A 54,938-nucleotide genomic window follows, 5' to 3' on the forward strand; every position below is an offset into this window, starting at 1 on the left:
TTCCTTGCAGAAGATGTCTTCTGCAGTTTGCCGCAAAGCGCGACGGTTGGCTGCAGACGCCATCCACCCCATCCGCATCTTACCAGTTCGCTCCTGTTGAAGCGAACGGCAGGTGTACGGATATGGTGGGACTTCTGAGAATTTCATCGTACCAGCCATCTGGCACACCAATGTCGCCCATTTCACTCGGCTCAAAGGTGACGGGAGATTGTAACGAAGAACCACCCCCTTATGGACAGCCTTAGTGTAGGTGACCTGCCCCCCTCCGGCATTCGACCCCACTTACCGATCAGGCGCCGCTTCAAGGGACGTCTCGAACCGCTTGTCCGCCGCCGCAGCTTCTTTCAAGAGCGCGTCGAAATTGTCAGGTGGGTTGCCATCTTCCAGCATCCCTTTGAACGTCGCATAGGCATCCGTCTTGCTGCCGTAGGCGCGCAGGGTCTTGTCATCGTTCACCCAGGCCAGCACGATGACCTTGGCATCGCTGTTGAAGCGGTAGAACAACCGATACTGCTGGTAGAATTTCGCCCGGAACCAGTGCTTGCGGTGATCGCCGAGTGTACTGCCTTGCCGGAACGCCGCGGCACCCGGATCCGCCGGTATGACCTCGGTCACCAGCTTGAAGATGGCGGCCAGCCGTTTCGTGGAATTTTTCTTGTGCCAGGTCTTGGGATCGCGAGCCTTGCGCGCCTCGACCTCCAGGGTCAGCCCTTCGAGCTGGTCCAGAAAGAGCGGATGCGCATAAATCGACCATCCATTTACGACGAGGGGCGCGTGGGCGGGCACGCTATCGCCGTTCATTCATCCTCGAGCGATAGCGGCGCATCCAGATCGACGTCAACGTCTCCGACCAGTGCTACAAGACGGTCGTGCAAAGCCCCATCGAACGCCCGAATGCGGTCCGGATGCGCCTTGATATCGGCCTCGACAAAATCGAGAAAGGCGCCGAGCGCGGGATCATCCTCTTCGGCGCGCACGGGCTCGATATAGACCCTGCCACTCGGCTCGGTGCAGTAGCGAATCTGGTCGCCCTTGCCCAGCTTGAGCTGCTTGCGCACACCCGCCGGAACGGTCGTCTGATACCGGTCCGTGAGTTTCGAGACATCTTGTGCGAGCACTGTCATGGCAGTCTCCTGAAAGAATGGGGTCCTTGCTTTCTGCGATAGGTAATGCATTTGCATTGCCTTGTCAAGATAAGCCGCAGGATCTGCTGTCGCCGGGCAGGTCGATCAACGGTTCGGCGCAGGACCTAGTTTCGCCCCGCGAGATACTCCGCCAGCACCGGACTGGCTTCACTCTTCGCGGAGCGGAGCAGCTCCGAGCCGGCAAGCGTCGCTTTCGACAGGCGCACGAGCCCGCCGGTTTCCTCGATGCGGTAGCAGCGGCGTTTTTGCCGCCCGGGCCTGTAGTGGGTCGCGGTGACAATCTGGCAGGTGCTGCCATCGGTGAGCGTCACCGGTTTTGCAAGCTTGATCTTGTCGCCTTCCTCGTAGTCCGGGATCGACGCCCAGTCCTGGCAGCGCTGACGCCATGCATGGGCGTAGCTGCCTTCGTCTTTCAGCTCGGACAGTAGGGCCAACAGGCTCAGTGGCGCGCGCGACTCCTTCGGGCCAGCGCTCTCCTCCATATCCTTGTAGCCCCATGGGTCTGTCCTTTGAGAAGTTTGAAACACCCTTCTCAAAGCCTGCTTTCCCTTTGCCGACACACATCCCCTCAAGCGGCCTGGTCGACCTCCCCTGCCCTGCCCGCCTCCGACCGTGCGATCAGGTAGTCGCAGGCGCGCTGCGCGTCAGCGGCGTGCTTGAAGATGGCGCCCTTGTCCGAGCGCAGAACGCGCAGCCAATTGTAGAGATACGCTGCGTTCATCTCGAGCGTATGTGCCGTAAAGCCGAGCGTCTGGCCAAGGAACACCGAGGTCAGCTCGGCGACGATCTCTTCGCGTGCATAGGCCGTGTTGCCGAAGCGTGAGAGGCCGTAGTCGCGGTTCAGCCGATGGCGCGCCTTGGTGGCATGGGCCAGCTCATGGGCCCAGACCCCGTAGAAATTGCGCGGGTCCTGGAACCGCGTGATAGACGGCATGTAGACCTTGTCCACGGGGGGCAAATAGTACGCTTCCGTCCCCGTGAAGACGGTCGTGATGTCGATGGCGTCGAAAAACGTCTGCATGTGTGGGATGGGCTCGGCCGGTGGATGTTCGGGTGCCGGCTCCGGATCTGGGAAGAAACTGTCGGGCAGGCCCTCGATCTGGCAGGCATTGAACACGCGGTAGGATTTCTGGAAGCGGAAGATGCGGGCTTCCTCTGAGCTATCATCCCCATCGCTGCGACTATCCTCATCGGCGGCGTTCGTCCGGCTTTGTCCGTAGTAGACGACGACAGACGACTTCTCGCCCTTGCGAACCTTTGCGTCCAAGGCATTGGCCTGCGGCAACGTCATCCAGAATGGCGAGCTGTGGCCCGCCATCACCGTTCGCATCGTCAGCAGGAAGTTGTTCACGCCCTGGTAGGGTTCACCGCCCACGCGCGGGGGACGAGAGCTGCCGCCAGCGGTCCAAGGCTTGCGCCAGGGCAGGACGCCGCGCTCGATGATGCGGATGATTTCGTTTGTGATTACCTCGGAGGCATCGAATTTGGGCGTGCGGGATCGGGCCATGGCTGGCCTCCTTTCGAGTGTTGGTGAGAGAATTGGTGATCAGATTGACTGACGGGACCGCGGATCGTTGAGGATCCTCGCGCCGAGCTCTTCGACCATGTCGATGTAGGTGGTCAGCGAGACGGGCCTGCCGGCACCTGAAAGGTCAGGGTCTACAGATCCGTCCCGCGCCACCCGCGGAAGACACCTGTTTGCATGGGAATGCCCTTCATCCGGAATGGCAGACCGGAATCCGGCCCGGACCCATCTGAGGGACCCCAAAGCCCTCATCCGTCAGTCACAAAACCCGAAGTCCGCTTTTACTTTCCACCAGCCAACTAGTCTGAGGTAACTGTCAATGGCCCGACACCACTGCGGACCCCAGTGACTGCATGCAATAAGTGCCGGTTCTGGTCCAAGATCGGCAAGCCATATCGGCAAACCCGGTCCGACTGCCGCAGTCTTTGGCATATTTTCAATAACTTATCTGACGTTCTCGATCGGCAAAAAACGCGCCTACGGCGACTTCTCAAGCCCAAAAATTAGGATTTCCGACGCTCAGAGCTATAAAGCGTTACGGATTAGCATGGGAAACGAGGGCACAGTACCTCCTGACAGCTTGATTTTCAGCAATATTGCCGCTATATAACGTCAGTATCACTGTAGGAGCCTATATCATGCACATCACGAACTTTGCTGAAGCTGGGCAATTCGAACCGCGCAAGATCGCCGCGGTGCTACGCACATCAGCAGAAGAGATCGCATTGACCGTCGGCTTGGGCAAAGACGCGTTGCAGAGGCGAGCCCGCATCGGTTCGGACAAGACGCAGCGCCGTCTGCGCGAATTGGTAGAGGTGCTGAACAAAGTCGAACCGCGCTTCGGCTCGGAACTGATGGCCTATGCATGGTACCGGTCAGAGCCCCTGCCCGGCTTTGATGGCCGGACAGCCATGCAGCTGGTGCAGGAAGGCAAAGCTCAGCAAGTTCTGGAATACATCGATGCGGTCGATGCGGGCGTCTTTGCCTGATGCCGCTGAAAGATGGGCGCTACACAGGGCCACTCTATCGCGCCCTGAACCCGGTCTATGCGCGTGAACCTCTGTCCGGACGAGGCGCTGAACTGTATGGAGGGCGCTTTAACGCCAAGGGCACCCCTGCGCTCTACACCTCGCTGGATCCCGCGACCGCTCTTAGAGAAGCCAACCAGGTCGGCAGCCTGCAACCCACTATCCTCGTGTCCTACAAGGCCGACCTTGGGCCTATTTTCGATACCCGCGATCAGGACGGACTTGACCGGTATGGCGCTGTCGAGGCGATGCTTGGCGACCCTGCATGGCGCATGAAGATGCTCGATGGCCAATTGGTGCCGACACAGGAGTTAGCACGCGCTCTCATAGCAGATCGGTTTGCGGGGCTCCTGATCAAGAGTTTTGCGAAGGGTGCGTCGTCATCGGACTTCAACATCGTCCTGTGGGCCTGGGCTGACAATAAAGGTTGTTTGGAAGTGGTGGATGACGAAGAGCGGCTGTCGCGCATGTGAGTTGTGAGACTTGGTGCCTGATCTGTCCACCGCGGTGGACATTGGCCGGTTGGAGGAACACGGAATGACCGCGCAGTATCGCGTTAGTGGATTTTGGCTTCGTGGCGTTGATGCGCGTGGAGAGACCGCGCGTCATTGGACCATTTGCCGATCAGACGTCCACCGCGGTGGACACTAGGCGGATTGCATAGCAGTTTTAGACAGACGCTTGATCAAAGCCACTGGATCAAATTGGTCTTGACGTTGGCCCAAGGTGATACTGTGAAAATACGCTCCAAAGTCCCTGATGCGTTTTCCAAGTTCTAGCATGATGAAAATCGCGCATGACGCTTTCTGAGCTCCTACTGCATCCTTGGCTTTCTCGAATGTTTCTGGGTGAATGAGAGCGGAACTTGTTCTTCATATCTCAGGGCATCATAGATTGTGCCGCCTTCGGCGAACTCGAGCTCGGGCCGAAAGCCGAAAAAGGTGGTCAGACTTGCCTGCGGATCGAGATCCAAGACCAACACTCGGTAGCCTCGCAAGGCGTACCCTCCTTCACAACGCGACGGGACTCGTCCACTACGCAAATCGACGTCTCCTTCAACGAGACATCCAGACCAACATAATAGTGCATTGTCATTCCTCCTTCCGGTTTCAAACTGGTAGATCAAAAGATCCGCCAAAGCCTGAAGGACTTTATCCCAACGGTCATCAGCCGGGCGACTCGCAACCCGATTACCCCATCTCTACTAAAATGGCGGCAGACGGGAACACCCGGGGAACTCCGGGAGGTTTCCTAACTTTCTGAATTTTCTCGGTTTTGATCGAGTGAAGCGAGTTCGAATTGAACGTCGCTCTACTCAGGAGAGCCGCGCACTTGGCGCGAAACGCCGCCTACTCGTTTTCACCAACCCCTGCCTCGGAAGTTCCGAGAAGGCCGTCTAAGACCTGGAGCAACTGAAGAAGGGTCTGGCGGGTTTCGTGAAGTCCCGCCCCCATCCTCAACTCACCTCGCCCGGCCAGCGAGAGCACGGCTGCCAAAACCTCGTTCGAATTCCGCATGAGCTCGACCAGGTGTTCTCCAGCCGGACCGTGGGAGCCCGCAAGCCAGTTCTTGGCCGTTCGCTCCGAGACCCCCGTCCAGCGCATCACGATCTTGATCGCCCGATGAGATCCGCCCAGCTCCCGCTTTAACGCGGCCGCAATTGCCACTTGGTATTTTAATCGATCGACCTTCCATTCGTCGTCATCTGGAAAAGTCTTGCCCATCTTAGGAAACATTTTTCCGAACCTCCGCGTCTATGCTTCGGCCCTATGGAATCACAGGCATTCCTACCGATTTGGCAAAGGCGAAAAATGAAGGGCTCGGCACTTGAGCTGGAGGGACGGACATGACCAGAGCGCAATGGCTCCAAAGGGAGCGCCGCCTCGGCGCGCCGCGCAATACGTCCGCATGTCGACAGAGCACCAACGCTATTCGACCGAAAACCAGTCGGACGCGATCGCACATTATGCGGAGCAACGCGGTATCGAGATTGTCCGTACCTATTCGGATGAGGGCAAGAGCGGTTTAAGGATCCAGGGTCGTGACGGGCTCAAGCAGCTCATCGACGATATTCAATCCGGTCGCGCAGACTACGAGGCCGTGCTGGTGTACGACATCAGCCGTTGGGGCCGGTTCCAGGATGCGGACGAGAGCGCCTATTATGAATACATTTGTAAACGCGCCGGCATTTCCGTCATCTACTGCGCCGAGCAATTCGAGAATGATGGCAGCCCGGTCTCCACGATTGTCAAAGGCGTCAAGCGCGCCATGGCGGGAGAATACAGCCGGGAACTCTCGCAAAAGGTGTTCACCGGTCAATGTCGCCTGATCGAACTCGGCTATCGCCAAGGCGGTCCGCCCGGCTTCGGCCTGCGGCGCATGCTGATCGACGAGCATGGGGGCGCGAAAGGCATCCTGGAGCGTGGCGAGCACAAGAGCATTCAGACGGATCGCGTCACCCTTGTACCGGGACCCGCGGAAGAGATCGCTGTCGTCCAAGAGATCTTCCACACCTTCGTCGAAGATCGCAAATCCGAAACCGAAATTGCCGAGGCTCTGAATGCCCTCGGCATTCTAACAGACCTCGACCGCGCCTGGACACGCGGGACCGTGCATCAAATCCTGATCAACGAGAAATACATCGGCAACAATGTCTGGAACCGGAGTTCCTTCAAACTGAAGAAGCGGCGTGTCCAAAACGATCCCGAGATCTGGGTTCGAGCCGAAGGCGCTTTCGAGGGGATCGTCGATCCTGATCTCTTTGCCGCCGCAAACGCCATCATCAACGCGCGATCGAGCAAACTCACTGACGATGAAATGCTCGAGGGTCTGAAGGAGGTGTTCGAGGCCGAGGGTTTTCTGTCTGGTCTCGTTATCGATGAAGCCGAAGCGTTGCCATCGAGCAGCGCGTACCGATCACGGTTTGGCAGCCTGCTACGCGCCTACCAACTCGTCGGGTTTAAGCCGGATCGGGACTACAGATACATCGAGATCAATCGACGCTTGCGCGAGCTCCATCCGGACATTGTCGCCGAGACGATTGCCGGCATCGAGGCTTCGGGCGGCAAAGTGGAGCGGCATCCCCGAACAGACCTGCTCACCATCAACGGCGAATTCACCGCGTCTCTCGTCATCGTCCGCTGCAGCGAAACCAATGCGGGGTCTCTCCGGTGGAACATCCGCTTCGACATGAGCCTCAAGCCTGACATCACCATCGCTGTGCGCATGGATCAGCCGAACCAGCGTCCACTCGATTACTACCTGCTCCCAAGCCTCGACATGACCCTTCCCCGCATCCGCCTGGCCGAGCACAACGGTTTGTCGCTCGATGCGTATCGCTTTGAGACGCTCGAACCCTTGTTCGACATGGCGGTCCATGTCCCAGTACCGGAGGTGGCCTGATGCCAGACCTGCAACCCCAAGCAGCCGAATTGATCCCGATGGATCGCATCACCGTGGTGAACCCGCGCGTGAGGAATCGAAAGGCATTTCGCGAGATCGTCGACAACATTTCTGAGCTCGGTCTGAAGCGGCCAATCACCGTCGCAGCACGAAACGGCGAAGATGGTCTGCGATATGATCTCGTTTGTGGCCAAGGACGCCTCGAGGCCTTCGAGGAGCTCGGCCAAACGGAAATCCCTGCGATCGTAATAGACGCGAGCAGCGAAGACTGCCTGGTGATGAGCCTGGTGGAGAACCTGGCGCGCCGTCAGCATCGGGCCCTCGACCTTCTGCGCGATATCAAAGGGTTGAAGGAACGCGGCTACTCTGGCCCAGAAATCGCACGAAAAACCCAGCTTTCTCTCAAGTATGTCCGCGGCGTCCTTCGGCTCCTCGAGAGCGGCGAGCATAGGCTGCTCAGAGCCGTTGAGAGCGGAAAGCTTCCGGTCAGCGTTGCCGTCGATATCGCTGAAGCAAAAGATACCGAAGTGCAGGTCGTTCTGCGGCAGGCTTATGAGAACAACCAGCTGCGCGGCGGCCGGCTGATGGCTGCAAAACGCCTGGTCGAGGCACGTCAACAATACGGGAAAGGACAACCAACCGCGGATCGGACGAAGAGACGAACGCTGTCCGTAGATAGCTTGATCCGGACCTACCAAAACGACGTCGAGAAGAAACAAGTTCTTCTGCGTAAGGCGACCGCGACCCGCAACGAGCTGATGTTCATCACAGAAGCCATGCGCAAACTCCTGAATGACGAAAACTTTGTCACGCTTCTCAGGGCCGAAGGGTTGGCGACGATCCCCAAGAACCTCTCCGACCGCCTGGCCGCTCGAACAGGAGACATCTGATGACACGATCCGGACGCTCCAAATCGATCAACATGGCGTTTGAAAAAGAGCTCATTCAACTGCCGCTTAAGCAAATCTGCCCGCTCTATGCGGTACGGAAAGAAACCAAGGAGACGGTGAAATACCGCCAGGTCGTCGCTTCCATCAAGGAAGTCGGACTTGTCGAACCCCTCGTCGTGGTCCGCGACCAATCCGATCCCGAGAAATACATGCTGCTCGATGGGCACGTGCGCCTCGCAATACTGAGCGACCTCGGCGAAAAGGATGCGCCGTGTCAGATTTCGACGGACGACGAGGCCTTCACCTACAACAAACGCATCAGCCGCCTTGCCACCATTCAGGAACACAAGATGATCCTGAAGGCGCTCGAACGCGGAGTGCCCGAAGAGAGGCTGGCCCGGGCGCTCAATGTGAACGTCAAATCCTTGCAGGACAAAAAGCGACTTCTGGATGGGATCTGCCCGGAGGCAGCTGAGCTCCTTAAGGACAAACAAGTCGCGCTGACTGGGTTCCAAATCCTGAAGAAGATGAAGCCGATGCGCCAGATCGAAGCCGCGGAGCTGATGGTGACGATGAACAAGTACACCGTGAACTATGCCCGCTCACTTTTGGCGGCGACGCCGGCGAGCCAACTAAAAGACCCCGAGAAGCCCAAGGCGGTAAAGGGGATCTCACGTCAGCAGCTTGAAATGATGGAGCGCGAGTCCGCGAACCTGGAGCGAGAGTTACGCCTGGTCGAGGACACCTATGGCAGTGATCACCTCGATCTGGTTCTCGCGCGTGGCTACGTCTCCAAGCTTATCACCAATGCACGCGTCACGCGGTATCTCGAGATGTACCATTCCGAGTTTCTGCCTGAGTTCGAAAAGATCACAGAGACGGAGGCCTTGGCCTCCTGATCCAGGCAGTTCTGTCAATTTCGGCTGAACTGCATAAGGGGACCCGGACCCATTGAAGCGCGGGGAGCGCAGGAGACGCCGCACGGTGGGGCGGATCAAGTGCGGCGGTGGGGATGGCGGCGATCCCGCGCGGGACCCACCAAGCCAAGATTATCCACTTGGCCAGACTTGCGAGAATTACCTCGCATCTGAGCCGGAGCGACTGACCCGAAGGAAAGACGTTCCGGCTCAACAGTTTTTCCAGCCTGATATGAATTGTTCCGAATTCAATGGGTTGGAGGAATCATTTGAACCGCTAAACTGCTCTTGAGGTGACCGGAATGGCGCGCGAGCGAGCAGACAGTTTCATATCACGGTTTTTGTTTCGTGGTTCCAAGGAACGCGAGCAAGAGGCTGTGGCTGTTGATGTTGAGCCAACACCCCCGTCCGAAACCGTTACCCAGAATGAGCTGGTTTGGGCGACAAACGGTGAGCAATCGGTCCAAAAACTTGTTGAGCGCACTCTGAATGGATCGAACGCTCTCGTCGTGACCGGATACCAGGACTTTCTGTCCGCGATGTCGATCATACTTCGGGTTCGGCCAAGCGTTGTATCCGACCCCCCTGGAACGATTCGGATCATATTCGGCACGAATACCGACAACCAAGGCCGCCTCGACGGAAGCGGACGCGGGCTCTCGGAAGAGGCCCGTGACTATTTCCTCGAAACGCGCGGGCTTTCGCTTCGTTCCCTCGACGAGCTGCGGGCGGTCCTGGCTTACGATGCGATTGCATCCGGAGCTATCTCGCTTCGTATCTTCGATAGTGACTTAGCTCGAGAACGGTTCGGTCGCACCTATGCTATGCTTCACGCGAAGCTCTTTATCAGTGACACAGGAGCGCTCGCAGGCAGCGCCAACTTTTCGGTTGGCGGGCTAAGACGCAACCTCGAGTACGTCGACGATCTTCAAGCTTTCCCTAATCTTGCCACAACGCGTCGCGCAGCTGCCGAAGACTTCTGGACGCTTGGTACCGACTGGACTGAACAAGCACTCGAGATCCTTAGGGCACTTCTGAGGCCTGTAAGCGCCGAAGAAGCCCTCGCCCGAACAGTTCACGAAATGACATCCTTTTCGCCCTGGCGTGTCGGCGGTGACGGCGCCGCTGGGCGTTCGCCGCTGCCGTTCCAGACAGATCTCGTCTACGAGGCCGCAGGTACAGCCTACGAGCACGGGTTTGCATTTGTGGAAGCTCCGACAGGTGCAGGTAAGACAGACATCGGCAAGCACTTGGCGACAGTTTTGCCAACGATGCATTCCAGTGTTGTGCATCGACACGGTAACGAACGACCCGATCAAACGCGCAATGGTGCGCTCGGCATCATTCCGGCAAGCGTTCTCAGCAATTGGACCAAGATCAAGCCCTCCAATCTTGATCTCATTAAGCATAGCCAATTATCCCAAAAGAAAGGCGATCAAGCCGAAGAGCTGGCTGAGATCAATCGAGGCGCCCGGTCATCAGCGTCTATGATTGTGGACGAGAGCCATCGATTGAACTCCCGCTATCTCGCCCCGTCGAGACGTTCCCTCGTCTTCGAGCAAAGCCCTGCGATCTGGACGTCTTGCCTGTCAGCGACACTGATGGGAAACCAGGGCTTGGACGGATTGCTCGCCTTTCATGAACGGCGTGCGTCGATCTATGTGCCCCCCGAAATCACAGCGAGGATCAACGACAACCTCAAGCGAGGACGCGAGAGAGCATCCGAGTTGAACACACTCCGCGCTCTCAAGCAGAACTTCGAGGATCGTCAGCGGTCTGGCATGGAAGACATGTTCCTGTCTGAGGCAGACCTCGCGCAACCAATTAAGGAAGCCGAAGAACGTCTTGCGGGCAAGCAGCTCGATCCGCGCGAAATCCAGGCCGACATGGCAGACGCACTGGCGCCATATGTCATTAGACGTCAGCGCCACTGCGTCGGAGAATCTAAGAAACGTGGACCAGGTATCTATGCGTACCCTGAGATCGAAAGCATCAGGATCGACGCCGAACTCACGCCCAAGCAATCTGCCATCTTAGACGAAATCAGAAAACTGGCTGAGAGCATCTCGACGGGCACAACTCTTGTATCTGCCGACCCGAAACGAGCGGGCCACACAGAAGTCCGCTTCCATGACAAGGCGCGAATCCACATTCGGAATTTTCTGGCGATCTTGAGGTCGTCAATCACCTTCGCAAGGGAAGATTGGGAACGTAGGCGGGCCTTAGATACAGATGCGCGCGGCCGCACGTCGATTGGCGAGAGCCTTAGACGCTCAGAACGGGAAAGCCGTGGTGGGAAGACCGAAACAATCACTATCACACCGAAGAGCGGCGAGCTTCCTCTCGACAAACGAACGACGACGCCGATTTGTGACCGCATTGGTGAGTTGCTGCAAAGCCCGGAACTTGATGCAATCGATGAGCAGCGCGCCGAATATATGGCAGAGATGCTCAACCAGCATCGGCAAGTGATTTTCCTGTCTGAGCGAATTGGCGTTCTGGAGGTCTATGCACGCCTTCTGTCTTCCCGGAAGGGCCCAAAACCCGATGTGATCCTTGTGGCTGCCAATCACAAACTGGGACCTGGTACCAGCATTACCGTTGCTCGAAATGGTGCAGAAGCCCAAGAATACCTGGCTCTCGACGGCAAGAAGGCGTCCGACGACCACCGCCGAGCCATGTTCATGACCTTTCAAATGGCGGAAGGCATCAACCTCCAACGCGCACGTGCCCTAGGCATCGTCGGCGTGACCTCGGACATCAAGAGCATGCTTCAGGGACTGGGGCGGATCGACCGTATCGACAGCCCACATTCCAAGATCACCTACACCACCTTCGATCTTCCCGGGCTCGTCCTGTCGTCTGACAAAAAAGGCGGTGATCGCATCGAGTCTATCGCTCTGCTTTCGGGGGTCGGTGCGTCAGATCTTGCTGACGAGTATTTGGAATTCTCTGCCGGCGATCTGACAGACCTGATCCTGGAGCAGCACAAGAAACAGCGGCCGCTTCGCCGCAACAACCTCTACGATCTGGTTGAAGGTATGCGGCGCAAGTTGCCAGAAGATCTGCTGAGGTCCATGGAGCGCATCAAGCCTCAGAGTCTTTGGGGCGCTGAGCTGTGTCTTCTCGCTGGCAAGACACCGATGACCATCATTGCCCTTGGTGGGCGGTCACCATCGCTGGTCGAGGCATCCTATTTGCCACCACGGCTGTTGGCCGTCCGCGAGACAGGCGATCGACAAGAAATCATCCGGGATCAGCCGGAAGTGACGCGGCTGCTGCGCGAGGCCTATGGCGAAACCGTTAAGGCCGGAAAACACCAGAACCGACCGACAGAAGCCGAGCTCAGTTCTGTGATCGAAGGCCTCCAGCCGACTTTGGAAGGTCTGGCACACTGGGATATTCGTCCCGAGCGCACGGTTTCACTCTTGGAGTCTTTGGATAGGTTTCTCTCATCAGGCCCCTCGAAAAACCAAGGCTACAACAGGTTCGGGCATCTGACGCTGCCGTCTTTAGAAAAGCTGGCGGAGACCTGGGCCCAGGAGCTCGATCCCTATTGGATTGAAGCCAAGAAGGATGTCAGCCAACGCAGCGAAAAGGAAAGAGAGATCCCGGATTATCTGGGGATTGATGCGATTTATGGTTTCTTTGCGCAGCAACCCTCGAAGACGCTCTCAGAGGTTCGCACCCGAATGGAAGAGTTGCTCGACGCAGCGGAGCACGCGTCACGAAACGCAAACACGCAGATCTTGGATCGGATCGCTGTGATATTTCACGCGGCGGAGCAAACCTAGCCTGATCGTGTCTAGTGGTGAGCAAACCTTAGTCAAGGGTTGTGGAAGGGTACAAATATTTCGCCAAGAATAGGTGAGGAACTTCGGTGGAGACAATCAAGGTGTTAAGGGGCTAGAGTTCTCCCGGGTCATGGTAATCATGGACGACTCAGAAGCTCGCGGTTTCATGTTCGGCTACGGCAAGTTGCTTGGAGACAAGGATTTATCGGCGAACGACTTAAAGAATATCCGTGAGGGCAAAGACACTTCCATCGATAGGACCAGAAGGCTGCTTTATGTGACGTGCAGCCGAGCGGAAGAAAGCCTCGCTTTGGTCGCGTATTCGAGCAACCCCGGTGCAGTCAAATCTCACGTCTTGGCAAATGGGTGGTTCACTGAAGACGAAGTGGACATTGCATAGGGGATCGCTCGTCAAGTGTAAAACTCCACACTTGATCTGACGGACGATTACTGAGCGGCGCTGAGCGCGGGTTCGGGGTTGTCCGGCAGATCCGGTGTCCGGATGGTCTTCTCCACGGCGATATGCAGCGTTTCCCGGAAGGTTTGCATGGGTGTCTTGCCGTAGCAATACAGTCCTTCGTCTGGCGTGATCGTCCGTCTCTCCGCCCGTCTGTCCGTTTCCGCGTCTTTAGGAAACCGCAAACGAAAGGAGACGCACCACGAAACTCTTGACCCAATCTCAAACCGATCAGCTTCTTCGCAACGGCTAGTTACGGGCCGCCGATGAAGACGGCAGCGCAGACTTCCTGCCTGTCGTGGATTTGAGCCTACCGATTGTATTGCGTTCGTGGCCATAAGCTCGTATTCGTTTCTCCGTCAAAGATGCATGACGTCGCCTTGCCGTGGGCCGGTTGACGCCGCATCGCCGTTGGTCGCTTGCCCATGGGGTTGGGCGGCAGCGATAGGACCGAAACGCTTTGCAGGGCACGGCGTGGTTTTCCGTTCACACGGAGCCGCGCCTTTTTTGTTTGGGCGGCTCCACAGACAGGAGGCCGCCATGCGGAACCTTACAATCACCAATTTGGCCATCGACGAGATTCGGCCAAACCCGCGTAACCCACGCACTCACTCTGCAAAACAAGTCCGGCAGATCGCGGCCAGCATTAGGGAGTACGGGTTCACAAACCCAATACTGATCGACGAGGCGAACGAAATCATCGCCGGACACGGACGACTAGAAGCGGCCAAGTCAATCGAGGTCAGCGAAGTGCCCTGCATTTACCTGGCAGGTCTGACCGAGGCACAGAAAAAGGCGCTTCTCATTGCCGACAACAAACTGGCCCTCAACGCGGGCTGGGACATCGAGATCCTGCAGGAGCAGATGCTCGAATTGATCGACGACGGCTTTGAGCTCGAGATGACGGGCTTCGAGATCCCCGAGGTGAACCTGATCTTGCAGAACAGCTGGGACAAAGTTGAGTCCGATCCTCAGGACGAGAATATCCCTTCAGTTTCGGAAGATGCGCCGGCTGTGACCCGCGAAGGTGACCTATGGCTGCTTGGCCGGCATCGATTGTTCTGCGGTGATGCCCTCGAACCAGCTAGCTATCGACAACTTCTCGGGGACGAGCGGGCCGCGATGGTCTTCACCGATCCGCCCTACAACGTCCCGATCGATGGTCACGTCTGCGGTTCCGGCAAAGTCCGCCATCGGGAATTCGTGATGGCCTCTGGCGAGATGTCGGACGAGGCGTTCACCGCGTTCCTGAAGACCGTTGCTGAGAGGTTGATCGAACATTCTGCCGATGGATCCATGCATTTTCTCTGCATGGATTGGCGGCACCTTCACGAACTCCTGACCGCATGTCGTGGTCCCTATGACGAGTTCAAGAACCTTTGCGTCTGGGTGAAAGACAACGGAGGCATGGGGTCGCTCTACCGATCGCAGCACGAACTGGTGGCCGTGTTCAAAGCCGGCAAAGGCGCGCACGTCAACAATGTCGAGCTCGGCCGACACGGGCGCTATCGCACCAATGTCTGGTCCTATCCTGGCGTCAACAGCTTCGGCAAAGGGCGCATGGCGGATCTGGAGGCGCATCCGACAGTGAAGCCGGTCGCCATGGTAGCTGATGCCATCATGGATTGCTCAAGGACCGGAGATCTCATCCTCGATCCCTTCGCCGGATCGGGCACAGTTTTCCTGGCCGCCGAGCGCGCTGGTCGATGCGGCGCCGGGATCGAGATCGACCCACATTACGTCGACGTCGCGATCCAGCGCTTTGAACAGGAAACAGGTGAGACGGCCACTCTGACGGCGTCCGGCGAGGCATTCAAAGCTGTCAGGGATAAGCGGCTTGCGGAGGAAAAGGTATGAGCAAGAACACCAAAAAGCCGGATGCTGACTACGAAGTCGGTTTCTGCAAGCCGCCGAAGTCGAAGCAGTTCAAAAAGGGGGAGTCGGGCAATCCGAAGGGTCGTCCGAAAGGATCAGTCAGCCTCGCCTCTCAACTTGAGAACGCGCTCAACGAAAAAGTCGAAGTCCGGGAGGGTGATCGTGTGCGGAAAATGACCAAAGGAGAGGTCATGATCCAGAGCCTGCTGGCCCGTGCCATGAAGGGCGATCAGCGGGCTATGTCTACTCTTTTCCGGCTTATGAAAGAAACGGGTCAGACGCGACCTCCCGAGGAAGCGCCGAGGCAAGGCAAGATGGTGGCATATCCAATCCCGATGCCAACCCCTTTGCTCGAAGCACTAGCGGAAGAGTACGAGTATCCGACAGACCACACCGCACCTGACTACTTCGACATGAACAGGTGACTGGACATTGCACTGGAAGTGAGCGTCAGTGTCCTCAAGCCCGGATTGCCCTCCGGGTTCTGCTCGGTACCGGGGGCCGGCACATTGCCGGCCCTGTCTACCGAGGAGAAAGAGAATGGCAAAAGCCAAACAAACCAAGACCGACAAAGTACGTTCGATGCTCACCCGCCCGCAGGGCGCCTGTCTTGAGGCTATCTGCAAGATGACAGGGTGGCAGCCACATTCTACCCGTGCGGCTCTTAGTGGCCTGCGCAAGGAAGGCTACAAGATCGAGCGTCGGCCAGCCGGCGACGACAAAGGCGGAAGCTCGACCTACCGCATAACTGCGACGCCCGAGGCCGTTGAATGATACCGGCGCGCGATATCGAGACCATGGACCGGGCCGCGCTTCTGGCGGCTTGGTCAGAGACATTCGGATCACCCGCGCCAAAGGGGATAAGCCGTACGTTCCTGCGGCGCTTCCTCGCCTACGAGGTCCAGGTGCAGCAGTCCGGCGGCCTTCCCAAGCGCGTGGTCACGGCGCTCATGCGACCAGCCAGACAGATCCAGCTGAAAACACCTTCTCCAGCCCTCAAGCCAGGCGGACGCCTGCTGCGTGAATGGAACGGTGTGACTCATGTCGTCGATGTCACCGATGGCGGTTTTGTCTGGAAGGGCGAGACTTGGCGTTCGCTGTCTGCAATCGCACGGGAGATTACGGGGGCGCATTGGTCCGGGCCGCGGTTCTTCGGTCTGAACGGCAAGGCCAAGTCATGACCAAGCCGATGATCCGCTGCGCAATCTATACGCGGAAATCATCCGACGAGGGTCTCGATCAGGGCTTCAACTCGCTCGATGCCAAGCATGAGGCCTGCGCGGCCTACATTGCGAGTCAGCGCCATGAGGGCTGGAAGATGTTGTCCACCCGCTATGACGATGGCGGCCTCTCGGGCGGCACCCTGGAACGTCCGGCATTGCAGCGCCTGCTTGCCGATATCGATAGCGGCCGGATCGACATGGTTGTTGTCTACAAAATCGATCGGCTGACGCGCTCGCTTGCAGACTTTGCCAAACTGGTGGACCGGCTCGAGGCCGCCAGCTGCTCCTTTGTCTCGGTCACGCAAGCTTTCAACACGTCCTCATCCATGGGCCGCCTGACGCTCAATGTGTTGCTGTCTTTCGCCCAGTTCGAGCGCGAGGTTACCGCCGAACGGATCCGGGACAAGATCGCAGCCTCCAAGAAGAAAGGGCTCTGGATGGGCGGGCTGGCCCCGCTTGGCTATGACCCGCATCCCGACTCCAACCGGCGCGAACTCGTCGTCAACGCGACCGAGGCCGAGACGGTGCGCCGGCTGTTCGCGTTCTACCTCGGGCATGGCTGCCTGAATGCGACGGTTGAGGCCGCGCGAAAGGCCGGCCTCCGGTCGAAGCAACGGGTCTTCGCCAGCGGCCGCCAACAGGGCGGTGCTGTGTTCAGCCGCGGGCAGATCTATAGGATCCTGACCAATCCGGTTTATCGCGGCCTCATCCGGCACAAGGACAAGGTCTGGCCAGGCTCTCATACTGCTATCATCAGCGATGACCTTTGGGATCGGGTAGAGGACAAGCTGCAATCCGCCAGCGCGCGCCGGCGTGGAGTGGGCAAGCTCACCGGATCAAAGACCAGCGCCAGCGTCTCCGCGCCGTTGCTCGGCAAGTTCAGGGACGAGACAGGTGATCCGCTCACGCCGACGCACACCAAACGTCATGGACGGCGGCTTCGATATTACGTCTCCAACCGTCTCGTGACTGGCACGATTGATTCCTCAGGATGGCGCCTGCCAGCGCCAACATTCGAGCAGGCCGTCGCCACGGCTATCGCCGACCATCTTGAGGAACTGGCCGGCAGGCACGCCATTCTGCGGGACATAGGCGCGGACAAATCCCTCGGTGCGGTCCGCAAAGCTCAGAACCTTGCGGCATCCATTCGCGAGAGCGGAGTAGCCATCATATCGGTGAGTATCGCATCGGGCGAGGTGCGCGCTGGAAGCTTGCGCATCCGGTTCGACGAAAGCGCACTGGCCCATTTGCTCGACCTGGCGCCCACGAACATCGCTCCCGCACTGCTTGATCTGGAGACGCCGTTTACGTGCCGTCGGCGCGGCGTCGAAATTAAGATCGTCGCCGGCGAGAGACAGCCGACGCCAGATCCGGTTCTCATCCGCGCCCTTCATAACGCCCATCGCTGGGCCGCGATGTTGAAAGACGGTGTAGCGCTCAGAACCATTGCCAGTCGAGAAGGCTTTTCCGAGAGCTACGTTGCGCGGATAACACCGCTGGCCACGCTTTCGCCGCGGATCAAGGAAGCGATTGTCGCCGGCACCCAACCGCTGGAGTTGACCCTCGAAACGCTGGTTCGGACCAGACTGCCCCTCGACTGGTCCAGCCAGGAGAAACGCTTCGGCTTTGCCGCCTGAAAGCCTTCCCTGTTCGTTGTGCAGAGTTCCCTGTTCCTTTGGAAAAATTCACTGTTCGGCCTAAAGATTTCCCTGTTAATTCGAGCAGGGAAATGCGCCCTAAGGCCCTGAAGTACTGACCTTATTTGGCGCCGAAGTTCCCGAAAATGGCCTCGAACCTGGAAATTTCCCTGTAAATTGCCTGCTATCAGGGAAATCGCCAAAAACCCCACCGCCAAAACTGGGCAACAGAGACTGCGCTTGGAAATCGGCCAGGATCAGCCCTCACGGTGCGTCTCATGGGGGACCGCACAGTCGCAAACCCGCGCAATGTCGGGCAAATACCACCCAACCTTGCTGTGGGCTGTAGAGATAGGGGTCGGTGGCGGGGAGACAGGGATTCGAACCCTGGGGACGCTCTCACGCCCAACGGTTTTCAAGACCGCCGCATTCGACCACTCTGCCACCTCCCCGTCGAAAGCAGGGTCTAAGGCCAAGTTGAAACGGTGGCAAGTCAAAAGAGGGAAATCTTGCCGAAGCCCAAGCAGTGGTCTTTCCATGGCATCACGCGCGGGTTATGATCTGCTGGAAAGACCAAATAATGCCAGCAAAACAGAACTGGCAGATCGGCGTCGGGGCACGGCGAACCAAGCCCCTTCAGGCAAGGGAATACGCGATGAATCGAGCGATTGGGACACGCGCAAAACCGCTGGGATTTGCGGTTCTGGCTGTGACTCTGGGGTTACTGTCCGGCTGTGACGAGGCGTTGTTGAGTTCCGGCGCTTCGCCGGATGGGGACACAAGCGCATCGGATAACGATGGGAAAATCGAATTGCTACCGCAGGTTGCAAGCGGCTCGCAACGCGATGTCGAAGCCCCGGATGTCTTTGAAGTGACCGAAGCGGGTCTTTGGGATGGTCGTCCGTCACTGGGTGGAATATGGGTCGCACACCCAGACGCTGCACAACCTGAACGCGTTGTGATCAAGAACAAATCCAACAATAAGTCAGTGACAGGCGCCCTGTTTCGCCGCGAACGCGATTTGCCGGGCCCGGCATTGCAGGTTTCATCGGCGGCCGCTGAAAAACTCGGCCTTCTGGCTGGCGCGCCTACCAGCATCTACGTAGTGGCGCTGCGGCGCGAAACAGTTGAAGAAGCGCCCGCGGAAACGGACGAGGCACCGGCAGAGGCTGCCTCGGAAGATCAGGCTGTCGCTGACGCGACCGAGGCTTCGGAAGAAGCCAAGGAAGTTTCGGAAACCGCGAAAACGCAATCCGAAAAACCGGCCAAACGGAAGTGGTGGCAAAAGAAGGCCCCTGCCGCAGCCGCCACTGCCGGAGCAGCCGCGGCTGTCGCAACAGCCGAAACCGAGTCTGACGTTGCCGCCGAAGCCACCGAAAGCACTGCGGATGCAGCGGTTCAGGCGGCTTCGACCCCCGGACTGTCCGACGCTCCGGTGCAGGCACCCACTGAAAAGCCCGCCAAACGAAAATGGTGGCAAAAGAAAGATCCTGACGAAATAACACAGACGCCTCTGGATCCGATTGCCGGTGCAGAAGCAGCGATTGATGCGGCGAAACCTACTCCGGTGGCCGCGACAACCGGCACTGCAAAGGTTTCGTCCTTGACCAAACCCTACATCCAGATCGGCACGTACAGCGTTGAAAAGAACGCCAACAGTGCGGCAGAAAAAATCCGGCGGAACGGAATGGCAGCCGAAGTCCGGGAACTGAAAACCGCTGAAAACACGGTTTGGCGCGTCCTGGTTGGCCCTGCCATGACCCGGTCGGAACGCAAAGCCCTGCTTGGCGATGTCCGGGACCTGGGGTTCACCGACGCGTTCACCACAAGCAACTAGAATCAAGGAGGGCCCCTACGTGCTATCCTCTCTGCGAACATCTGTCTTAACGCTTGGGCTTGCCGTACTGGCCCTGCCTGCAAGCGCCTATGATACGACCGCGCGTGCCGCTTATGTCATCGACCAGACGACAGGCACGGTTTTGCTTTCCAAGGAAGCCGACCTGCCGCTGCCACCGGCATCGATGTCCAAGCTGATGACGCTCTATGTTGCGTTTGAGGCGCTGCGGGACGGGCGCCTGACACTGGATGAAAAACTGCCGGTGTCGGAACACGCGATGAGCTATGGCGGCTCGACCATGTTCCTGAATACGCAGGACCGCGTGCGGGTCGAAGATCTGCTGCGCGGTATCATCGTTCTTTCTGGCAACGATGCTTGCGTCGTCATCGCCGAAGCGCTCAGCCCGGATGGAACCGAAGCCGGATTTGCCCGCTACATGACCCAACGCGCCAAGCAGATGGGCATGAACAAGTCGAACTTCGCCAATTCCAACGGCTGGCCCGCTGCCGGGCATATGATGTCCGTACATGACCTTGCCGTTCTTGCGGACCGCCTCATTGCCGATTTTCCGGAATACTATCCTTTGTTCGCCGAAGAGGAATTTGAATTCGACGGCCGCGCACCTTCGAATGCACGCAACCGCAACCCGCTTCTGAAACTGGATATTGGCGCGGACGGGTTGAAAACCGGGCACACTCAGGAGGCGGGCTATGGTCTGGTCGGTTCGGCCAAGCAGGGTGATCGGCGTGTGATCTTTGTTCTGTCCGGCCTCGACAGCACGGCCCGCCGCGCAGAGGAGGCTGAGGCCGTGGTTAACTGGTCGTTTCGAAATTTTGTCGAGAGGACGGTTGCCAACCCGGAAACGCCGATAGCCGAAGCCAAATTGTGGATGGGTGCACAGAAGACGGTGGGATTGGTCCCCGAGGGCGATCTGACCCTGCTGTTCCCGGTTCTGGGCGATCAGGACGTGCAGGCCGAAGTGGTTTATGACGGCCCGATCAATGCGCCCGTCGCAAAGGGGCAGCAACTGGCGGAACTGGTGATCAAACCTGAAGGTCTGCCGGAAATCCGCCGCCCGCTGGTTGCATCCGAAAACGTGCCGCTCGGTGGCTTTGTGGTTCGCATGATGACAGTGGGCGGAATTGTTCTGAAGGACGTGATCAACGGCCCGCTGGGTGCAATGTGACGCGGCGCGGATTGTTTGTCACTTTTGAAGGGATTGACGGATCAGGCAAATCGACTCAGGCGCGCAGGCTTGCGGAACGCCTGCGCGAAGCTGGTCATGAGGTTGTCCTGACCCGCGAACCCGGCGGCTCAGCCGGGGCGGAAGAAATCCGGAAGCTGGTGCTTGAAGGGGACCCCGACCGATGGTCGGCCGAAACTGAAATCCTGCTGTTCACAGCGGCTCGGCGCGATCATCTTGAGCGCACCATCGAACCCGCCTTGGCTGCGGGAAAGGTGGTGATCTGCGACCGTTTTGCCGACAGCACGCGCATGTATCAGGGCCTGTCCCGTGGCGATCTGCGGGGCCTGGTAGACCAACTGCACAGCTTGATGATCGGGCGCGAGCCGGATCTGACACTGCTGATCGACATGGACCCCAATACCGGCCTGTCTCGCGCCAAAGGGCGGCAGGGCACCGAAGAGCGGTTCGAAGATTTTGGCCCGGCCCTGCAACAACAGATGCGCGCAGGTTTTCTTGCGCTGGCGGATGAATATGCCACCCGGTTTCGCGTCGTGGATGGTAACCGAAACATGGACAGTGTCGCGCAGGATGTGACAGAAATCGTCATGCAAGCCTTGCCATAGACGAACGATGAGCGACGACATCACTTTACCGGATCAGGCGCCCGGTGCACCGCACCCGCGCGAAACAGCCCGCCTTTTTGGTCAGGATGAGGCTGAACAGGCCTTTCTGTCTGCCTATACTTCTGATCGTTTGCACCATGGCTGGTTGCTGACCGGTCCGCGTGGGGTTGGTAAGGCAACACTGGCGTGGCGTATCGCCCGGTTTTTGCTTGCAACTCCGCCAGCAGATGATGGCGGGTTGTTTGGCGCCCCCCCTGCCCCGCAAACGCTGGATATCGACCCCGAACATCCTGTCGCGCATCGCATGCTGGCCGGAGCGGAACCCGGCCTTGCGACAATCACCCGGTCGCTGAACGATCAGGGTCGGCTGCGCAATGAGATCGTGGTCGACGACATCCGCAAACTCGGTCGGTTCTTTGGCCTGTCCTCTGCGGATGGCGGTCGGCGCGTGGTGATTGTGGATTCGGCGGATGAAATGAATGTCAGCGCGGCAAACGCGTTGCTGAAAATGCTGGAAGAGCCTCCGGCGCGGACAACGTTGCTGCTGGTTTCCCATCAGCCCTCGCGGCTGCTGCCGACGATCCGGTCCCGATGCCGAACATTGCGCCTGTCTCCGTTGGGACCCGACGACATGCAGACAGCGCTGACGCAGACCGGGGCTGAACTGCCGGCACAACCCGACCATCTGGCGGCGCTGTCCGCAGGGTCGGTCGGGGATGCGGTCCGCCTGATCAATCTGGGCGGGCTGGAGATCTATGCCGAACTGATCGGCATTCTGGGCACACTGCCCAGGCTTGACCGGCAGCGCGCCCTTGCTTTGGCCGAAGCCGCCGCACAACGGGGTGCGGCAGACCGGTTCGATCTGTTGCTGACCCTGATTGATTTGGCCCTGTCCCGACTGGCGCTGACCGGCGCAAAAGGCGAACCGCCAAGTCCCGAAGCTGCCCCGAATGAGGCGCAAACACTGTCGCGATTGTCAGGATCACCGCATCAGGCGCGGCAATGGTCCGAAGCCGCGGCACTGATCACGGCACGCGCACGTCATGGACAGGCGGTGAACCTTGACCCCGCCGCTCTGGTCCTAGATACGGTGTTCAAGATACAGGAAACCGCCGGTCAGAGCAGATGAGCACTACCCCTACGATCACCGACAGCCATTGCCATCTGGATTTCCCCGATTTCGACGGGCAGCTTGACGACATCATCTCACGCGCCGCCGAAGCGGGCGTGACCCGCATGGTTACGATCTGCACCCGGCTGCGAAACGAGGCCACCGTGCGCGCGATTGCCGAAGCACACGCTCCGGTGTTTTACGCTGCGGGAACGCACCCCATGAGTGCGGCGGACGAACCCCTGGCAAGTGTCGACCAACTTGTCGCCCTCTCGCGCCATCCGAAATTCGTTGGCATCGGCGAAACCGGGCTCGATTATCATTACACCGCCGAAAGCGCCGAGATTCAGAAGAAGTCACTGCGTATTCATATCGAAGCCGCGCAGCGCACCAATCTGCCCCTGATCATCCACGCGCGCGCCGCAGATGACGACATGGCCCGGATCTTGTCCGAGGAATACCGCAATGCGCCCTATTCCTGCGTGATGCATTGCTTTTCTTCATCCGCCGAACTGGCCAAGGCGGCGCTGGATCTGGGGTTCTATCTGTCGATGTCCGGCATCGCGGCATTTCCCAAAAGCCAGGAGTTGCGTGACATTTTCGCCGGCGCCCCGGTCGACCGTATTCTGGTCGAAACCGATGCGCCCTATCTCGCTCCGCCGCCGTACAGGGGCAGGCGCAATGAACCGGCCTATACCGCCCACACCGCCCGCAAGGGTGCCGAGGTGTTCGGCATGGATTACACCGAGTTCGCGGCGCGCACGCAGGCCAATTTTGACCGTCTGTTCACCAAGGCGGCGACATCACAGGCGGCTGCATGACCGAGCTGCGCTGCACCATCCTGGGCTGCGGATCGTCGGGTGGTGTGCCCCGGCTGGGCGGGCATTGGGGTGATTGCGACCCTGAAAACCCAAAAAATGTTCGCCGCCGCTGTTCCATGCTGGTCGAACGGGACGGCCCCGAGGGTACGACTTCGGTCCTGATCGATACTTCGCCGGATATGCGCAGCCAGTTGCTGGATTCGGGAACCGGGCGGCTGGATGGCGTGGTCTATACCCATTCACACGCCGATCATGTGCACGGCATCGATGATTTGCGGATGATCGTGTTCAACATGCGCACCCGGGTTCCGGTCTGGGCGGATGGCGACACGCAGAACGCTCTGCTGGGCCGGTTCGGGTATGCGTTCATTCAGCCCGAAGGCTCTCCTTACCCGCCTATTCTGGACCTCAAATCAATAGATGGCCCTTTCGAGGTGGACGGCCCCGGCGGTCCAATCCCGTTTCATCCGTTCAAGGTCAATCACGGCTCGATCGACTCGCTGGGGTTCCGATTGGGAAAACTGGCCTATCTGCCTGATGTCGCAGAGATTTACGACGATGCATGGACCGACATGCTGGGTCTGGATTGCCTTGTTATCGACGCCTTGCGCCGGTCGCCGCATCCGACACATGCCCACCTGGAAAAGACCCTGGGCTGGATCAAAAAGCTGCAACCACAGCGCGCCATTCTGACCAACATGCATATCGATCTGGATTATGAAACGGTTGATACGGAAACCCCCGATCACATTACGCCTGCTTTTGACGGCATGGTGATCCGGCAGGCGCTCTGACCCTGTTACCGGCGCCTGCGATATCGCCCTTCGGGCCATCCCCGATCTCGCAGGCGGGACGCTAGAATGCTGCAAAGCCTGATCAACGTCATTCTGCCGGTCTTTCTGGTGATTGGTGCAGGCTATGCGTCGACCCGATTGGGTTACTTCAAGGAAATCCACATCGACGGGTTGATGAAGTTCACCCAAGGGTTTGCCATCCCCTGCCTGCTGTTTCTGGCAATTGCCCACCTTGACCTGAGCGCCAGCTTTGATCCCCGGTTGTTGGTCAGTTTCTATACCGCCGCCGCTTTGTGCTTTACGGCCGGACTTTTTGGCGCACGTCTGATCTTTGGCCGCGAGTGGGAGGATTGTGTCGCCATCGGGTTTTGCTGTCTGTTTTCGAACTCGGTGCTGTTGGGCCTGCCAATCACAGAACGCGCATATGGCCCCGAGAACCTGACTGGCAATTACGCCATCATCGCGTTTCATTCGCCCTTCTGTTACGGGGTTGGCATCACGGTCATGGAGATCATCCGCAACCGTGGGAACGGTGGTGCGCATATGGCTCGGTCCGTTCTCACGGCCATGTTCCGCAACGCGCTGATTCTTGGGATTGCACTCGGCTTTGTGGTTAATCTGTCCGGGTTTGCAGTTCCGGCGGTCGTGGACGAGGCTTTGGGGCTGATCACCCGCGCCGCGCTGCCCGGCGCGCTTTTCGCTCTGGGCGGGGTGCTGGTAAAATACAAACCAGAAGGTGACTTTCGTACAATCGGTTTTGTCTGCTGCATTTCTCTGGCCCTGCATCCGGGGCTTGTCTGGCTGTTCGGCTCAGCGGTTGGCCTGCCGCAGGATCTGTTCCGCTCGGGCGTTCTGAATGCTGCGATGGCACCGGGCTTCAACGCGTATATCTTTGCAAACATGTATGGTCGCGCCAAACGTGTTGCCGCGTCGTCGGTTCTGATTGGCACCGCGGTTTCGATCCTGACAGTCTGGATGTGGCTGACCCTTTTAGGGTGATCCGGCATTGACAATCCGCACCCGGAAAACACCTATCGCGATATCACACAGGAGACCCGGCAATGCCTCATGCTCTTATCGTCGCTCATGGCCAACCATCGGACCCGGCCCCGGCCGAGGCCGCGCTCGCGGCGTTTGCTGATCAGGTCGACAGGCTGGCGCAAGGCGTCACGGTCCGATCGGCGACATTGGCCGCCCCGGGGGCATTGGAGTCGCGGTTGGCCGAGCTGCCTGAAGATGTTGCGATTTACCCCCTGTTCATGGCCAAAGGCTGGTTTGTAACGAGTGCCCTGCCGAGGCGGATCGGCGAGCGCAGTGCCCGTATTCTGGACCCTCTGGGCATTGATCCGGACTTGCCCGAACTGACCGCCAGGTCGCTGCTTGCGACGATGTCGGGGAAGAACTGGGAAACCAGCACGACGGATTTGGTGATTGCGGCCCATGGTTCCGGACGCAGCCGCAACCCTTCTGCCGTGACAAACAGTTTTGCTGATCAGTTGAGGGCGCATTTGCCCTTCCGCTCTGTCCGTGTTGGATTTGTCGAGGAACCGCCCTCTATTGCCGAATCCGCAACCGGACTGGGCGAACGTGCGCTGTGTCTTCCGTTTTTTGCCTGCACCGGTGGTCATGTTCTGCAGGACGTTCCAGAACAATTGCAGCAAGCCGGTTTCCAAGGTGTTACATTGCCCGTGATCGGAGAGCTGCCTGAAATTCAGTCTCATATCGCGGATGTTCTGACCCGCGAATGCGCCGCATGACAGGCCTTTTCAAAAAATCTGCACCGTTTCGGTTTCAACGCACATCTGCCGAACAACTGTTGTCCGATACAAAGCTAAAAAAGCCGAGTGACGCCTCAGCTATTGCGGTTTGGCCATGTGTTCGCATTGGGCCGCGTTGGCAAGGTCGGAATAAAGGTGATGACGGGACTTGCCGTTTCGCTTGGCCTCGTACAAGGCCTGATCAGCGGCATGCAGTATTTCGGCAGACTTGAGGATATCAAACTGTGTGGAAATCGCCGTTCCAATGCTGGCTGAAATCCGACAGGGGTTCTGATCGAAACTCATCGGCTCGCGAAGCCTGCCGATCAAACGGCCTGCAATCGCCGACAGCTTCTTTTCATCCGTCAGGTCCCTAAAAACAATAACAAACTCATCCCCACCCATTCTGACAACCGCATCATCGCTGCGTGTCTCTTCAACCATGATCCGCGCGGCCTCTTGCAGAACAAAGTCACCGGCCGCGTGTCCCAACTTGTCGTTCACGGACTTGAAGAAGTCCAGATCAAGGTGCATCAGGGCAAAATCGGTTTGCGTCGATGCCATCTGGCCCAGTATGTGATCCATCGCGCGACGGTTTTTCAGGCCGGTCAACGTATCGGTAAAAGCCTGTTCTTCCGCCGCCACCCTGGCGTCCTGAAGGCGCCGGTTCAACGATCGCGACGCCTCCATCGCTGCGGACTTGGCCTCGACCAAATAAAGAAGCTCAATCGCAAGTTCAGCACCGGAAAAATCTGCGCTGGTCAGCGCGTAGTCGCGAACAGCATCTAGGATCGAAATACCAAACGAAAGGTTGATCACCGCGCCACCTTGATCCGGCAGCGGGGTTATCAGCCTTTCAAAGCCGTGCGTGGTTCATCGTGAAACCGCAGGTGCAGCTTTGCACCCGCCATGGACATCAGAACGGGAACGGTCGACACGGTCCGGGGGCGGACCAATTCAAACAAGTCTAGAAAATTCTGCCCGGCCATTGCGCGTTCCGGCCGGAGCTTTTGCAGCGTCGGTCCGACCTGAACAATCCGCCCGTCATTGTCCAACAACAAGAACATCGGGCAAAGAGTTTCAAGCAAGACGCCCAGACCCCGCACATCCATCATGGTCTTCGCGCCCCAAGTTCAAATTGACGCCCTTCGGCAAAGGAACTCTCCACCAGGGCAATTGTAATGACATCAGCGTCCCCCTGTACGCCGTCATGGGACAGTATCACCAAAGCGCCGTAGTCATCCGCCATGGCTCGCAAAACTCCGACCATGACACTGGAGTATCCCGGCAAGCCCGGAAAACAGTGCAACTGGTATTCAGCGCCGGACAGTTCACGCAATTCAAGCGCGGGCAGAGACAGGTCGGATACCGCCAGCCTGACCCGGTCGGACAAGTCGTCCAGGGAATGCAGAAACTCCACGTACGTCACGCCGCCAAAACGCAGCAGGCGCCGCAACCCTTCGGTATTCGGATGCGAGACAAGATATGTCCCAAGATCTTCAAGCATTTCGGCACGCGTGCGGTTCCGATCGGCGCACAGCGCATCCAAAACCCGCAGCGGCGTGTCCGTATCATAGACAAGCATCGCTTCGAACTCGACAAACCCGAGTTCAGCCGCCGCGGCAACGCGCAGCCAGCATGCCTGCCCATAGGTCGCGCATACGAAGGACTGTACCGCCCGGTTGATCAGACCATGCATCAATTGCCCCGGATTGATTTCGCGTTCAATCTGGCCAGATAATCCTTAACAAATACCCAATACCCGCTGCGAAACCGGAAATAGTGCAGCCATTCGAATTCCTAGAAATCCGTGGGCGCGCCACCTTCAGATTTACGCCGCGCGACAAAGTCGGCCAATTCTTCGCGAATGCCCTCATCCAATGCAGGTGGTTCAAAGCTTGTGATGATTTCCTTGAACATGTGATGCGCGCGCTCGGCTGTCCAGATGCCACCGGCCGCCGCCCAGCCTTCATAGTTCTTCCAATCACTCAGAAACGGCTGGTAGAACGCGGTCGAGTACCGGTCCTGTGTGTGCTGGATACCAAAGAAATGCCCGTCGTTACCAACCGCCCTGATCGCATCCAGCGCGATCTCGTCCGGCCCTGTGGCGCTGATTTCTGGCTGCATATATCTTTGGATCTGCTGCAGAATCTCGCAATCCATGATGAATTTTTCAGGGCTCGCGATAAGGCCGCCCTCAAGCCAGCCTGCAGCATGGTAGACCATGTTCGTTCCCGACTGCACCGCCGCCCACAGCGAGTTCGATGTCTCCCATATCGCCTGCCCATCCGGGACGTTTGCAGCACAAACACCTGATGAGCGCATCGGCAGTCCGTAGAAACGTGCCATCTGCCCGGTCATTTGCGTCGACCGCATGTACTCCGGCGTCCCGAAGGCCGGAGCGCCGGACTTCATGTCTACATTTGAGGTGAAGGTTCCGATCACACAGGGAATACCAGGACGTACATACTGAAACAACGCAATGGCACACAGTGCTTCGGCCAGCGACTGCGCGACTGCCCCGGCCATGGTCACGGGCGCCATGGCCCCCGCCAGGGTAAATGGCGTTACCACAATCGCCTGCCCCCGACGGGCCAGTCGCAGACAGCCATCAATCATCGGGAAATCGTGCTTGAGAGGTGATGTCGAGTTGATGTTGGTGTACATCCGCGGCTTCGACTCGAACTCCTCATGGCTGAGGCCGCTGGCGATGCGCACCATTTCCATGACATCTTCCACGCGCTCCTTACCCAGCGAATAGGCGTGCATGGCCTTGTCGGTCAGGGTCAGCTTGTCATACAGCACGTCCAGATGTCGCACACTGGCGTGAATATCCACCGGCTCGACCGGATAGCCGCCAGCAAAATGGATACAGTTGAAGTACTGCGTCAGCTTCAGCAGGTTCCGGCACATCTCGCGATTCCCCGAAACCTTGGTGCCGATCTCCATATCCCAGTAGTTCGGCGGCGAAGAGACGTTCCCGAACAGCATGGTCTTGCCGCCGACTTCGATCGTTTTGTCCGGGTTTCTAGGCGTGATGGTAAAGCTTGACGGCGCTTTGGCGATCATTTCCATGACAAAGTCGCGCCCCATGCGCACATTGTCACCGTTGATGGTACATCCTGCTTCGCGCAGAATGCCCAGCGCCTCCTTGTTGTAGAACTCGATACCGATCTCTTCGAGTATTCGCATCGCGCCCTCGTGGATCGCCTCGATCCCGGCCTGATCCAGCGGCTCGGTGGGTCTGTCGATATTGACGGGTGGGTTCCACGGCATCTGATCGATGACTGCGCTGCCCCGGCGAGCTGCGGCTCCCGAACGTCCACCACTTCTGCGTCTGCGCGTATTGCTGTCGGCCATTTGTTCCTCCGAGGCTTTTTATCAAAAAGCCCCGAAGTCTGGAACATGGCCGCTCTGTCTGCGACAGGTTGTGTCGGTTTCTTATTCCAAACCGCCGAAATCCGCTCAGATCGACCGATTTTCCGCCAGCCAAGCAGGAATATGTCCGATATCCGGCAATACAACATCGGCCATCGGCGCGAGCGTTTCAGGGCCTGCAAGACCGGTCAAAACCCCGATGGTGGTCATGCCGGCGGCGCGGCCTGCCTGCAGGTCATGCAGGCTGTCGCCAACCATGACCACATTCGCCGGGTCCACACACACTTGTGCGGCAAAAGCCAGCAACTGGCCCGGTCCCGGTTTGCAGCCGTGGCCGCTGTCATATCCCGCGACAAAGTCGAAATGATCCCGGATTCCAACGGATGACAAATGCTCCAGCGCGGGTCTTTCACTGTCATTGGTGGCAACGCCCAGCTTGAAGCCGGCTTCCCGTAGCTGTTCCAGAAAAGGCACAAGCGGAACGGCCGGTGCCTGTGGGGCCGCGGCGGATTCCTCGTCGATCAACTCGATCAGGGCCTCGCAGGTCATCTCGGGCAAATAGGGAAGAAGCGCTTCTGCAATTTCCACAACGCTTGCGGCAATTACGATGCTGTCATCCGAATAGGCCCCCTTCTCGGGATCAAACCCGATCACCAGCGCAAGTTCCTCCGCTTTTGATTTGTCACCCGATGACAGACGCAGCAGCAGACTGCGCCCAAATGTGCCCCAGGTGTTTGCAAAGTCAAACAAGGTACCGTCCTTGTCGAACACGATGGCGTTTATTGGCATTGGGGCTCCTGCAAAAAAGTCGTCTCAGGTCCAGTGAACATCGGCTTCGCCGGACAACGCGGCGCGCGCCTGACCCGGCAAGTCATAAGGGACCGAATTGGCATCACAAAAAGCGATCACCCACGAATCGTCAAGCATCAGAAACTCAAGAACCGACGCCATGAAATCCGGCTCGCCAGCGCGGGCGCGCAGATCGCCGACCGATGCACCGGTCGAACCCAGAAACACCGGTAGAAGTTCCTCGTTACCGACAAGCCAGGTCAGCACATTCAGCGCCAGAGTTTCCGCCGAATTGCCGGAGATTGCCATATTCAAGCCTCGGATCAGAACTTGGAAAGGGTTTGTTAACCAGACTCATAAACACTTTGGCAGCACATGCAATCAACGGTGAACGAATATGTCCGTGCAAGGAACGATCCTTGTCCTAGACGGGGCCTCGACCAATCGCATCATGCTGAAGGTTCAGCTTACGGCGGCATGGTATCACGTCGTTCAGGGTGAGAAGCTTGAGGGGCTGACACCCCTATTGCGCCGTGTGCGGCCGGATCTGGTGCTGACGGCGCTCGCGCTGGCAGATGGAACCGCCGCAGATGTAAAGCGGTTGATTCAGAACATTCCGGATCTTGGAGACATCCCCGTTGTCGCCATCGCCCCGCAGAATGACAAAGCGGCCCGGCTTGAGGCGCTGTCTGCCGGGTTGGACGACGTTCTGGCCCATCCGTTCAAGGACAATTTGCTGATGGCGCGGGTTCGCAGCCTGCTGCGCATGCGCGCGGACGTGCAGGACCTTCAGTTCAAGGAAGATACGCTTCCCATCGGCTTCGCCGAACCTCCCGCCACATTGATCGCACCAACCGCGCCATCGCGGGTCGCAATTCTGGCCCCGTCCCACCGCACAGGTGCGTCGTGGTGCCGGGCTCTGCAGCAGCAGACGCATCATTACCTTTCCAAGCACACCCAATCGAACCTGAAAGACATCCTGTCAGGCCCTGTTCCGGATGCAATTGTCGTGGACCTGAACACCGCGCCTTCTTCCCTCAACGTTCTGGCAGACCTGAGATCGCGCAGCGCCACACGACACACCGTCCTGATCGGCGTTCTGGACAAAGAACACGCGCCCAATGCAGCCGAAGCGCTGGATCGTGGGGCCGACGCAGTTTGCCTGGGCGACTTCTGCGCACGTGAGATTGCGCTGCGACTGGACAGTCTGATTGCCCGCAAGTCCCGCACCGATCAGATGCGCGCCTCATTGCGTCGCGGACTTGCTGACTCATGGGTCGACCCGCTGACAGGTCTAAACAACCGCCGGTTTGCGATGCAGGCCGTTGGCCATATCGTCCGGCGATCCCGGCACACCGGCCGTGGGTGCGCTCTGATGCTGGCCGACCTTGATCACTTCAAGGCAATCAATGACCGGTATGGTCATGCCGCCGGAGATCATGTTCTGACCGAAGCGGCCAGACGCATGCGAAACGCGCTTGGCCCCCGCGGCTTTGTCGCCCGTTTCGGAGGTGAAGAGTTTATGATCGGGGTGCCTGACGCAACCAATGCGCAGGCATTGAACCTGGCAGATGCGATGTGCAGATCGATTCGCGAAAGGCCCTTTTCGCTGCCGGACCAGAACGGGTTCACCCAAGTCACGACCAGCATTGGCCTGAACGTGTTTCGGCCCCCTTACCCGCAATACCAAACCGAACACGCGCTTCTGGACAGTTTGATCAAATCCGCAGACAAAGCTCTTTATGATGCGAAAAAAGCCGGTCGCAACCAGATCAGCACCCGGCAAAGCGCGGCGTAACACCGGTTTCAGCGCGCTTTAGTCCTTTTTCTTGTGCCAATGCCGACCGCGTTTTGTCACTTCGTCCAGCCGGTCGGCATACACTGCCCGTTCTGCATCGCTCATTGCGATGACACGCGCCAGCCACTGCCCTTGCAGGGCACCCTGCAATTTCGCCGAAGCCCGCGCCTGCTGCGTCAGCAAAACCTCGACGGCGGCCGGATCGAATGGCACGGTTCGCAAGGCCTGGCTGAGAGCTGCGAAATCCTTTGACCTGTGCTGCGATCCCTCTTTGCGCAAACCGGACAGGTCCGACCGCATCGCAGTTCGCTCTGATTTGGGCAATGCCCTGTAAAGGGCCGATCCGAACCCCGGCGGCGCCTTGGCATGATCGCTGCCCTTGACCCTCATGAAGGTCCCCAAAGCGACACCGACAATCAGCAAGTTAAGGGCCAGGGACGCAGCCAGAAGTATCGGCATCCAACGGCGTTTTGGCTTGGGTGTTTCGCTCATTCCGTATCCTCCAGGAACACTGCATCCAGGTCCGCCACTTCATAGGTTGCGTCCTGCGAGAACAGATACGTCGCCGGGTCCGGCAGAAAGGCCGGAGCCGAGAACCCGATCCAGACACCCGCCGCACTGGCCGCGACCAGCCCGCCAAGGCCCTGCCAACCACCGATACCGTCCAGAAGGCGTTGCCACGTGCTGCGCCCCGGCGGGACAGGTTTGGCAAGCCGATCCAGTCGAACTTGTTCTGCGTCCGTCATAATCCGAACCGCCAGATCGTCCGGCAGGTGTCGACGCCCGGCTCTGGCCTGCGCAAACAGTTGATTCAGCTCGGTATCATCATCAGCCATCGTCATACCCCAGTTCGTCCCGACGCCCGGCAAGATATCCCGCCAAGGCGCGTTTTCCGCGTGCCGTCAGGCTTTCGACCGCTTCTACAGATATGCCCATGATCCCGGCAATCTCGGGGTTGGGCAGCTCTTCGATATGCCGCAATACAACTGCCTGTCGCTGCCGTTCGGGCAGATGAGACAGGGCGGATTGCAGCGCGTCTTTTCGGGCCTCGTCCTGCATGCGTTCAAACACGCTTGCGCTGGCATCCTCGGGATCGACACCTTCGGCCAGCCTGTCAGGCTGTTTCTTGCGGCGCAAGTCAACGCACAGGTTCAGGACCACGCGATACAGCCACGTTGAAACCTTCGCCTGCCCCGGCATCCAATCCGGCGCCATCTGCCAAAGGCGCATCATCGCGTCCTGCGTGACATCTTCGGCTTCGGCTCGGTTGCCCAGCATCCGCAGGGCGACGGAAAAACAGCGCGGGCCAAGCCGGTCGGTCAAAACACGCGCCGCCGCTGCGTCGCCGGCGGCAAACCGCTCCAGCAACGCATCGTCACCGATTGCGTCCGCGGCGCAAGTCCCGCCGCGAACGTCTTGCGTTGAGGAGGTCAGATCCTCCATCCCGCATCAGCTGTCGTCAGAGTCTGCCTTGCCACGCTTCTTGTGGTGCCGACCCATTCTGCCTTTTGCATCCGCAAATTCCTGCTCCGAGATCGTTCCGTCATCATTCGCATCGATCCGGTCAAACATCTTGTCAGCCCGGCGCGGTTTCGGCAACTCATCCGTGGTCAGGAAACCATCGTTATTGGCATCGTGTTCTTCAAACATACTTGCAATGCGGTCGCTGGTCTTTTTCTGCGCTGCCGCCTGCATCTCTTCGACGCTCAACTGGCCGTCCCCGTTGGCATCCGCATCGGTAAATCGCTGATTGCGATGGGCCAGCATTTCGTCTTTCGTAACCTGCCCGTCACCATTCGCATCCAGTTCCTGAAACGACACCGGTTCCCGGTTTTTCGACCCTGCGGCCAAAGCCGTTGTGCCTGTAATCGCAACTGCCGCAACTACAATTGCCGAAATGAACTTTGCGCTGTGCATGTCGTGTTTCCTTTTTTCGCGCGACCCCATTGCCGCTGCTTATGGTGCTAAAACGGGACAGCCGCAGATTTCCGTCGCAGGAAACCAAAAAATTTTTCAGACCATTTTTCGCCGGATGCGGTCATTGCGACGCACCCCCCTTTCAAGCAGACCCAAAGATGCGCAATATATGCGACATTCGAATGCGCGAGTTTTCATCATGACGGATCATACGATCGACACCACAACTCCTCAGGATCGTGAGACCTGGCCCGCACTGGTCAGAGGCTTTCGTTGCCGTTGCCCGAAATGCGGACAAGGCAAGCTGCTGTACAGCTACCTCAAGGTCAACGACAGCTGCGGCAATTGCGGGCAGGAACTGCACCACCACCGGGCGGATGATGGCCCTGCATACCTGACCATTCTGATTGTAGGCCACTTGCTCGCGCCCGCGCTGCACGTCTCATATGTGCACTGGCGCCCTGATCCGCTGACGATGGCCCTGGTTTTCGCCATTGGCTGTACGGTTCTGACCCTTGCCTTGCTGCCCAGGATGAAGGGGGCCGTCGTGGCCTATCAGTGGGCGCGGCGGATGCATGGGTTCGAACGGGCCCGGTGACGGACAGGCATGACCACAGACAAAACTGCAATTCGCAACGCGGCAACCGTAATTGTCCTGCGGGACAGAATGACCGAGCCGTCAATTCTGATGGGCCAGCGTGGGGCCAAAGCGGCTTTCATGCCAAACAAGTTCGTTTTTCCTGGCGGTGCAGTCGATGCCGCGGATGGTGATGTTCCGCTTGCCACGCCGCTGACTTCAAAGTGCCACGGCCGTCTGGCCGAGCGGGCAGAGACAAATTTGCAGAATGCGCTGGCTTCGGCCGCGATCCGCGAGTTGTGGGAAGAAACCGGCCTGATCCTGGGGCAACCGGGCACCTGGCCGGGAGACATCCCTGAAGACTGGCAGGGCTTTGCCGAGATGGGTTTTCGGCCCTCTGCGCAAGGCCTGCAGTTCGTGTTTCGCGCACTGACGCCGCCGGGCCGCCCCCGTCGCTTTGATGCGCGGTTCTTTCTGGTTGATGCCGATGAGGTACAAGGCGATCTGGACGATTTCAGCCATGCCTCGGACGAGCTGTCGCACCTGCAATGGGTCAGGCTGGATCAGGCGCGTGATTTTGACCTGCCCTTCATCACCGAAGTTGTTCTGGCCGAGATCGCTGCACGGGTCGCGGACACATCACCCCCGGCCTCTGTGCCGTTTTTCCTGAACAACGAAGAGGCCAGCCTGTTTCTGCGTCTCAAGGGCTATCCCATGCCCGAAGCAGACTGACCCGTCCGCTTATTTCATCCGGCTGATGACAACGGTAACTTCGGGCTTTTTCCCGGTCTCCGTTTTTGTGCTCTGACGCACGATCCGTCGCATCGCTTCTTCCAGCTTGTCATCATCGCGCAGGGTTTTGGCCTCGGCCCGCATCAGGAACTGGTTCAGGTCCTCCTCCAGCACCTCGACCAGCGCCGCGCGCGACGACCCAAGCTCCGGCAGGCCCATGGTGTCACACCAGGGCTCGCCCAGCGGTTCATCTTCTTCATCCAGAATAACCGTCACAGTCACGTGGCCGTTCAGCGCCATGCGAATCCGGTCCCGCACAACCCCATCCAGCGCGCCAATCTTGACGGTTCCGTCCAGATAGGTGCGACCGGTTTCCACGTAGTCCGCAACCTCGGGCGTATCCCCGGTCAAGTCCAGCATGGTCCCGTTCACGGCCAGCATACCGGTTCGGCCGCCCGCCTCGGCCAGCTTCGCATGTTCGCGCAGATGCCGGTGTTCACCGTGCATAGGGATGACCATCTGCGGGTTCATCAACTCGTGCACCCGCTCAAGGTCAGGGCGGTTGGCGTGGCCTGAAACGTGATACAGACCCGAACTGTCGTCCACCACGTCCACGCCCTTTTCGCTCAGCTGGTTCATGATGAATATCACGCCCCGCTCGTTGCCGGGAATGGTTTTGGAGGAAAACAGAAACAGGTCGCCGTCCTTCAACTCAAGTCCGCGATACTTTCCACGCGCCAACTGTGCGCTTGCGGCCCGGCGCTCACCTTGGCTGCCGGTCACGATCAGCATCAGGTTCTGACGCGGCATATCCACCGCCTCTTCGGCGCTGACGACGCGGGGAAAGTCCGAAAGGATGCCGGTTTCCGTCGCGGCCTCGATCATGCGGCGCATGGCGCGCCCCAGCAGAACAACAGACCGGCCGGCCCGTTGACCGGCCTCGGCCAGGGTTTTGACCCGCGCGACGTTTGAGGCGAATGTGGTCGCGACGACCATTCCGTCGGCCTCTTCGAACAGTCGTGTGATTTCGGGCCCGACTTCACTTTCCGAGCGTCCAGGATGGGACGAGAACACGTTTGTACTGTCACAGACCAGCGCCTTGACGCCGGGATTGGCTACTTCGGCCCACAGATCGGGATCGAAGGCTTCGCCCACAACAGGGTTGGCATCCAGTTTGAAATCGCCCGTATGCACGATCCGGCCAGCCGGGGTGTCGATCACAAGCGCCGCACTTTCGGGGATGGAGTGTGAGACCGGCAAAAATCCGACCGTAAACGGACCCACCTGAATCTGTTCGGGCCAGGCAGACGCTGTGCGCACCGCGTCCTCCGGATGGCCGTATTCCTCCATCTTGCGGCGCGCGATATTGGCGGTGAAGACCCGCGCATAGATCGGCGCGTTCAGCGCGTCATAACAATGCGCAACCGCACCAACATGGTCTTCGTGCGCGTGGGTCACGAATACCGCGTCCAGCCGGTCCGCACGTTCCCGCAGCCATGAGATATCGGCATGGATCAGGTCAACGCCCGGGGTGGTATCCATATCCGGAAACGTCACGCCCAGATCCACAAGGATCAGCCGTTCCTGCCCCGGTTTGCCATACCCGTAGACATAGGCGTTCATGCCAATCTCGCCCGCGCCGCCCAGCGGCAAATAGATCAATCTTTCGCTGCTCATGCCGAGCCGTTTTCCTTGTTGTAGCGATGTATCACAGTCAGACCGTGCATCGTCAGATCATCCTCGATTGCGTCGAACCCCACGTCGGCCTGATCGAACAGAGGCGCAAGCCCACCGGTTCCAACGACTTTCATCGGCATTCCGTATTCAGCCTTGATCCGGGAAATCAGCCCTTCGATCAGCCCGGAATAGCCCCAATACACGCCGGACTGGATACAGCCAACCGTATTTGTCCCGATCACTTTTTCCGGGCGGGTTATGTCGATATGCGGCAATGCCGCCGCGCCCTGATGCAATGCCTCAAGACTCAGGTTCACGCCGGGGGCGATGATGCCGCCGACATAGGCACCATCTGCGGCCACCACGTCGAAATTGGTCGCAGTGCCGAAGTCCACCACAACGACATTGCCGCCATGCCGATCAAAGGCACCGACGGCATTGGCCAGCCTGTCTGGCCCCGGAACCGTCCCCTCATCCACGCGCGGGGGCACGGGCAGCAGACAGTCCGGCCGGCCCACGACCAGCGGGCGGCAATCAAAGAAACGGTCCGCAAAAACCCGCAGGTTGAAAACCACGCGCGGCACGGTCGAAGCGATGATGACATCGGTGATTTCCGCTTCGATCCCATAGTGTTTCACCAAGGTCGAGTACCAGGTGAAATACGCATCAGCCGTACGGGCGTGATGGGTTGACGTGCGCAGGGTGCACAGGAACTTCTCGCCATCCCAGATCGAGAAAACGGTATTCGTGTTGCCGCAGTCGATAGCCAGAAGCATGTTCGCCTCCCTCAGAAAAACACATCGGCCGCAGGAATGCTCACCCGGCCTTTCGCGGTGTTTAAGACAAGGTTTCCTGTCGCGTCTACAGTTTCGAAGGTTCCAACCGTTTCTGACGCTGCGGTCCGGGCGGTAATAACCTCGCCCAACCGCGCCGCACGGGACAACCATGCCTTTCGGATCGGATCAAACCCAAATGTGGCGAACTGCGTCTCGTACCGCGCATAGGCCGCGGCCATTTCCGTCAGGAAATCTTCGGGCGACACCTGCGCCCCTGTTTCCGACAACAACGATACGGGCCGAACAGCGCCCGGTTCGACCATATCCGCTCCCGGAGCTTCGGTCAGGTTGACGCCGATGCCGATCGCCAGATGCGACGCCTCGCGCCCGTGGCCGGTGCTTTCCAGCAATATGCCGGCCAGTTTACCGCCGTTCAGCAGAACGTCATTGGGCCATTTCAACGACAAACCGGTCGCCCGGCCTGAAACAGCGACGCATGCATCGAACAGGGCCAGAGCAGCCACAAAGCTTCGCAGGGCGGATTGTTCCGGGTTGCCCTGTGGGCGCATCAGCAAGGTCGCCGCCAGATTACCTTTCGGATTGGCCCAAACCCGTCCCCGTCTGCCCCGCGCCGCCGTCTGGTGATGGGCCATGATCCAGACAGGTCCCTGCGCAGTCGGAGCGATCCGGGCCGCTTCGTTCAGGGTGCTGTCCACCTCCTGCACAACATGCAGGCCGTATCCGGTGGGCCACCCGCTCATGTCAAAAAGGCCCGGTCACAAGACCGAGCCTCCTGAATGTTGCGAAAGGGAAGATCAGTTGACAAGTGTCGCCGCCGCCGCCGCAGCCGCCCCCTCGATCCCGAACTGGTAGAACACGCCGATCAGCATGAGTGCCGCCGACCCCATCAGAGCGACCCACAGAACCGGTGTGGAATGTGCCTCGATCGGTTCTTCATTCTCTTCACCGAAGTACATGTAGAACACGATCCGCAGATAATAGAAGGCACCAATGACCGAAGCGATGGCCGACACAATGACCAACCCGGTCAACCCCGCGCCGACACCGGCCTGCCAGACGCCGAACTTGGCGAAGAAGCCCAGCATCGGCGGCACCCCGGCCAGGCTGAACATCAGGATCAGAACGGCCAGTGCCTTGCCCGGATCACGCTTGGAGTATTGGCGCAGAGCGTCAATGTCAGTGACCGGTTTGCCGTCACGCTCCATCATCAGGATGAAGGCAAACGTGCCGATGTTCATGGTCACATAGATTGCCAGATACATCAGCATCGCCTTGACGCCCATTTCCGTGCCTGCAGCTAGGCCGATCATCGCGTAACCCATATGAGCGATTGATGAAAACGCCATCAGTCGCTTGATGTTGCGTTGTCCAATCGCGGCAACCGCACCCAGCAGCATCGACAGAACCGAAAGCAGCACAATCACCTGCTGCCAGTCTTTTACCACGCCACCAAAGGCGTCATGCATCAGTCGGGCAAACAGCGCCATAGCGGCCACTTTCGGAGCGGTGGCAAAGAAGGCCGTAATCGGCGTGGGCGACCCTTCGTAAACGTCCGGTGTCCACATGTGGAACGGCACAGCCGACACTTTGAACGCAAGCCCCGAGATCAGGAAGATCAGACCAAACAGAAGGCCAATCGAGACGTCGCCGTGGTGAACCGTCTGGATAATGCCCGAGAACAGCGTGGTGCCGGTGAAACCATAGACCAGCGACGCACCGTAGAGCAGCAAGCCCGAACTCAGCGCGCCCAGAACGAAGTATTTCAGACCGGCTTCGGTCGACTTTGCACTGTCACGACGCAGGGCGGCCACCACATAAAGCGACAGCGATTGCAGTTCCAATCCCATGTAAAGGGACATCAGGTCGCCGGCACTGACCATCATCATCATGCCAACAGCGGCCAAGGCCACCAGCAAGGGGTATTCAAACCGCAGCAGACCGCGGCGGGTCATGTAATCCTGGCTCATCACCAGAACGGCGGCGGCCGACAACAGGATTGCAACCTTGGCAAAGCGCGAGAACCCGTCATCCACGAACATGCCGTTGAACGCGACATTGGTGCCGTCGCCATTTGTGGCAATCCAGAAGGACAGCAGCGCCATCAGACCTGCCGTCGCCCAGACCAGAACCGGCGCCAGCCCGTCTTTCGTCGTATAGACAGCCCCGATCAGAGCAGCCATCGCATACACGGCCAGAACGATTTCCGGCAGGATTATTGTCAGATCAGCCTGGATCATGTCTCCAAAGCTCCCTTAATGCGAGGCGGCCGTCTGGGTCGCGGCCTCAGCCGCGGCCAGAGCCGTGTCATAGTTCGAAATCAATGCAGCGGTCGATTGGCCGATCACATCTGTCACCAGCGACGGGTAGACACCCAGCAGGATGGTCATCACGATCAGCGGCGCAAAGATCAGCCGCTCGCGCGAGCTCATGTCTGTCATTGCCTTCAGGCTTTCCTTGATCAGGTCGCCAAAGACAACACGGCGATACAGCCACAGCGCATATCCGGCCGAGAAGATTACACCGCTTGCGGCGACCGCAGTCACCCAGGTGTTGACTTGGAATGCACCCATCAGGGTCAGGAATTCGCCAATGAACCCAGAGGTGCCCGGCAAGCCGACATTGGCCATGGTGAACAGCATGAAGACCAGCGCATAGGCGGGCATCCGGATCACCAGACCTCCGTACGCTTCGATGTCGCGGGTGTGCATCCGGTCATAGATTACTCCAACGCAAAGGAAGAGCGCCGCCGAGATGAACCCGTGGCTGAGCATCTGGAAGATCGCACCGTCAATACCCTGCTGGTTCGCCGCGAAAATCCCCATAGTCACAAAGCCCATGTGCGCAACGGATGAATAGGCAATCAGCTTCTTCATGTCCTCCTGCACCAGCGCAACCAGCGAGGTGTAGACAACCGCGATGGCCGACATCCACAGCACCAGATCGGTCATCACCGCCGAGCCCACGGGGAACATCGGCAGGCTGAACCGCAGGAAACCGTAGCCGCCCATCTTCAGCAGGATCGCCGCCAGCACGACCGAGCCCGCAGTCGGGGCCTGCACGTGCGCGTCCGGCAGCCAGGTGTGGACCGGCCACATCGGCATCTTCACGGCAAATGACGCAAAGAACGCCAGAAACATCAGCGTCTGCATTCCGCCGACAATGTAGATGCCCAGAACGCTGAACCCTTCGGACGAGAACTGATGCGTCATCAGCGCCTCGATATCCGTGGTTCCCGCATCCGAATACATCGCGACCATCGCCACCAGCATCAACACGGAACCAAGGAAGGTGTAGAGGAAGAACTTGAAACTGGCGTAAATGCGGTCCTTGCCGCCCCAGATGCCGATGATCAGGAACATCGGGATCAGACCTGCCTCGAAGAACAGGTAGAACAGCACCAGATCCAGCGCCATGAACACGCCCAGCATCAGGGTTTCCAGCATCAGGAAGGCAACCATGTATTCCTTGACGCGGGTCGTCACATTCCAGCTGGCCAGAATGGTCAGCGGCATGATGAAGGTGGTCAGCAGCACGAACAACACGCTGATGCCATCCACGCCCATCTTGTATTTCAGGCCCATCAGCCATTCACCCTCTTCCACCATCTGGAAGCCGGTGTTGGACGGATCAAAGCCGGTATAGATGCCGATCGACACCAGGAAGGTGACGGTGGTCGCCAGCAGTGCGATCCATTTCGCATTGCGCTGTGCCGCGGCATCATCGCCTTGCAGGAACAGTGCCAGAATACCGGCCGCCGCTGCGGGGATGAAGGTGACGATGGAGAGGATGTTATCCATTAGTGTGCGCCCCCGCCAATCGACATCCAGGTGATCAGGGCTGCGATGCCCAGTACCATCCAGAAGGCGTAAGTAAAGATGTACCCCGTCTGCGCCTTGCCTGCGAGGCGGGTAAAGAAGGGAACTACGCCCATGGCAACCCCATTCAGGAAGCCGTCAATCGTGTTGCCGTCACCGCGTTTCCAAAGGAACCGCCCCAAAGCCACGGTGGGTTTGACGAAGATCGCGTCGTAGATCTCGTCAAAGTACCATTTGTTCAGCAGGAACAGGTACAGCGGACGCTGGTTTGCAGCCAGTCGCGCAGGCAACGATGTGTTCACAATGTAGAACCAATAGGCCACGACAAAGCCCAGCAGCATTGCGATGAAAGGCGAAACCTTGACCCATTTCGGCGCCGCATGTGCATCGTCCAGCACATGGTTGTCCGGTGCGATATACAAGGCGCCCTCACCTGGTTCTCCGGCAAAGACATAGTGGTGATCGCCGCCTTTTGCGTCCTTGTCACCATGAACGGCATCCTCGCCATGCCCTTCATCCGCGTGCGCTGTGTCCGCATGAGCTTCTTCAGCTTCGTCACCGTGATGCTCCTCGGCGGTACCATCAGCCACATGCTCGGAATGCGTTTCGGCGTCGTGACCTTCCGCATGCTCCGAGGCTTCGGCCACGGGGATGCCGTAGAACTTGCCGACCTTGTCGGTATGCCCAAAGAAGGGGCTGTACCAGAGCATCCCGGCAAAAACCGCACCAAGTGACAGAACCCCAAGCGGCACCAGCATTGTCATCGGGCTTTCATGCGCGTGATCATGCGTATGCTTGTCGCCGCGCGGGTCGCCATAGAAGGTCAGGAAGATCAGACGCCAGCTGTAGAACGAGGTGAACATCGCCGCAATAACCAGCATCCAGAAGGCATAACCCGTACCGCCCGCATAGGCGCTTTCAATGATGGCATCCTTGGACAGGAAGCCGGCAAAGCCGAATGTCGTCAGCGGGATGCCCACGCCGGTAATGGCCAGCGTACCAATCATCATCGCCCAGAAGGTATAGGGAATCTTTTTCCGCAGACCGCCGTATTCCGTCATCTCCTGCTCGTGATGCATCGCGTGGATCACCGAACCGGCCCCAAGGAACAGCAGCGCCTTGAAGAACGCGTGCGTCAGCAGGTGGAACATCGCAGCGGAATACATGCCGACACCAGCGGCCACGAACATATAGCCCAGCTGCGAACAGGTCGAATAGGCGATAACGCGTTTGATGTCGGTCTGCACCAGACCCACGGTCGCCGCAAAGAATGCGGTCGAGGCCCCAAGGAAGGTGATGAACCCGGTCGCACCCGGCGCGAACTCCATCAGCGGCGACATGCGGCAGACCAGGAACACACCCGCCGTCACCATGGTCGCGGCATGGATCAGCGCCGACACCGGCGTCGGGCCTTCCATCGCGTCCGGCAACCAGGTGTGCAGGATCAACTGCGCCGACTTGCCCATCGCGCCGATGAACAGCAGGACACAGATCACTTCGATTGCAGTCCATTCACCCCACAGGAAATGCAGCTTTTCTTCGGCCAAAGCCGGAGCTGATGCAAAGATGTCCGAGAAGTTGATGCTGTCGGTCAGGAAAAACAGCGCGAAAATCCCCAGCGCAAAGCCAAAGTCACCCACTCGGTTGACGATAAAGGCTTTCATCGCGGCCGCATTGGCGCTGGATTTGCGATAATAGAACCCGATCAGCAGATAGGAAGCGACGCCCACGCCTTCCCAGCCAAAGAACATCTGAACCAGATTGTCCGCCGTCACCAGCATCAGCATGGCGAAGGTAAAGAACGACAGATAGGCAAAGAAGCGCGGCTTATAGCTTTCACCCTCGCGCCATTGCGGATCGTGATCCATGTAGCCAACAGAATAGAGGTGAACCAGCGCCGAGACCGTCGTCACCACAATCAGCATGATCGCGGTCAGGCGGTCCAGACGTATGGCCCAGCTTGTCGACAGCGAACCGCTCTCGATCCAGCGCATGATCTCGATCTGCTGGGTCACACCGTCAAAGGTGAAGAAAACAATCCACGACAGCAGACAGGCCAGAAACAGCAGGCCCGTCGCGGTCCACATGGCGGCTTTCTCGCCAATGAACTTCCAGCCGAACCCGCAAAGCAACGCGCCCACCAGCGGGGCAAAGAGGATGGTGGTTTCCATGTTCTCTTACCCCTTCATCATATTGACGTCTTCAACCGCGATGGTGCCGCGGTTGCGGAAGAAGCAGACCAGAATGGCCAGCCCGATCGCCGCCTCGGCCGCCGCCACGGTCAGAACGAACAGCGTAAACACCTGCCCGACCAGATCGCCGAGAAAGCTGGAAAACGCCACGAGGTTGATATTTACCGCCAGCAGCATCAGTTCGATGCTCATCAGCAGGATGATGACGTTCTTGCGGTTCAGGAAGAGACCGAAGATGCCGATGACGAACAGCGTCGCCGCGACCGTAAGATAGTGTTCAAGCCCGATCATCGTCTCAAAGTCCCTGCCCCGGTTTCACGTCCTTCAACTCCATCGCCTTGGCTGGGTCGCGCATCATCTGGCCGACGATGTCCTGACGCTTGATGTCCTGACGGTGGCGTAGGGTCAGCACAATCGCACCGATCATCGCCACTAGCAGGATCAAACCCGCCAGCTGGAACAGAAGGAAGTATTGATCATAAAGAATTACGCCCAGTGCCTCGGTGTTGTGGCGGTCCGCCGGGATCGGCTGCGCCAGATTGGCCGCTGCGCCCTGCGCGCTATCCCATGCGCCAAAGGCCATGACGAACTGCATCAGGATGACCAGACCGATCAGCAGGGCCAGCGGCATATAGCGCGCCATCTCGGCCTTCAGTTCGGCAAAGTCCACGTCCAGCATCATCACCACGAACAGGAACAGCACCGCGACCGCGCCCACATAGACGATGATCAGCAGCATCGCCACGAACTCGGCCCCCAGCAGCACGAACAGCCCCGCCGAGGACAGGAAGGACAGGATCAGCCACAGCACCGAGTGCACCGGCTGGCGGCTGATCACCGTGAACAGCCCGCCGGTGATGGCGCTGATAGCAAACAAATAGAAGGCAAAGACGGTCATTGATCCTCATCCTCGTTATCGCCCATGACCTCTTGCGCCAGATCCAGCGCGCGGGTCATAGCCGGGATGCCGGCAAAGACCGACATCTGACCGATCGTTTCCACGATCTCTTGTTTCTTGGCACCAGCCTCAAGCGCGTGGCGCACGGTCTGGCGAACGGCCGACTCCGCCTGTGCGCCCTGACAGGTCAACCCGGCCAGCGTCAGCAGCAGGCGGGTCTTAGCGTCCAGCCCGTCCTTGTTGACGGTGTTGCCGAACATCATCTCCATGACCTCTTTGGGCATGGTCGGCCACAGCGCTTCGAAACCCTTGGGCGAGAAATTCTCCATCGCCGGGTTCATCGCCTTGGCCATGTCCTGAGCCTGCTTCATCATCAGCTCGAACGGATTTGTCGGGCTGTCAGTCATCGGTACGGCGCGTCCATTTCCAGGTTGCGGGCGATCTCGGCTTCCCAGCGTTCACCGTTATCCAGCAGCTTTTCCTTGTCGTAGAACAGCTCTTCCCGGGTTTCCGTGGCGAATTCGAAGTTCGGGCCTTCGACGATTGCATCGACCGGGCAGGCCTCTTGGCAGAAGCCGCAATAGATGCACTTGGTCATGTCGATGTCATAGCGTGTCGTGCGGCGGCTGCCGTCCTCGCGCGGTTCGGCATCGATGGTGATGGCTTGCGCCGGACAGATCGCTTCACACAGTTTGCAGGCGATGCAGCGTTCCTCGCCATTCGGATAACGGCGCAGGGCATGCTCACCGCGGAAACGTGGGGACAGAGGGCCCTTTTCATGCGGGTAATTCAGGGTGGCCTTGGGGGCGAAGAAGTACTTCAGCCCCAGTTTCATACCGACCCAGAAATCCTGCAGCAGGAAATACTTGGCAGCGCGGGTGTAGTCGATGTTTGTCATATCAGCCTCCTACGCTCCAACGGGCGAATGCACCCCAGAACCAGTCGAATTTCGCCGCAAAAGCCACGAAGACCACCCAAGCCAGTGAGAACGGCAGGAACACTTTCCAGCCCAGCCGCATCAGCTGGTCATAGCGGTAGCGGGGCGTGATGGCCTTGACCATCGCGAAGATGAAGAAGAAGAACGCCATCTTGGCGACCATCCACAACACGCCGTCCGGAAGACCCGGGATCGGGGACAGCCAGCCGCCGAAGAACAGCAGCGAAGTCAGCGCGCACATCAGGAAGATGGCGATGTACTCTCCCGCCATGAACAGCAGGAAGGGCGTGGCCGAGTATTCGACCTGATAGCCGGCAACCAGTTCCGATTCCGCCTCGGGCAGGTCGAAGGGCGGGCGGTTGGTTTCGGCCAGCGCCGAGATAAAGAACAGGAACACCATCGGGAAATGCGGCAGCCAGTACCAGCTGAAGAAGCCGAACGAGCCATCCTGCGCCCGAACGATATCACCGAAATTCATCGAACCGGTCGAAATGATGATGCCGATAATTATCAGGCCGATCGAGACCTCATAGGAGATCATCTGCGCGGCGGACCGCAGCGAGCCCAGGAATGGGTACTTTGAGTTCGACGCCCAACCGCCCATGATCACACCGTAAACTTCCAGCGAGGACACGGCGAAGACATAGAGGATGGCGACGTTGATATCCGACAGAACCCAGCCATCGTTGAACGGGATCACGGCCCAGGCGATCATTGCCAGAACGAAGGACGTCAGCGGCGCAAGGATGAAAACCGTGCGGTCAGCGCCTGCCGGGATCACGACCTCTTTCACCACATACTTCAGCGCGTCCGCCACCGATTGCAGAAGGCCATAGACGCCGACCACGTTGGGGCCGCGGCGCATCTGGACAGCAGCCCAGATCTTGCGGTCGCCGTAGACAAGGAACAACAGCGAAATCATCACAAAGGCAACGACTGCAAGCACTTGCGCCAGAATGATGATGGCTATTCCGCCTGGGGTGTTAAAGAAATCAGCCATTGGTCCTCACACCGTGGGTATTCCGTTTTCCGCGAACGATGCAAAGGCCACGTGCCTGCGCAAACTGCGGCTGGGTCGGCGCGTTGGTGTAAACAGCATCCGCCGCCCATGCGCTACCCTTAATCTTGGGTTTCACACACAAATCAGGCGCAGCATACTGCCACCCGGCAGTCGCGTTTGCCCGCGATATGAAACAGCTCTGGTTCATTCCGCCGCGATCTTCTCGGCCTTGCGTGCCTGCGCCTGCGCCGACAGTTCGGCCATCAGCTGCGAGGCCCGCGCAATCGGGTTGGTCAGGTAGAAATCCTTGACCGCGTTGCGGAAGGTCGCCGTGCCCAACGGGCCGGCATCCAGCGGCTGAACTTCATTTTCGACCACCTGATCAATCTGGGCCAGGTGCGGAACCGCTTCGACAAGCGCGGTGCGCAGTTGCGCCAGCGAGTCGTAGGGCAAAGTTGCGCCCAACTCAGCCGACAAGGCCCGCAGGATCGCCCAGTTCTCTTTCGCCTCACCGGGCGCGAACCCGGCGCGCATGGCCAGTTGCGGGCGGCCTTCGGTGTTCACGAACAAGCCGTTTTCCTCGGTATAAGCGGCACCCGGCAGGATCACGTCGGCGCGATGCGCGCCGCGATCACCATGGCTGCCCTGATAGATCACGAAGGCGCCCTCACCGATCTCGACCTCGTCCGCGCCGAGGTTGTAGATCACGTCCGCCGCTGAAACGGCATCCATGCCACTTTCGTTGGTCGCATCCACATCCATCGCACCTACGCGCGAGGCGGCGGTATGCAGAACGATCAGACCGCTTTCCGTGTTTGCAGCAATGGTTTGTGCGGCGGCCAGAACGGCGGCGCCGTCCGCCTCTTGCAACGCACCTTGGCCAACAATGACCAGCGAGCGTTTGCCCTTGATCGTATCGTCGCCACCCATGTCCACAACCTTTTGCAGCGCCGTGCGGTCATCACCCACATGGTGATACTCATAGGTCAGGTCCACAGCGGGACCTACCAGTGCAACCTCGGCCCCGTGCGCCCAGGCCCTGCGGATCCGGGCGTTCAGAACCGGAGCCTCGTCACGCGGGTTTGTGCCGATCAGCAGAATGCGTTCGGCGGCGTCAATATCCTCGATCGCCGCAGTCCCGGCATAGGCCGCACGATTGCCCGCAGGCAGTTTGGCCCCGTCGGTGCGGCATTCAACAACACCACCCTGCCCTTCGATCATCTGTTTCAGAGCAAACGCAGCCTCGACCGGAGCCAGATCACCGACGATCCCAGCCGGTTTCTCGGCCCCTTTCAGCGCCTCGGCGGCCTTGGTCAGCGCCTCAGACCAAGAGGCCCGGCGCAGCTTGCCGTTCTCGCGCACATAAGGCTTGTCCAGACGCTGACGGCGCAGGCCGTCCCAGACGAAGCGGGTCTTATCGCTGATCCATTCCTCGTTCACGCCATCATGGTTGCGCGGCAGGAAACGCATCACTTCGCGCCCCTTGGTATCGACGCGGATGTTCGAACCCAGAGCGTCCATCACGTCGACGCTTTCGGTCTTGGTCAGTTCCCACGGACGCGCGGTAAAGGCGTACGGCTTCGACGTCAGCGCCCCGACCGGGCACAGATCGATAATGTTGCCCTGCAGGTTCGAATTCAGCGTCTGGTTCAGGTACGAAGTGATCTCGGCATCCTCACCACGTCCGGTCTGGCCCATCTGGGTGATCCCGGCGACTTCGGTGGTGAAGCGTACGCAGCGGGTACAACTGATGCAGCGCGTCATCGCGGTGCCGACCAGCGGTCCAAGATCCAGATCATCCACCGCCCGCTTGGCTTCCTTGAAGCGCGTGCCCGACAGACCATAAGCCATCGCCTGATCCTGCAGATCACACTCACCACCCTGATCGCAGATCGGGCAATCCAGCGGGTGGTTGATCAGCAGGAACTCCATCACCCCTTCGCGGGCCTTCTTGACCATGGGCGAGTTCGTCTTGACCACCGGCGGCTGTCCTTCCGGCCCCGGGCGCAGATCGCGCACCTGCATCGCGCAGGAAGCCGCAGGTTTGGGCGGGCCGCCAACAACCTCGACCAGACACATCCGGCAGTTTCCGGCAATCGACAGGCGCTCGTGATAGCAGAAGCGCGGCACTTCGACTCCGGCCTGTTCACAGGCCTGGATCAGGGTCATCGCACCATCGACTTCGATATCCTGCCCGTCGATATTGATCTTGCGGAGGTCAGACATTCTCTAGTTCGCCCTCAAATACACGCCAATGGCGCTGTTTCTTTCGATTTCCGTCTGCCCCAGTGAGCAGAAGGACTTGGGGTTGTCATAAGACACACCGTTCTGGGCCAGATACGCCTCGCCCTTGGCGCGCATCCGGTCCTTTTCGGAATCCGAGTCCACATAGGCGCGGATTTCCTGATCCGAGTACCCCAGTTTGTTCGCTTTGGATCGCAATCCCCACATCACTCCGATCGCCTTCATCCGGCGCCCGCTGATCGACGGGCAGTATTCCGAAATCTCGTTTGCGATGGCGATGTAGTAGAGTTCGTTGTCGATCTCTTTGACATCCCTCAAAGGCGGCTTGGCCTCTGCCATTATCGGGAAGGTTAACACTGAAATCAGGGCAACTGCCTTCGCGCCGGGCATGACCCTTCCGTTCGGTTTGGAAGGTCCACAACGAAGTTTTCTCCGGGCGCTATGCAATAGCTGCCCGGTCAATCCGCCGCGATATGCAAAACCCTGCTTCATGGTCTCTGGCAGGTTCCTGCAAATGTCAGTTTGTCATCCGCGATCCGCAGATTCTGGGGTTCCGTATCAGGTCCGACTTTCCAGGCGATTCTGGACGATCCGAAGTTCTGAATACAGAACTTGGTACCTTCATAACGGCCGGCTTCGAGCGCGCCGTCCAACGACGCGGAAACACCTTTCACGGTCACGGTGAACTCGGCCGGCATGGCCTTTTTGTTTACCGCTTTCGCCTTGGCCCGGAAGGATTTGCCATCGAACGTGACCCGGTCATCCGGAGGTTTGACGAGGCCGCATGCCGTCACAAGCGACAAAGCCGCAACCGCCACTGTCAGCATCGATGCAGCCCTTGGCTTGCGGGTCGTATTTTCGCGTGCACCTGTCGACATCAGAACGCCGCCACCAATGCCATGAGACCGGTAAGGAACATGCAGGCCCATGCCACGACGTACAGCACGGAACGCAAACCGCTGTTGGGTTTGCCGACGCCGCGAATATGGACGAACAACATGACCAGTCTGGCAACCAATGCCACCGATGCGAAAAGGTTGACCCAGAACGGGCTTACACCCATCAAAATTGCGGCCACTGTAACAGTCAGAAACGCAGGCAGCGTCTCGGTACCATTCAGATAGGCCCGGTTCAGGCGGTAAGCCTTGTCCGAATAATCCTGATCCGGTGTCGCCCCCGGAGCCAGCCCTTTTCCCTGTTTGGCCAGCGCGGTGAACGGTGACAGAAACAGAACAACCAGGGTGAAAATCACCAATGCGGCGATTGCGTGGGAATATTCGGCATAGATTTCCATTGAGTTCACTCCGCAGCCATCGCACCCATGCGGCCCGATTTCTGAGCCTTGATGCGATCCTCGATTTCTTCACGGAAGTTGCGGATCAGGCCCTGGATCGGCCAGGCCGCCGCGTCGCCAAGGGCGCAGATCGTGTGACCTTCGACCTGTTTGGTCACGTCGAACAGCATATCGATCTCTTCCAGTTCCGCCTCGCCTCGGACCAGGCGGTCCATGACGCGCATCATCCAGCCGGTACCTTCGCGGCAGGGCGTGCACTGACCGCAGCTTTCGTGCTTGTAAAACTTTGACAGACGCCAGATCGCCTTGATGATGTCGGTGGACTTATCCATCACGATCACGGCCGCCGTGCCCAGGCCAGATCCCAGATCGTTGCGCAGGTGATCGAAATCCATGATCGCATCGCGCATGTTCTCACCGCGCACACAGGGAACGGACGAACCGCCCGGGATAACCGCCAGAAGATTGTTCCAGCCGCCGCGAATGCCGCCGCAATGGGAGTCGATCAACTGTTCGAACGGGATCGACATGGCCTCTTCAACCACGCAGGGGTTGTTCACATGGCCAGAGATCGCAAACAGCTTGGTGCCCGCGTTGTTCTGGCGGCCGAAGCCCGCGAACCAGTCGGCCCCACGGCGCAGTATCGTCGGCACCACAGCAATCGATTCCACGTTGTTCACCGTGGTCGGACAGCCGTAAAGACCCGCACCTGCCGGGAACGGAGGTTTCATCCGCGGCATACCCTTCTTGCCCTCAAGGCTTTCGATCAGGGCGGTTTCTTCACCGCAGATATAGGCCCCGGCACCGTGATGCAGGAACAGGTCGAAATCCCAGCCCGAACCAGCGGCGTTCTTTCCCAGCAAGCCAGCGTCATAGGCTTCGTCAATCGCGGCCTGCAGCGCCTCACGCTCGCGGATATATTCGCCACGCAGGTAGATGTAGCAGGTGTGCGCGTTCATTGCGAAGGACGCGATCAGGCAGCCTTCGATCAGCGTATGCGGATCGTGGCGCATGATCTCGCGGTCCTTGCATGTGCCGGGCTCGGATTCATCTGCGTTCACAACCAGATAGGCCGGGCGTCCATCGCTTTCCTTTGGCATGAACGACCATTTCAGACCGGTCGGAAAGCCCGCACCACCACGACCACGCAGGCCCGAGTCCTTCATGGTCTGGATGATCCAGTCGCGCCCCTTCTCGATCAGGCCAGCGGTGCCGTCCCAATGCCCCCGGGCTTGCGCGCCTTTCAGCGTGCGCTCATGCATCCCGTAGATGTTGGTAAAGATCCTGTCCTGATCCTTCAGCATCATTCGTTACCTTCAGCTTTCCTGACGCATGCGCCAGAGTTGAAAAATGTTCACGCCCGCATAGATGAATGCCGCCAACGCAGCAAAGTCAAACAGCAGCGCGTGTCGCGCCGTCAATCCCAACGCGGGGCCGACAAACAAGTTCATGGCAAGCCAAATCGTCATCGTCACTGCGATGACGATACCGATATGTCGGCCCTTTCGGGCTATGGCCTGTTCTTTGTCCTTGTCCATCACACATTGATGCCCCGGATGGGCACCGGCTATCACTCTTCGTATGTGCCGTCTTTCTTGGCACGTTTCGCAAACTCGGTTTCTTCACCAGCCGCCAGCTTGCCCGCCTGCTCGATCCAGCCATCCCGTTCGATCCGGCCCTTGAACTTCAAACGCGCGTCGACCCAAGCCACCTGATCAGGCGTCCAGGCGGCGATCTGGTCAAAGTGGTAGAATCCCAGCTCGTTCAGCGTTTGCTCCAGCTTCGGCCCAACGCCTTTCAGCAGCTTGAGATCATCTGCCTTGCCATCCCGCGCAGCCGATAGCGTTTCAGGCGCATTTTCCTTGGCCTTCGCCTCAGCCGCTTGTTTCACTGCAGGCTTAGCCGGCGCAGGTGCTTTGGGAGGGTTCGGAGCCGCCTTGGTCGCAGCAGCCTTGCCATCCTTGCCCAGCCAGGGCGTCAGGATCGGCACTTCGGTTCCGTCGATCCGCTTGACTGTATCACCCAGATCCGTCGCCAATGCGACGCTGGCGTTATACTGCGTTCTGCCACTGTCATACTCGGTCAGGCTGGTCAGCCCTATCAGGGGTTCCGCCGCATAGCGCCCGTTCTGCGGACCCGGTGTCGGCACTTTGCCCGCCGCCAGATCGTCAATGATCTGGCCAAAGCTCTCGGCGGTCAGATCCTCATAGTAATCCTTGCCGATCTGCGCCATCGGAGCATTGGTGCAGGAGCCGAGGCATTCGACCTCTTCCCAGCTCAGCTTGCCATCGGCGGACAGTTTATGCGGCTTGGCGGCGATCTTTTCTTTGCAGACCGCAATCAGATCTTCGGCCCCGCAGATCATGCACGACGTCGTGCCGCAGACCTGAATGTGCGCAACTGATCCAACCGGTTGCAGCTGGAACATGAAGTAGAAAGACGCAACCTCAAGAACGCGGATATAGGCCATACCCAGCATGTCGGCGACGGATTCAATCGCCGGACGGCTCAGCCAGCCCTCTTGTTCCTGCGCACGCCACAGCAGCGGGATCACCGCGCTGGCCTGACGCCCCTCGGGGTATTTTGTGATCTGCGCTTCGGCCCATTGCTGGTTCGCAGCAGTGAAGGCAAAGCTTTCGGGTTGTTCGGGGTGAAGACGGCGAAGCATTAGCGGTCAATCTCTCCAAATACGACGTCCATAGTGCCAATGATGGCGGCGACGTCGGCCAGTTGATGGCCCTTGGCAACGTGGTCCATGGCTTGCAGGTGCAGATAACCCGGAGCGCGCAGCTTGGCGCGGTAGGGTTTGTTGGTGCCGTCGGCGACCAGATAAACGCCGAACTCACCCTTGGGGGCTTCGACTGCAGCGTAGACCTCACCGGCGGGGACGTGGAAACCTTCGGTATACAGTTTGAAGTGATGGATCAGACTCTCCATCGAGGTCTTCATGTCCGAGCGTTTCGGCGGGGTGATCTTGCCGCGCGCCAGAACATCGCCGGGGCAATCACGGATTTTCGAGATGGCCTGACGGATGATGTGTAGCGACTGGCGCATCTCTTCCATGCGGCAGAGATAACGGTCATAGCAGTCGCCGTTCTTGCCAACAGGGATCTGGAACTCGAACTCGTCGTAGCATTCATAGGGCTGCGCGCGGCGCAGGTCCCAAGCGAGGCCCGATCCGCGCACCATCACGCCCGAGAAACCGTATTTCTGGATGTCATCCTCGGTCACGACACCAATATCGGCGTTGCGCTGTTTGAAGATGCGGTTTTCGGTCAGCAGGCCATCAATGTCATCGAGAACTGAGGGGAACTCATGGCTCCACGCTTCGATATCGTCCAGCAATTCCGGCGGCAGATCCTGATGTACACCGCCGGGGCGGAAATAGGCGGCGTGCAGGCGGGCGCCACAGGCACGCTCATAGAACACCATCAGCTTTTCGCGCTCTTCAAAGCCCCACAGCGGCGGGGTCAGCGCGCCAACATCCATCGCCTGAGTGGTCACGTTCAGCAGGTGGTTCAGGATGCGCCCGATCTCGGAATACAGAACCCGGATCAGCGAGCCGCGACGCGGCACTTCCACACCGGTCAGCTTTTCGATGGCCAGACACCAGGCGTGCTCCTGGTTCATTGGGGCCACATAGTCCAGACGGTCGAAATACGGCAGGTTCTGCAGATACGTCCGGCTTTCCATCAGCTTTTCGGTGCCACGGTGAAGCAGGCCGATATGCGGGTCGCAGCGTTCGACGATCTCGCCGTCGAGCTCAAGCACCAAACGCAGAACTCCATGCGCCGCAGGGTGTTGCGGGCCGAAGTTGATGTTGAAGTTGCGGATCTTCTGTTCTCCGCTCAGCGCGTCCGTGCTGCCGTCATCGTATCTTGAGCCGTCCATCAACGCCCTCGTTTCTTCTTTTTCGCCTCAGCCCGGACCCGGACCTTTTCGGCTTCGGCCGCTTTCGCTGCAGCCCCCGCAAGCAGGACGCCCAAGGCGCCCAAAACGATCAGTTCGCCCATCATGTCAGCGTCGCTCCATCTCTTGCAGCTTCATGGCCATCATCCACAAAAGGACAATGACCACCGGCGAAATCACACAAGCGAACGCCCAGTTCTTGTTGATCCCGAAATGCGGCAACAGCTTGGTCATCGGAATGACCGTTGCAACCACCACGATAATCCAGATCAAGAACTCCATGATTACGTCTCCTGTTTTTCGTCCCCTGGCAGAATGTAGTTCGCACCTTCCCATGGGGACATGAAATCGAATTGACGATATTCCTGAACCAGCGACACGGGTTCGTAGACCACGCGCTTCTGCGCCTCGTCGTACCGCACCTCGGTATAGCCGGTGGTCGGAAAATCCTTGCGCAGCGGATAGCCGCGGAAGCCATAGTCGGTCAGGATACGCCGCAGGTCCGGATGGCCCGAGAACAGGATGCCGAACATGTCGAACACCTCACGCTCGAACCAGTTGGCCGAGGGGTGAACGCCCACGATCGAGGGCACCATGTCTTCCTCGCGGATCGAGACCCGCAGGCGGATGCGCTGATTCTGGTACATCGACAGGAAGTGGTACACCACGTCGAAGCGCTTGGCCCGTTCCGGGTAGTCCACACCGGTGATGTCCACCAGCGTCGAAAACTTGCAGTTCGGATCGGACGTCAGGAATTCGACAAATTCCACAAGGTTCGACGGGGCCACATCAACGTTCAGCTCGCCGTGGGTGACATCCCAGGACAAAACACAATCGGCCCGTTTCAGCTCTAACTGCGTGCCGAGTTCCTTGAGTGCTTCGCTCATCAGCTCTCTCCTCAGCGTACGATGGTACCGGTGCGGCGGATTTTGCGCTGCAACTGCATCAGACCGTAAAGCAGG

The 54,938-nt window shown here is 58.9% G+C and carries 60 protein-coding genes, 1 tRNA gene and 2 pseudogenes (1 of these 63 running past the window's edge); 23 read left to right on the forward strand and 40 right to left on the reverse strand.

The annotated features are described in order from the left end of the window. Window positions 1–282 precede the first annotated feature (282 nt). The 4 genes and pseudogenes from AC2FIR_RS11950 to AC2FIR_RS11965 form a co-directional block, all read right to left on the reverse strand. Window positions 283–801: a type II toxin-antitoxin system YhaV family toxin gene (locus tag AC2FIR_RS11950; protein ID WP_496747839.1), complete on the reverse strand. Its 519-nt coding sequence runs from the start codon at window positions 799–801 to the stop codon at window positions 283–285. Beyond that, entirely contained in the window at window positions 798–1,124 is a 327-nt protein-coding gene (locus AC2FIR_RS11955; protein ID WP_496747838.1) for a type II toxin-antitoxin system PrlF family antitoxin, read from the reverse strand. The genes AC2FIR_RS11950 and AC2FIR_RS11955 overlap by 4 nt, the downstream gene beginning before the upstream one ends. Window positions 1,125–1,249: 125 nt before the next feature. Continuing rightward, window positions 1,250–1,645: pseudogene (locus AC2FIR_RS11960) on the reverse strand (DUF6927 domain-containing protein); the annotation flags it as partial. Window positions 1,646–1,713: 68 nt separating this feature from the next. Further along, complete coding sequence (locus AC2FIR_RS11965) at window positions 1,714–2,652, reverse strand: ArdC family protein (RefSeq protein ID WP_496762406.1); 939 nt, start codon at window positions 2,650–2,652, stop codon at window positions 1,714–1,716. A 656-nt stretch (window positions 2,653–3,308) separates the two neighbouring features. On the opposite strand from AC2FIR_RS11965, the gene AC2FIR_RS11970 reads away from it, so the two are divergent. After that, window positions 3,309–3,659, forward strand: coding sequence for an MbcA/ParS/Xre antitoxin family protein (locus tag AC2FIR_RS11970; protein ID WP_027264271.1), 351 nt, complete (start codon window positions 3,309–3,311; stop codon window positions 3,657–3,659). After that, on the forward strand, window positions 3,659–4,171 hold the full coding sequence (locus tag AC2FIR_RS11975) for an RES family NAD+ phosphorylase (protein ID WP_496747836.1): 513 nt from the start codon (window positions 3,659–3,661) through the stop codon (window positions 4,169–4,171). Before AC2FIR_RS11970 ends, AC2FIR_RS11975 begins: the two co-directional genes overlap by 1 nt. Window positions 4,172–4,551: 380 nt before the next feature. Here AC2FIR_RS11975 and AC2FIR_RS11980 read toward each other — a convergent pair. Beyond that, window positions 4,552–4,701, reverse strand: a pseudogene (locus AC2FIR_RS11980) (nucleotide-binding protein); the annotation flags it as partial. Between the two features lie 346 nt (window positions 4,702–5,047). Beyond that, window positions 5,048–5,434 carry an XRE family transcriptional regulator gene (locus tag AC2FIR_RS11985; protein WP_281972362.1) on the reverse strand — a complete coding sequence of 129 codons (387 nt, stop codon included), beginning with the start codon at window positions 5,432–5,434 and terminating at the stop codon, window positions 5,048–5,050. Window positions 5,435–5,558: 124 nt separating this feature from the next. Between AC2FIR_RS11985 and AC2FIR_RS11990 the strand changes: the two genes are divergently transcribed. From AC2FIR_RS11990 to AC2FIR_RS12035, 10 genes are all read left to right on the forward strand, one after another. Next, a complete protein-coding gene (locus tag AC2FIR_RS11990; RefSeq protein ID WP_496762411.1) occupies window positions 5,559–7,100 on the forward strand; it encodes a recombinase family protein in 1,542 nt (513 codons plus the stop codon). Further along, the gene (locus AC2FIR_RS11995) at window positions 7,100–7,990 is read left to right on the forward strand and encodes a plasmid partitioning protein RepB C-terminal domain-containing protein (protein ID WP_496762414.1); all 891 of its coding nucleotides are present in this window, start codon (window positions 7,100–7,102) and stop codon (window positions 7,988–7,990) included. The genes AC2FIR_RS11990 and AC2FIR_RS11995 overlap by 1 nt, the downstream gene beginning before the upstream one ends. Continuing rightward, window positions 7,990–8,889 carry a plasmid partitioning protein RepB C-terminal domain-containing protein gene (locus AC2FIR_RS12000; protein WP_496762416.1) on the forward strand — a complete coding sequence of 300 codons (900 nt, stop codon included), beginning with the start codon at window positions 7,990–7,992 and terminating at the stop codon, window positions 8,887–8,889. Before AC2FIR_RS11995 ends, AC2FIR_RS12000 begins: the two co-directional genes overlap by 1 nt. 320 nt (window positions 8,890–9,209) lie before the next feature. Then, window positions 9,210–12,701, forward strand: coding sequence for a phospholipase D family protein (locus AC2FIR_RS12005; protein WP_496762418.1), 3,492 nt, complete (start codon window positions 9,210–9,212; stop codon window positions 12,699–12,701). 139 nt (window positions 12,702–12,840) lie between these two features. Beyond that, window positions 12,841–13,101: a hypothetical protein gene (locus AC2FIR_RS12010; RefSeq protein ID WP_496762421.1), complete on the forward strand. Its 261-nt coding sequence runs from the start codon at window positions 12,841–12,843 to the stop codon at window positions 13,099–13,101. A gap of 597 nt (window positions 13,102–13,698) precedes the next feature. Continuing rightward, window positions 13,699–15,015 carry a site-specific DNA-methyltransferase gene (locus tag AC2FIR_RS12015; RefSeq protein ID WP_496762423.1) on the forward strand — a complete coding sequence of 439 codons (1,317 nt, stop codon included), beginning with the start codon at window positions 13,699–13,701 and terminating at the stop codon, window positions 15,013–15,015. Then, on the forward strand, window positions 15,012–15,458 hold the full coding sequence (locus AC2FIR_RS12020; protein ID WP_496762425.1) for a DUF5681 domain-containing protein: 447 nt from the start codon (window positions 15,012–15,014) through the stop codon (window positions 15,456–15,458). Before AC2FIR_RS12015 ends, AC2FIR_RS12020 begins: the two co-directional genes overlap by 4 nt. Window positions 15,459–15,573: 115 nt before the next feature. Continuing rightward, window positions 15,574–15,807, forward strand: a complete 234-nt coding sequence (locus AC2FIR_RS12025) for a DUF3489 domain-containing protein (RefSeq protein WP_496762427.1) — start codon at window positions 15,574–15,576, stop codon at window positions 15,805–15,807. Continuing rightward, complete coding sequence (locus tag AC2FIR_RS12030) at window positions 15,804–16,214, forward strand: DUF2924 domain-containing protein (RefSeq protein WP_496762429.1); 411 nt, start codon at window positions 15,804–15,806, stop codon at window positions 16,212–16,214. The genes AC2FIR_RS12025 and AC2FIR_RS12030 overlap by 4 nt, the downstream gene beginning before the upstream one ends. Continuing rightward, window positions 16,211–17,893 (forward strand): recombinase family protein, encoded by a 1,683-nt coding sequence (locus AC2FIR_RS12035; protein WP_496762432.1) that lies wholly within the window; start codon window positions 16,211–16,213, stop codon window positions 17,891–17,893. Before AC2FIR_RS12030 ends, AC2FIR_RS12035 begins: the two co-directional genes overlap by 4 nt. Before the next feature lie 362 nt (window positions 17,894–18,255). Here the strand turns inward: AC2FIR_RS12035 and AC2FIR_RS12040 are convergent. Next, window positions 18,256–18,345, reverse strand: a tRNA-Ser gene (locus AC2FIR_RS12040). 203 nt (window positions 18,346–18,548) lie between these two features. On the opposite strand from AC2FIR_RS12040, the gene AC2FIR_RS12045 reads away from it, so the two are divergent. From AC2FIR_RS12045 to AC2FIR_RS12080, 8 genes are all read left to right on the forward strand, one after another. Then, the gene (locus AC2FIR_RS12045) at window positions 18,549–19,730 is read left to right on the forward strand and encodes an SPOR domain-containing protein (protein ID WP_496746160.1); all 1,182 of its coding nucleotides are present in this window, start codon (window positions 18,549–18,551) and stop codon (window positions 19,728–19,730) included. Between the two features lie 19 nt (window positions 19,731–19,749). Further along, the gene (locus AC2FIR_RS12050) at window positions 19,750–20,916 is read left to right on the forward strand and encodes a D-alanyl-D-alanine carboxypeptidase family protein (protein ID WP_496746158.1); all 1,167 of its coding nucleotides are present in this window, start codon (window positions 19,750–19,752) and stop codon (window positions 20,914–20,916) included. Beyond that, a complete protein-coding gene (gene tmk / locus AC2FIR_RS12055; RefSeq protein WP_480525275.1) occupies window positions 20,913–21,539 on the forward strand; it encodes a dTMP kinase in 627 nt (208 codons plus the stop codon). Before AC2FIR_RS12050 ends, tmk begins: the two co-directional genes overlap by 4 nt. 7 nt (window positions 21,540–21,546) lie before the next feature. Then, the gene (locus AC2FIR_RS12060) at window positions 21,547–22,668 is read left to right on the forward strand and encodes a DNA polymerase III subunit delta' (RefSeq protein ID WP_496762434.1); all 1,122 of its coding nucleotides are present in this window, start codon (window positions 21,547–21,549) and stop codon (window positions 22,666–22,668) included. Then, the gene (locus tag AC2FIR_RS12065) at window positions 22,665–23,471 is read left to right on the forward strand and encodes a TatD family hydrolase (RefSeq protein WP_496746154.1); all 807 of its coding nucleotides are present in this window, start codon (window positions 22,665–22,667) and stop codon (window positions 23,469–23,471) included. The genes AC2FIR_RS12060 and AC2FIR_RS12065 overlap by 4 nt, the downstream gene beginning before the upstream one ends. Continuing rightward, the gene (locus AC2FIR_RS12070; RefSeq protein WP_170615417.1) at window positions 23,468–24,265 is read left to right on the forward strand and encodes an MBL fold metallo-hydrolase; all 798 of its coding nucleotides are present in this window, start codon (window positions 23,468–23,470) and stop codon (window positions 24,263–24,265) included. The genes AC2FIR_RS12065 and AC2FIR_RS12070 overlap by 4 nt, the downstream gene beginning before the upstream one ends. Before the next feature lie 66 nt (window positions 24,266–24,331). Next, the gene (locus tag AC2FIR_RS12075) at window positions 24,332–25,264 is read left to right on the forward strand and encodes an AEC family transporter (RefSeq protein ID WP_480890390.1); all 933 of its coding nucleotides are present in this window, start codon (window positions 24,332–24,334) and stop codon (window positions 25,262–25,264) included. Between the two features lie 62 nt (window positions 25,265–25,326). Next, window positions 25,327–26,022, forward strand: a complete 696-nt coding sequence (locus AC2FIR_RS12080) for a CbiX/SirB N-terminal domain-containing protein (RefSeq protein WP_496746152.1) — start codon at window positions 25,327–25,329, stop codon at window positions 26,020–26,022. A gap of 99 nt (window positions 26,023–26,121) precedes the next feature. On the opposite strand, the gene AC2FIR_RS12085 is transcribed toward AC2FIR_RS12080, so the two are convergent. The 6 genes from AC2FIR_RS12085 to AC2FIR_RS12110 all read right to left on the reverse strand — a co-directional run bounded on the left by AC2FIR_RS12085 (window position 26,122) and on the right by AC2FIR_RS12110 (window position 30,498). After that, a complete protein-coding gene (locus AC2FIR_RS12085; RefSeq protein WP_496762436.1) occupies window positions 26,122–26,841 on the reverse strand; it encodes a GGDEF domain-containing protein in 720 nt (239 codons plus the stop codon). Between the two features lie 29 nt (window positions 26,842–26,870). Then, window positions 26,871–27,137 (reverse strand): hypothetical protein, encoded by a 267-nt coding sequence (locus AC2FIR_RS12090; RefSeq protein ID WP_496762438.1) that lies wholly within the window; start codon window positions 27,135–27,137, stop codon window positions 26,871–26,873. Next, on the reverse strand, window positions 27,134–27,721 hold the full coding sequence (locus tag AC2FIR_RS12095) for a heme NO-binding domain-containing protein (RefSeq protein ID WP_170615409.1): 588 nt from the start codon (window positions 27,719–27,721) through the stop codon (window positions 27,134–27,136). The genes AC2FIR_RS12090 and AC2FIR_RS12095 overlap by 4 nt, the downstream gene beginning before the upstream one ends. Window positions 27,722–27,822: 101 nt before the next feature. Further along, window positions 27,823–29,382: a trimethylamine methyltransferase family protein gene (locus tag AC2FIR_RS12100; RefSeq protein WP_170615407.1), complete on the reverse strand. Its 1,560-nt coding sequence runs from the start codon at window positions 29,380–29,382 to the stop codon at window positions 27,823–27,825. A gap of 105 nt (window positions 29,383–29,487) precedes the next feature. Next, entirely contained in the window at window positions 29,488–30,189 is a 702-nt protein-coding gene (locus tag AC2FIR_RS12105; RefSeq protein WP_170615405.1) for an HAD family hydrolase, read from the reverse strand. 24 nt (window positions 30,190–30,213) lie between these two features. Next, entirely contained in the window at window positions 30,214–30,498 is a 285-nt protein-coding gene (locus AC2FIR_RS12110; protein ID WP_170615403.1) for a DUF3572 domain-containing protein, read from the reverse strand. Between the two features lie 88 nt (window positions 30,499–30,586). Here AC2FIR_RS12110 and AC2FIR_RS12115 point away from each other — a divergent pair, with 88 nt between their 5' ends. Continuing rightward, a complete protein-coding gene (locus tag AC2FIR_RS12115; protein WP_496715624.1) occupies window positions 30,587–31,987 on the forward strand; it encodes a diguanylate cyclase in 1,401 nt (466 codons plus the stop codon). An 18-nt stretch (window positions 31,988–32,005) separates the two neighbouring features. Here AC2FIR_RS12115 and AC2FIR_RS12120 read toward each other — a convergent pair whose 3' ends face one another. From AC2FIR_RS12120 to AC2FIR_RS12135, 4 genes are read right to left on the reverse strand one after another with little or no spacing between them, the layout of a single operon-like run. Continuing rightward, complete coding sequence (locus AC2FIR_RS12120) at window positions 32,006–32,479, reverse strand: periplasmic heavy metal sensor (protein WP_170615399.1); 474 nt, start codon at window positions 32,477–32,479, stop codon at window positions 32,006–32,008. After that, entirely contained in the window at window positions 32,476–32,823 is a 348-nt protein-coding gene (locus AC2FIR_RS12125; RefSeq protein ID WP_170615397.1) for a hypothetical protein, read from the reverse strand. The genes AC2FIR_RS12120 and AC2FIR_RS12125 overlap by 4 nt, the downstream gene beginning before the upstream one ends. Continuing rightward, window positions 32,816–33,430: an RNA polymerase sigma factor gene (locus AC2FIR_RS12130; RefSeq protein WP_170615395.1), complete on the reverse strand. Its 615-nt coding sequence runs from the start codon at window positions 33,428–33,430 to the stop codon at window positions 32,816–32,818. Before AC2FIR_RS12130 ends, AC2FIR_RS12125 begins: the two co-directional genes overlap by 8 nt. A 6-nt stretch (window positions 33,431–33,436) precedes the next feature. Further along, window positions 33,437–33,904 (reverse strand): EF-hand domain-containing protein, encoded by a 468-nt coding sequence (locus AC2FIR_RS12135; RefSeq protein WP_496746149.1) that lies wholly within the window; start codon window positions 33,902–33,904, stop codon window positions 33,437–33,439. A 199-nt stretch (window positions 33,905–34,103) separates the two neighbouring features. On the opposite strand from AC2FIR_RS12135, the gene AC2FIR_RS12140 reads away from it, so the two are divergent. Continuing rightward, window positions 34,104–34,502 carry a DUF983 domain-containing protein gene (locus AC2FIR_RS12140; protein ID WP_170615392.1) on the forward strand — a complete coding sequence of 133 codons (399 nt, stop codon included), beginning with the start codon at window positions 34,104–34,106 and terminating at the stop codon, window positions 34,500–34,502. Window positions 34,503–34,511: 9 nt separating this feature from the next. Next, window positions 34,512–35,213, forward strand: coding sequence for an NUDIX hydrolase (locus AC2FIR_RS12145; RefSeq protein WP_170615390.1), 702 nt, complete (start codon window positions 34,512–34,514; stop codon window positions 35,211–35,213). 9 nt (window positions 35,214–35,222) lie between these two features. Here the strand turns inward: AC2FIR_RS12145 and AC2FIR_RS12150 are convergent, their stop codons facing one another. The 23 genes from AC2FIR_RS12150 to AC2FIR_RS12260 all read right to left on the reverse strand — a co-directional run. Continuing rightward, complete coding sequence (locus AC2FIR_RS12150; RefSeq protein WP_496746148.1) at window positions 35,223–36,890, reverse strand: ribonuclease J; 1,668 nt, start codon at window positions 36,888–36,890, stop codon at window positions 35,223–35,225. Further along, on the reverse strand, window positions 36,887–37,666 hold the full coding sequence (locus AC2FIR_RS12155) for a type III pantothenate kinase (RefSeq protein ID WP_170615386.1): 780 nt from the start codon (window positions 37,664–37,666) through the stop codon (window positions 36,887–36,889). Before AC2FIR_RS12155 ends, AC2FIR_RS12150 begins: the two co-directional genes overlap by 4 nt. Before the next feature lie 11 nt (window positions 37,667–37,677). Continuing rightward, entirely contained in the window at window positions 37,678–38,427 is a 750-nt protein-coding gene (locus tag AC2FIR_RS12160; RefSeq protein WP_496762440.1) for a biotin--[acetyl-CoA-carboxylase] ligase, read from the reverse strand. A 54-nt stretch (window positions 38,428–38,481) separates the two neighbouring features. Next, window positions 38,482–39,924, reverse strand: a complete 1,443-nt coding sequence (gene nuoN / locus AC2FIR_RS12165) for an NADH-quinone oxidoreductase subunit NuoN (protein WP_496746145.1) — start codon at window positions 39,922–39,924, stop codon at window positions 38,482–38,484. A 15-nt stretch (window positions 39,925–39,939) separates the two neighbouring features. Continuing rightward, the gene (locus AC2FIR_RS12170; RefSeq protein ID WP_170615380.1) at window positions 39,940–41,484 is read right to left on the reverse strand and encodes an NADH-quinone oxidoreductase subunit M; all 1,545 of its coding nucleotides are present in this window, start codon (window positions 41,482–41,484) and stop codon (window positions 39,940–39,942) included. Continuing rightward, window positions 41,484–43,673, reverse strand: coding sequence for an NADH-quinone oxidoreductase subunit L (gene nuoL, locus AC2FIR_RS12175; protein WP_496746143.1), 2,190 nt, complete (start codon window positions 43,671–43,673; stop codon window positions 41,484–41,486). Before nuoL ends, AC2FIR_RS12170 begins: the two co-directional genes overlap by 1 nt. A gap of 6 nt (window positions 43,674–43,679) precedes the next feature. Next, the gene (gene nuoK / locus AC2FIR_RS12180; RefSeq protein WP_005984024.1) at window positions 43,680–43,985 is read right to left on the reverse strand and encodes an NADH-quinone oxidoreductase subunit NuoK; all 306 of its coding nucleotides are present in this window, start codon (window positions 43,983–43,985) and stop codon (window positions 43,680–43,682) included. 4 nt (window positions 43,986–43,989) lie between these two features. Then, window positions 43,990–44,592 (reverse strand): NADH-quinone oxidoreductase subunit J, encoded by a 603-nt coding sequence (locus AC2FIR_RS12185; protein WP_170422538.1) that lies wholly within the window; start codon window positions 44,590–44,592, stop codon window positions 43,990–43,992. After that, window positions 44,589–44,999: a carboxymuconolactone decarboxylase family protein gene (locus tag AC2FIR_RS12190; RefSeq protein ID WP_496746140.1), complete on the reverse strand. Its 411-nt coding sequence runs from the start codon at window positions 44,997–44,999 to the stop codon at window positions 44,589–44,591. The genes AC2FIR_RS12185 and AC2FIR_RS12190 overlap by 4 nt, the downstream gene beginning before the upstream one ends. Beyond that, window positions 44,996–45,490 (reverse strand): NADH-quinone oxidoreductase subunit NuoI, encoded by a 495-nt coding sequence (gene nuoI, locus AC2FIR_RS12195; protein ID WP_480489566.1) that lies wholly within the window; start codon window positions 45,488–45,490, stop codon window positions 44,996–44,998. Before nuoI ends, AC2FIR_RS12190 begins: the two co-directional genes overlap by 4 nt. Window position 45,491: 1 nt before the next feature. After that, window positions 45,492–46,529 carry an NADH-quinone oxidoreductase subunit NuoH gene (gene nuoH, locus AC2FIR_RS12200; protein ID WP_170615372.1) on the reverse strand — a complete coding sequence of 346 codons (1,038 nt, stop codon included), beginning with the start codon at window positions 46,527–46,529 and terminating at the stop codon, window positions 45,492–45,494. Window positions 46,530–46,733: 204 nt separating this feature from the next. Next, complete coding sequence (gene nuoG, locus AC2FIR_RS12205; RefSeq protein WP_496746138.1) at window positions 46,734–48,755, reverse strand: NADH-quinone oxidoreductase subunit NuoG; 2,022 nt, start codon at window positions 48,753–48,755, stop codon at window positions 46,734–46,736. A 3-nt stretch (window positions 48,756–48,758) separates the two neighbouring features. Next, window positions 48,759–49,163 carry a DUF5333 domain-containing protein gene (locus AC2FIR_RS12210; RefSeq protein ID WP_170806544.1) on the reverse strand — a complete coding sequence of 135 codons (405 nt, stop codon included), beginning with the start codon at window positions 49,161–49,163 and terminating at the stop codon, window positions 48,759–48,761. Window positions 49,164–49,261: 98 nt separating this feature from the next. Then, the gene (locus tag AC2FIR_RS12215) at window positions 49,262–49,651 is read right to left on the reverse strand and encodes a hypothetical protein (RefSeq protein ID WP_480489563.1); all 390 of its coding nucleotides are present in this window, start codon (window positions 49,649–49,651) and stop codon (window positions 49,262–49,264) included. Continuing rightward, on the reverse strand, window positions 49,651–50,067 hold the full coding sequence (locus tag AC2FIR_RS12220; RefSeq protein WP_496746136.1) for an MAPEG family protein: 417 nt from the start codon (window positions 50,065–50,067) through the stop codon (window positions 49,651–49,653). The genes AC2FIR_RS12215 and AC2FIR_RS12220 overlap by 1 nt, the downstream gene beginning before the upstream one ends. A gap of 5 nt (window positions 50,068–50,072) precedes the next feature. Continuing rightward, a complete protein-coding gene (gene nuoF, locus AC2FIR_RS12225; RefSeq protein WP_480491724.1) occupies window positions 50,073–51,371 on the reverse strand; it encodes an NADH-quinone oxidoreductase subunit NuoF in 1,299 nt (432 codons plus the stop codon). Between the two features lie 12 nt (window positions 51,372–51,383). After that, the gene (locus AC2FIR_RS12230; protein ID WP_170615364.1) at window positions 51,384–51,605 is read right to left on the reverse strand and encodes a DUF5337 domain-containing protein; all 222 of its coding nucleotides are present in this window, start codon (window positions 51,603–51,605) and stop codon (window positions 51,384–51,386) included. 32 nt (window positions 51,606–51,637) lie between these two features. Beyond that, window positions 51,638–52,735, reverse strand: a complete 1,098-nt coding sequence (nuoE, locus tag AC2FIR_RS12235; protein ID WP_170615362.1) for an NADH-quinone oxidoreductase subunit NuoE — start codon at window positions 52,733–52,735, stop codon at window positions 51,638–51,640. Further along, the gene (locus AC2FIR_RS12240; RefSeq protein WP_170817060.1) at window positions 52,735–53,958 is read right to left on the reverse strand and encodes an NADH-quinone oxidoreductase subunit D; all 1,224 of its coding nucleotides are present in this window, start codon (window positions 53,956–53,958) and stop codon (window positions 52,735–52,737) included. Before AC2FIR_RS12240 ends, nuoE begins: the two co-directional genes overlap by 1 nt. Beyond that, entirely contained in the window at window positions 53,958–54,083 is a 126-nt protein-coding gene (locus AC2FIR_RS12245; RefSeq protein WP_475159136.1) for a hypothetical protein, read from the reverse strand. The genes AC2FIR_RS12240 and AC2FIR_RS12245 overlap by 1 nt, the downstream gene beginning before the upstream one ends. Before the next feature lies 1 nt (window position 54,084). Continuing rightward, entirely contained in the window at window positions 54,085–54,258 is a 174-nt protein-coding gene (locus AC2FIR_RS12250) for a hypothetical protein (RefSeq protein ID WP_170615358.1), read from the reverse strand. A gap of 2 nt (window positions 54,259–54,260) precedes the next feature. Beyond that, window positions 54,261–54,863, reverse strand: coding sequence for an NADH-quinone oxidoreductase subunit C (locus AC2FIR_RS12255; protein WP_480812183.1), 603 nt, complete (start codon window positions 54,861–54,863; stop codon window positions 54,261–54,263). An 11-nt stretch (window positions 54,864–54,874) separates the two neighbouring features. After that, window positions 54,875–54,938 carry the end of a NuoB/complex I 20 kDa subunit family protein gene (locus AC2FIR_RS12260; RefSeq protein ID WP_480914153.1) on the reverse strand. Its footprint extends 470 nt past the window's final position, so only the last 64 of its 534 coding nucleotides appear in the window; the start codon falls outside the window, past its right edge; the stop codon is at window positions 54,875–54,877.

Source organism: Ruegeria sp. CDSB136 (genome assembly GCF_059610965.1).

Coding starts and splice junctions, on each gene's coding strand:
- AC2FIR_RS11950 (WP_496747839.1), bottom strand. CDS start 801: ATGAACGGCGATAGCGTGCCCGCCCACGCGCCCCTCGTCGTAAATGGA.
- AC2FIR_RS11955 (WP_496747838.1), bottom strand. CDS start 1,124: ATGACAGTGCTCGCACAAGATGTCTCGAAACTCACGGACCGGTATCAG.
- AC2FIR_RS11965 (WP_496762406.1), bottom strand. CDS start 2,652: ATGGCCCGATCCCGCACGCCCAAATTCGATGCCTCCGAGGTAATCACA.
- AC2FIR_RS11970 (WP_027264271.1), top strand. CDS start 3,309: ATGCACATCACGAACTTTGCTGAAGCTGGGCAATTCGAACCGCGCAAG.
- AC2FIR_RS11975 (WP_496747836.1), top strand. CDS start 3,659: ATGCCGCTGAAAGATGGGCGCTACACAGGGCCACTCTATCGCGCCCTG.
- AC2FIR_RS11985 (WP_281972362.1), bottom strand. CDS start 5,434: ATGTTTCCTAAGATGGGCAAGACTTTTCCAGATGACGACGAATGGAAG.
- AC2FIR_RS11990 (WP_496762411.1), top strand. CDS start 5,559: ATGGCTCCAAAGGGAGCGCCGCCTCGGCGCGCCGCGCAATACGTCCGC.
- AC2FIR_RS11995 (WP_496762414.1), top strand. CDS start 7,100: ATGCCAGACCTGCAACCCCAAGCAGCCGAATTGATCCCGATGGATCGC.
- AC2FIR_RS12000 (WP_496762416.1), top strand. CDS start 7,990: ATGACACGATCCGGACGCTCCAAATCGATCAACATGGCGTTTGAAAAA.
- AC2FIR_RS12005 (WP_496762418.1), top strand. CDS start 9,210: ATGGCGCGCGAGCGAGCAGACAGTTTCATATCACGGTTTTTGTTTCGT.
- AC2FIR_RS12010 (WP_496762421.1), top strand. CDS start 12,841: ATGGACGACTCAGAAGCTCGCGGTTTCATGTTCGGCTACGGCAAGTTG.
- AC2FIR_RS12015 (WP_496762423.1), top strand. CDS start 13,699: ATGCGGAACCTTACAATCACCAATTTGGCCATCGACGAGATTCGGCCA.
- AC2FIR_RS12020 (WP_496762425.1), top strand. CDS start 15,012: ATGAGCAAGAACACCAAAAAGCCGGATGCTGACTACGAAGTCGGTTTC.
- AC2FIR_RS12025 (WP_496762427.1), top strand. CDS start 15,574: ATGGCAAAAGCCAAACAAACCAAGACCGACAAAGTACGTTCGATGCTC.
- AC2FIR_RS12030 (WP_496762429.1), top strand. CDS start 15,804: ATGATACCGGCGCGCGATATCGAGACCATGGACCGGGCCGCGCTTCTG.
- AC2FIR_RS12035 (WP_496762432.1), top strand. CDS start 16,211: ATGACCAAGCCGATGATCCGCTGCGCAATCTATACGCGGAAATCATCC.
- AC2FIR_RS12045 (WP_496746160.1), top strand. CDS start 18,549: ATGAATCGAGCGATTGGGACACGCGCAAAACCGCTGGGATTTGCGGTT.
- AC2FIR_RS12060 (WP_496762434.1), top strand. CDS start 21,547: ATGAGCGACGACATCACTTTACCGGATCAGGCGCCCGGTGCACCGCAC.
- AC2FIR_RS12065 (WP_496746154.1), top strand. CDS start 22,665: ATGAGCACTACCCCTACGATCACCGACAGCCATTGCCATCTGGATTTC.
- AC2FIR_RS12070 (WP_170615417.1), top strand. CDS start 23,468: ATGACCGAGCTGCGCTGCACCATCCTGGGCTGCGGATCGTCGGGTGGT.
- AC2FIR_RS12075 (WP_480890390.1), top strand. CDS start 24,332: ATGCTGCAAAGCCTGATCAACGTCATTCTGCCGGTCTTTCTGGTGATT.
- AC2FIR_RS12080 (WP_496746152.1), top strand. CDS start 25,327: ATGCCTCATGCTCTTATCGTCGCTCATGGCCAACCATCGGACCCGGCC.
- AC2FIR_RS12090 (WP_496762438.1), bottom strand. CDS start 27,137: ATGATGGATGTGCGGGGTCTGGGCGTCTTGCTTGAAACTCTTTGCCCG.
- AC2FIR_RS12095 (WP_170615409.1), bottom strand. CDS start 27,721: ATGCATGGTCTGATCAACCGGGCGGTACAGTCCTTCGTATGCGCGACC.
- AC2FIR_RS12100 (WP_170615407.1), bottom strand. CDS start 29,382: ATGGCCGACAGCAATACGCGCAGACGCAGAAGTGGTGGACGTTCGGGA.
- AC2FIR_RS12105 (WP_170615405.1), bottom strand. CDS start 30,189: ATGCCAATAAACGCCATCGTGTTCGACAAGGACGGTACCTTGTTTGAC.
- AC2FIR_RS12110 (WP_170615403.1), bottom strand. CDS start 30,498: ATGGCAATCTCCGGCAATTCGGCGGAAACTCTGGCGCTGAATGTGCTG.
- AC2FIR_RS12115 (WP_496715624.1), top strand. CDS start 30,587: ATGTCCGTGCAAGGAACGATCCTTGTCCTAGACGGGGCCTCGACCAAT.
- AC2FIR_RS12120 (WP_170615399.1), bottom strand. CDS start 32,479: ATGAGCGAAACACCCAAGCCAAAACGCCGTTGGATGCCGATACTTCTG.
- AC2FIR_RS12125 (WP_170615397.1), bottom strand. CDS start 32,823: ATGGCTGATGATGATACCGAGCTGAATCAACTGTTTGCGCAGGCCAGA.
- AC2FIR_RS12130 (WP_170615395.1), bottom strand. CDS start 33,430: ATGGAGGATCTGACCTCCTCAACGCAAGACGTTCGCGGCGGGACTTGC.
- AC2FIR_RS12135 (WP_496746149.1), bottom strand. CDS start 33,904: ATGCACAGCGCAAAGTTCATTTCGGCAATTGTAGTTGCGGCAGTTGCG.
- AC2FIR_RS12140 (WP_170615392.1), top strand. CDS start 34,104: ATGACGGATCATACGATCGACACCACAACTCCTCAGGATCGTGAGACC.
- AC2FIR_RS12145 (WP_170615390.1), top strand. CDS start 34,512: ATGACCACAGACAAAACTGCAATTCGCAACGCGGCAACCGTAATTGTC.
- AC2FIR_RS12150 (WP_496746148.1), bottom strand. CDS start 36,890: ATGAGCAGCGAAAGATTGATCTATTTGCCGCTGGGCGGCGCGGGCGAG.
- AC2FIR_RS12155 (WP_170615386.1), bottom strand. CDS start 37,666: ATGCTTCTGGCTATCGACTGCGGCAACACGAATACCGTTTTCTCGATC.
- AC2FIR_RS12160 (WP_496762440.1), bottom strand. CDS start 38,427: ATGAGCGGGTGGCCCACCGGATACGGCCTGCATGTTGTGCAGGAGGTG.
- nuoN (WP_496746145.1), bottom strand. CDS start 39,924: ATGATCCAGGCTGATCTGACAATAATCCTGCCGGAAATCGTTCTGGCC.
- AC2FIR_RS12170 (WP_170615380.1), bottom strand. CDS start 41,484: ATGGATAACATCCTCTCCATCGTCACCTTCATCCCCGCAGCGGCGGCC.
- nuoL (WP_496746143.1), bottom strand. CDS start 43,673: ATGGAAACCACCATCCTCTTTGCCCCGCTGGTGGGCGCGTTGCTTTGC.
- nuoK (WP_005984024.1), bottom strand. CDS start 43,985: ATGATCGGGCTTGAACACTATCTTACGGTCGCGGCGACGCTGTTCGTC.
- AC2FIR_RS12185 (WP_170422538.1), bottom strand. CDS start 44,592: ATGACCGTCTTTGCCTTCTATTTGTTTGCTATCAGCGCCATCACCGGC.
- AC2FIR_RS12190 (WP_496746140.1), bottom strand. CDS start 44,999: ATGACTGACAGCCCGACAAATCCGTTCGAGCTGATGATGAAGCAGGCT.
- nuoI (WP_480489566.1), bottom strand. CDS start 45,490: ATGACAAACATCGACTACACCCGCGCTGCCAAGTATTTCCTGCTGCAG.
- nuoH (WP_170615372.1), bottom strand. CDS start 46,529: ATGGCTGATTTCTTTAACACCCCAGGCGGAATAGCCATCATCATTCTG.
- nuoG (WP_496746138.1), bottom strand. CDS start 48,755: ATGTCTGACCTCCGCAAGATCAATATCGACGGGCAGGATATCGAAGTC.
- AC2FIR_RS12210 (WP_170806544.1), bottom strand. CDS start 49,163: ATGCCCGGCGCGAAGGCAGTTGCCCTGATTTCAGTGTTAACCTTCCCG.
- AC2FIR_RS12215 (WP_480489563.1), bottom strand. CDS start 49,651: ATGTCGACAGGTGCACGCGAAAATACGACCCGCAAGCCAAGGGCTGCA.
- AC2FIR_RS12220 (WP_496746136.1), bottom strand. CDS start 50,067: ATGGAAATCTATGCCGAATATTCCCACGCAATCGCCGCATTGGTGATT.
- nuoF (WP_480491724.1), bottom strand. CDS start 51,371: ATGCTGAAGGATCAGGACAGGATCTTTACCAACATCTACGGGATGCAT.
- AC2FIR_RS12230 (WP_170615364.1), bottom strand. CDS start 51,605: ATGGACAAGGACAAAGAACAGGCCATAGCCCGAAAGGGCCGACATATC.
- nuoE (WP_170615362.1), bottom strand. CDS start 52,735: ATGCTTCGCCGTCTTCACCCCGAACAACCCGAAAGCTTTGCCTTCACT.
- AC2FIR_RS12240 (WP_170817060.1), bottom strand. CDS start 53,958: ATGGACGGCTCAAGATACGATGACGGCAGCACGGACGCGCTGAGCGGA.
- AC2FIR_RS12245 (WP_475159136.1), bottom strand. CDS start 54,083: ATGATGGGCGAACTGATCGTTTTGGGCGCCTTGGGCGTCCTGCTTGCG.
- AC2FIR_RS12250 (WP_170615358.1), bottom strand. CDS start 54,258: ATGGAGTTCTTGATCTGGATTATCGTGGTGGTTGCAACGGTCATTCCG.
- AC2FIR_RS12255 (WP_480812183.1), bottom strand. CDS start 54,863: ATGAGCGAAGCACTCAAGGAACTCGGCACGCAGTTAGAGCTGAAACGG.